We start from the raw sequence: 45,797 nt of genomic DNA, 5'->3' as shown, positions 1-45,797 counted from the left end.
TGTCTCAACAAACCCCCTCCCCGCGCGGGTGGGGGGGGAGGTTGTTGCCCCCCCCACGCCTCCGCCTAGCGGCTCCGGCGGCTCGACCAGCGGGGGTGAGGAGCGGGTGCTGGGGCGGGTACGCCGGCTCGCGGTCCTTCTCGCCGAGGCTCGGTCCGCGCTGAAGGAGGGGGCCGGGGCGGAGCAGGTGCTGTGGACGCTGTGGGACGGTGCCGAGTGGGGGCAGCGGTTGCGGGCGCAGGTGGAGTCGGGCGGTGCCGCGGCGCGGCTGGCCCACCGCGACCTGGACGCGGTCGTGGCGCTCTTCGACACCGCCGCCAAGATCGAGGGCCGCCAGGAGTTCACCTCGGTCGAGACCTTCCTGGCCACGCTCCGTGCCCAGGAGATCCCGGCCGACACCCTGGCCGACAAGGGTGTGCGCGGCTCGGCGGTGCGGCTGCTCACCGCCCACCGCTCCAAGGGGCTGGAGTGGGGTCTCGTGGTCGTCGCCCACGTCCAGGAGGGCGCCTGGCCCGACCTGCGCCGGCGCGACTCGCTCCTCGGGCCCGACAGGATCGCCCCGGCGCTGCCCGACGGCCGTCACGGCGGGCTGCTGCCGCCACTGACCCGGACCGCGATGCTCGCCGAGGAGCGCCGGCTCTTCTACGTCGCCGCCACCCGCGCCCGGTCCCGGCTGGTCGTGACCGCGGTGAAGTCGCCCGACGACGACGGTGACCAGCCCTCGCGGTTCATCAACGAGCTCGGCCTGCGCGAGGACCAGATCCGTCACCGCGTCGGCCGGCCGACGCGACCGCTGTCGCTGGCCGGTCTGATCGCTGAGCTGCGCCGCACCGCCGCCGATCCGGCGCAACCCGACGCGCTGCGCGAGGCGGCCGCGAGAAGGCTGCAGAAGCTGGCCGCGACCGAGGTGCGCGGCAAGCGGATCGCGCTCGCCGCCGACCCCTCGACCTGGTGGGGGCTGCGGGCCCCGACGTACGCCTCGGCCGCGGTGCGTCCCGAGGACCGTCCGATCACTCTGAGCGCATCGGCGCTGGAGGCGATCCTGACCTGCCCCGCGCAGTGGTTCCTGGCCCGCGAAGCGGGCGGTGCCGTCACCGACTCCTCGAGCCAGGGGTTCGGCAAGGTCGTGCACGCGATCGCCGAGCAGCTCGCTCGCGGCGACCTCGACGCCGCCACCGTCGAGGACCTGATGCCGTTCGTGGACGAGGTCTGGGGCCGCCTCGAGTTCCGTACGCCGTGGTCCGCTGCCCGCGAGCGCGAGGCGGTCCAGGATGTGCTGGCCCGGTTCCTGACCTGGCACCGGCGCCCCGGCGCGCGGACCGTGATCGGTTTCGAGGAGCAGCTGACCGCGAAGGTATCGCTGCCCAGCGGGGAGACGGTGCGGCTGAACGGGTATGCCGACCGCCTCGAGCTCGACGAGAGCGGCCGGATCGTCGTCGTCGACCTGAAGACCGGGAAGTATCCGCCCACCGCGCAGGAGGTCAAGGAGCACGGCCAGCTCGGCCTCTACCAGCTGGCCGTCGAGCACGGCGCCGCGTCCGAGCTCGCGCCTGGGGCGACCTCCGGGGGAGCGGAGCTGATCCAGCTGCGCCATCCCGCGGGTTCGGGCAGCGAGTTGCCGAAGGTGCAGGTGCAGGCACCCGAGCCGCCCGAGATCATCACCCAGCTGGAGAAGGCGGTGGCGACGGTCCGAGCCGAGGAGTTCGTGGCCAGACCCGGCAAGCAGTGCGACCGGTGCCAGTTCGTCGCGCTCTGCCCGGCGCAGACCTCGGGATCGGTGCTGTCGTGACCCCTGAGATGAGTTCCGCGATGAAGGTCGAGACCCCCGAAGAGCTCGCCAAGCTGATGGGCCACGACTGGCTCTACAGCGAGGAGCAGTTCCGCGCGATCACGGCTCCGCTGGAGCCGGCCGTGGTGATCGCCGGTGCCGGATCCGGCAAGACCGCGGTGATGGCCGCTCGAGTCGTCTGGCTGGTCGCCACCGGCCGCGTACTTCCCGGGGAGGTGCTCGGTCTGACCTTCACCACGAAGGCGACCGCCGAGCTGGCCACCAGGATCAAGGAGTCGCTGCAGAAGGCAGGGCTGTGGCCCGAGCGACGCGAGGGTCCGCCGCGGCCCGGTGAGGAGGACGACGAGCCGACCGAGCCGACCGTTGCGACCTACCACTCCTATGCCTCCGGCCTGCTCTCCGAGCACGGGCTGCGGATCGGCCACGAGCCCGACACCCGGCTGATCGCCGACGCGACCCGCTACCAGCTCGCGGCTCGAGCCGTCGCCCGGCACACCCACCCGGTGGAGAAGCTGACCGACTACCCGAAGCTGGCCGTCCAACAGCTGCTCGCGCTCGACTCCGAGCTCTCCGAGCACCTCGTCGACCCTGCCACGCTGCGGGCCTACGACCGCAACGAGCGGTCGCTGTTCGCGCTCGAGGTGGCCGACCTCAACGCCCAGCTGGCCGACGGGAAACGGGTGAAGACCAAGCTGACCAAGGTCGAGAAGGCGATCGACGCGATCGACAAGCGCTACGAGCTGCTCGACCTGGTCGACGGCTACCGGCGGCTCAAGGACCGGCTCGGGCTGATGGACTTCTCCGACCAGATCGCGCTGGCCGCGCGGCTGGCCGTGGAGACACCCGAGGTGGGTGAGATCGAGCGCGGGAAGTTCAAGGTCGTGCTGCTCGACGAATACCAGGACACCTCGGTGGCGCAGGCCCAGATGCTCGCCCGCCTCTTCGGCGACGGACATCCCGTCACCGCCGTCGGCGACCCCAACCAGGCGATCTACGGCTGGCGCGGCGCCTCGGTGAGCAACATCCTCGAGTTCGGCCGCGACTTCCCGACGAAGGACGGGCGTCGCCCGGCCTACTCCTTGACCGTCAACCGCCGCTCCGACGCGCGCATCCTCGATACCGCCAACCATCTGGCCGCCCAGCTCTACGAGGGCCGTGAGAAGGAGCGCCTGGTCGCCGCCGAGGGCGCGCGCGACGGTGAGGTGCAGGTGCACGTCCACGAGACGTACGACGATGAGCTGCTCTGGCTCGCCGACAAGGTGATCGAGGCTCATGAGGCGGTCGGGGAGTGGAAGGAGATCGGAGTCCTGACCAGGGACAACTCGCAGGCGGCAGCGGTCTTCGACGCGCTCACCGCTCGCGAGATCCCGGTCGAGATCGTCGGCCTGAAGGGGCTCCTCCGGCTGCCCGAGGTGGCCGAGGTCGTGGCCACCATGGAGCTGCTCCACGATGTCACTGCCAACGCAGCGCTGCTCACGCTGCTCGCCGGTCCGCGGTGGGCGATCGGGCCGCGCGACCTGGCCATCCTGGGCCGGCGCTCCCGCGACCTGGCCGGCGTCGTCGGCGGCGCGGAGGAGTTCGTCGACATCGAGCGGCAGCTGGAGGCGGCGGTCGAGGGCACCGACCCCACCGAGATCCCCTCGCTCAACGATGCCCTGGAGGATCCGGGCGACCCCTCCGACTACGACTACTCCCCGCAGGCCAGGGAGCGGTTCAAGCTCCTCGCCGAGGAGCTCCGTGGGCTGCGCCGCGCGGTGAACGAGCCGCTCCTCGACCTCGTCCGGCGGATCATCGACGTCACCGGCATCGACGTCGAGTTGGCCGCCTCGGTCTCTCCGGCGGCCTCGGCCAGGCGCGACAACCTCGACCTCTTCGTCCAGGCGGTCGCCGACTTCGAGGGACTCGACGGCCAGGTCACCCTCGCCGCGCTGCTGGCCTATCTGGAGGCGGAGGACGAATACGGCCAGGGTCTCGACGTCGCCACGCCCTCGGAGGCCGACTCGGTCAAGCTGCTCACCGTCCACCGAGCCAAGGGGCTGGAGTGGGACGTCGTCTTCCTGGTCGGAGTCACCCACAAGAAGTTCCCCACCGGCCAGACGCGCTCGTCGTGGCTGACCGTTCCCTCGGTCATGCCCGCCGCGCTCCGCGGCGACCGCGACGACCTGCCGCAGCTGCAGGGTCACGACGCCGACTCGATCGACGAGCTCCTCGCCGAGCGCAAGGAGCACGAGCGCGTCGAGGAGCTCCGCCTGGCGTACGTCGCCTGGACCCGCGCCCGCCACATCCAGTTCGTCTCGTGCTGGCGCTGGTCACCCTCGCTCAAGGAGGGACGTGGGCCCTCGGTCTACGTGGAGAAGACCCGCGAGGCGCTGCTCCAGTGGGGCGCCAAGCCCGACCGCTGGGCCGAGGTGGTGGTGAAGGGTGAGGAGGAGAGCCCCTACGCCGCGCAGGAGGTCGACCTGCCCTGGCCGATCAACCACCACACCCCCGAGGTGGAGCGCCGTCTGGAGGCGGCGAGGCTGGTTCGGGAGGTGGGACCGGGGCCCGACGATCTCGATGACCTCACGCTGCTCGAGACGGTGAACCAGTGGGACGAGGAGATCGAACGGCTGCTCACCGAGGCGGAGCGCGAGCGCGCTCCCGAGGTGGTCGTACCGCTCCCCTCGTCGCTGTCGGCCACCGCCATGTCGAAGCTGCGTGACGACCCGCTCGGCTTCGCCGCCGACCTGGTCCGCCCAATGCCCCGCAAGCCGTCCTCCCAGGCCCGCTTCGGCACCCGGTTCCACGCCTGGGTCGAAGCCCGCTTCGGCCAGCAGGACCTCTTCGACCCCGACGACCTACCCGGTCGCGCCGACCACGGTATCGAGGACGAGTCAGGTCTCGAGGAGGTCATCGCCGCCTTCGAACAGGGACCGTTCGCCGACCGCCCGCCGTACCGGGTCGAGGCGGCCTTCGCGATCGTCCTCGCAGGTCAGGTCGTACGTGGCCGGATCGACGCGGTCTACCAGGAGCCCGACGGGGGCTTCCTGATCGTGGACTGGAAGACCAACCAGACCCAGAACGCGGATCCTCTCCAGCTGGCTCTCTATCGGCTTGGGTGGGCTGAGCTGATGGGGGTGCCGTTGTCGCGGGTTCGGGCTGCGTTCTACTACGTGCGCTCTGGTCGGCTGGTCGAGCCTTCTGCTCTTCCTGGGCGGGAGGAGTTGGAGGGGATCGTGGGTGGGGATCGGTAGGGCCTTCGTTTTCGGCGCTCGTCTTGTCGGGGTCTATTTGTGGTTGGGGTTTGCCGCCGACCCGTTCTTGGAGGGTGTTCTCAGCGGCGTCCGGAGTCAAGGACGGCCTGCGGCCGCCGGCTGACGCCGGCCGCTTCGCGGTCCTTGACACCGGCCGTCGCTGAGAATTTTGGCTGGCTATCGGGTCGGCGGCAGGGGTGTGGCGCAGCGATGTGGGTTGGGTAGGGGCTTGGGTGCTGGGGTGGGCCGACGGGCGGAAGGAATTTTCCTTCCGGTGAGGCGAACGAATTTTCGTTCGCCTCAGAGACCGCCTGTCTGGGGTGGGGTTGGCGGGTGGAAGAAATTTTTCTTTCACGCGGAGACCCCTTGTCTGGTCTAGGCGTGGAGCGGTCACCTGCCGTAGCGGCGTGTGCCGTGGCCACACCTGGGCCGCCGCCCCGATAGCCAGCCATGTTTTTTCTCGACATGGTCCGGTGTCAAGGACCGCGAAGCGGCCGGCGTAGCCGGCGGCCGCAGGCCGTCCTTGACTCCGGGGCAGGTCGAGAACATTCTCGAAGAACGGGTCGGCGGCCCAGCCCAACCCCGAAACTACTTGACCGTCCGAGCAACCTCCGGCAACTCCCCAGACTCGCGCAATGAGTCGAGCAGATCGCCAGGCAGGATCCAGACGGTCGCATACGGGAACGGCCGCTCGCGCAGCATCACCGCTCCGGTGACGTACGCCGGCTCGCCGTCCGGGCAGGAGAAGACGATGTCGTCGCCCCACTCCCACTCACGCTCGACGATCGTGGGCAGCATCCACCACATCAGCCAGTTGCGCTCGGAGTTCATCGCCGAGGGGCGGCGGGGGCAGTTGTCGTCGTAGGCGACGACGGAGTCGGGGTGCTCGGCGAGGATCGAGCGCAGGTCGTCGACGACCGGGGTGGCGTGGTCGAAGCGGTCGTGGAAATCGTCGGAGGCGACGTCGGCGACGGCAGAGCCGGCGGTGCCCACGACCAGGACGAGCGCGGTGACGACGACCGAGCGCACTCGGTCAGCCCTCGGTGAGCTCAGCCGAGGGCTGAACCGGGAGAGGGCCGCGAGGAGGGTCCAGATCGCCAGCGGCACCAGGGCGCACAGGGTCGCGATGAGCCAGAAGCGGTTGTCGTTGGTGAACGACGGGATCGGTCCCGGCTGCGGGAACTCTCCGTCCGGAAGCGCCCACCACCACGGGATCGCGCCAGGGATGTGCGCCGGGGTGGTGTAGGCCCAGGTGGGGGCGTCGGGCGCGACGACGAGGATGGTCACCAGCGAGATCCCGGCGACGATCACCCAGGTCCAGACGAGGACCGCCCGGGAGCGTACGGCCTGGATCGCCGCGCACACCCCGGCCAGCACGAGCACCGCGAAGACCGGGTCGATGTAGCGGCCGTAGATCCAGTAGTCGAAGCGCCGCCACTCCATGGTGAACAGCGAGTACTCGGTTCCCCAGTTCAAGCAGCTGAGGACGTACATCGACCCGGCCGCGATCAGTACGAATCCGGCCGGCCCCACCTGGCGCGAGCGGAGCTCCTTCCAGAACAGGGCGGTCACCACGACGAGGCCGACGACCACGACGCCGAAGCTGCCGATCATCTGCGTCCAGGCCTCACCGGCGAAGGTGTCGACCCAGTAGCGCGGGTTGGCCTGGGTGACCTTCTCGAAGAAGCCCTGGGCCTGGATGAACTTCCACGGCACCAGCTGCGCGTGGAACCAGAGCGCGGCCTTGTTGGCGACCAAGGCGAGCACGCCGGTGGCGATCAGCCCGACGAGGGCGACCTGCCATCTGCGTACGAGGAAGAAGATCAGCCACAGGCAGACCGCGGCCACGAAGACCTGCATCCGGGCGTGGGAGAAGAGCGCGAGCGCGGTGAGCAGGCTGAGCAGGAGTACGCCGCGGAAGGTCGGCTTCTCCCAGAGCCGGAACGCGACCAGGGTGGCCAGGACGACGAGCAGGGTGACCAGCCGCTCGGAGAGGATGTAGTCGGCCTGGATCGCGCGGGGCGGCAGGGCGATCACGATGGCGCCGGCGACCACACCCTGCGCCGGCGTGACCCCGCTGAGCCGCACCGCGACCCGAGCCAGCGGCCAGATCGTGAGCATGCTGATCACCAGACCGACGACGATCGCCAGCTGGTAGAACGTGAAAACGTTCGACGTGACCAGCCACAACGGCGCCAACAGCACGCCCCACCCGGGGTAGTAGCCGGGGGTGTTCAGCTGCGGCGAGTCGAGCCCGAGGACGGTCCGTCCATGGATGACGGTCCCGATCTCGTCGTACATGAACGAGAGGTTGGAGCCCCAGGCGATGTAGACGTTGATCGCCAGAGCGACCACGACGGAGACGACAGCGGCGATACGCCAGAACCGATCCACGCCGCGGAACTTATACCCACCTCATAGGCTCTGACGGGTGGACTCCCCGAAGCTGCCCATCCATCTGCGAATCATTCAGGATCCCCACGACCGCTCCGGCCATCTGCGCGCCGACGACGGCTGGGTCGACAAGGCTTGGTCGGACGAGACCACGAGGGTCCTCGTGGTCGCCGGCAACAGGGTCGAGCCGTCAGGCAGGACCGGCGTGAGGTGGCGTACGCCGGAGGATTCTCCGGAGGGGATCCGGCTGCTCCTCGGCGACACCGCCGAAGGTGCCCGGTTCGCGGTGCTCACCGGACGCGAGGAGGCCGATGAGTCGTGGCGTGACCTGCGCGGGCTCTTCCCCGCGCTGCTCGCCGACACGACCGAGGCGAGCTTCCTGATGCACGCGATCGGGCTGGCCGAGTGGCACCGGGCGACCCGGTTCTGCTCCCGGTGCGGCGGCAGCCTCGAACCGCGCGCAGCCGGTCACGAGCTGGCCTGCGCGGAGGGACACGTGAGCTTCCCGCGTACCGATCCGGCGGTGATCATGCTGGTGACGTCGGGGGAACCAGGGAGCGACGAGGAGCGTTGCCTGCTCGGCAACCACACCCGCTGGCCCGCGCCCAACTTCTCCACCCTCGCCGGTTTCGTCGAACCGGGGGAGTCGCTCGAGGACGCGGTCCGTCGCGAGGTCGCCGAGGAGGTCGGTGTACGAGTCGGGCAGGTCGACTACTTCGGCAACCAGCCCTGGCCGCTTCCGGCCAGCCTGATGCTCGGCTTCTTCGCGCGTGCGGCGTCGGACGAGGTCACCGTCGACGAGGACGAGATCCGCGAGGCGCGCTGGTTCACCCGCGCGGAGCTCGCCGCGGTCGCGGAGAGCGGTGAGATCAAGCTGCCCAGCGGCATCTCGATCAGCCGCTCGCTGGTCGAGGAGTGGTACGGCGGGGAGCTACCCGGCTCGTGGTGACCGGCGTCAGACCAGCTCGGCGAGCTTCGCCTTGACCTGAGCGATCGACGGGTTGGTCATCGCGGTGCCGTCGGCGTAGACGAGGGTCGGGACGGTCTGGTTGCCACCGTTGACCTGCTCGACGATCTGCGCGGCCTCCGGGACCTGCTCGATGTCGACCTCGTCGAACGTGATGTCTTCACGGCCGAGCTGACCCTTGAGTCGCTGGCAGTATCCACACCAGGGTGTGGTGTACATCGTGAAGCTGCTCATCGGGGGCTCTCCTCATCAGAACTGTCGGTGCGAGCCAATAGTCTTGGCCTGCAAGGCATAACGTTCCCACCCCGAGGAGCCATTCCCAATTGAACCCTGCCCCGCCCATGACCCCCGAGTCCCTCCTCGCCGCCCTCGACCCTGAGCAACGCCGGGTGGCGGAGGCACTGCGGGGTCCGGTCCGGGTGCTGGCGGGTGCGGGGACCGGCAAGACCCGGGCGATCACCCACCGCATCGCCTACGGCGTCGCCACCGGCGTCTACGCGCCGCAGGAGGTCCTAGCGGTCACCTTCACCACCCGGGCAGCGGGGGAGATGCGGCAGCGGCTGCGGGCGATGGGAGCCGGCGCGGTCCAGGCACGGACCTTCCACTCCGCGGCTCTGCGCCAGTTGCGGTTCTTCTGGCCGAAGGTCTACGGCACCGAGCTGCCCAACCTGACCGAGTCGAAGATCCCGCTCATCCGCGCGGCCGCCCAGCGCCAGCGGATCAACGTCGACCAGGCCCAGGCGCGCGACCTGGCCTCGGAGATCGAGTGGTCGAAGGTCTCCAACGTCCACCCCGACGACTACCCGAAGTCGGCCGAGGCTCGGGGCCGGGAGGTCGGCGGTCTGACCCCGTCGATGGTGGGACACATCTACGCGGCCTACGAGGACGTCAAGCGCACCCAGGCGCGGATGGACATGGAGGACGTGCTGCTCCTGACCGCCGGCCTCCTGGAGCACGACGAGCGCGTCGCGGCGCAGGTCAGGCGGCAGTACAAGTGGTTCACCGTCGATGAGTTCCAGGACGTCTCGCCGCTGCAGTCGGCGCTGCTGGACCTGTGGCTGGGCGGGCGCAGCGAGCTCTGCGTCGTCGGCGACCCGGCGCAGACGATCTACACCTTCGCCGGAGCCGACGCCGCCTACCTGCGTGACTTCCCGAAGAAGCACCCCGGCGCCACCTCGGTCGAGCTGGTCCGCAACTACCGCTCCTCGCCGCAGGTCGTGAAGGCCGCCAACAAGATCCTGGAAGGTACGCCGAGCGCCGGCGTCCAGCTGCAGGCGCAGCGCGACTCGGGGCCGGCGGTCGAGCACGTCGAGCAGCCCGACGAGGTCGCCGAGGCCGAGGGCGTCGCCGCCGAGATCCTGCGTCTGCACCAGTCCGGCAAGCCCTACAACGAGATGGCGATCCTGTTCCGGATCAACGCCCAGTCGGAGGCGTACGAGGACGCGCTCACCGCGCGCCGGATCCCGTACGTCCTGCGCGGGGCCGCCCGATTCTTCGACCGACCCGAGGTCCGCGAGGCGGTGACCCGGATCCGCGGCGCGGCGCGAGGCGGCCAGGGTGCCGTGATCGGTGACGAGCTGCTGGAGTCGGTCCACGGGATCCTCGCGGGGATGGGCTGGACCTCCGAACCGCCCGAGGGGCGGGGGCAGACCCGCGACCGCTGGGAGTCGTGGCAGGCGCTGATCGACCAGGCGCGCACCTTCTCCGCGGCCGGCGGCGACCTGGCCGGCCTCGTCGCCGAGCTCGACCGCCGTGCGGCCGAACAGCACGCTCCGGTCCCGTCGGGAGTGACCCTGGCGACCTTCCATGCCGCCAAGGGTCTGGAGTGGGACTCGGTGTTCCTGGTCGGCCTCCAGGACGGCACGATGCCGTTCATCCTCCGCGGCGAGGAGCCGACCCCGGCCGAGATCGAGGAGGAGCGGCGACTGCTCTACGTCGGCCTCACCCGGGCGCGGGTGGACCTGACCCTGTCCTGGGCGCTGGCGCGCCAGCCGGGCCAGGCCGCGCGACGCAGGCCGTCCCGGTTCCTCGACCCGCTGCGGCCGACTCGGTCCGCGGTGCCGACGCGTCGCCCCGGCTCCGGGAAGGCGCGGATGTGCAACGCCTGTGGCGGGCCGCTCGGCTCGGCGGCCGAGAAGCGGATGGGCCGTCACGAGGGCTGCGACGCGCCCTACGACGAGGAGCTCTACGGCCGGCTGAAGCAGTGGCGCAAGGAGACCGCCGAGGCGATCCGTAAGCCTGCGTTCGTGGTCTTCACCGACGCGACACTGGAGCAGATCGCCGAGCAGAAGCCGGGAACCCTCCAGGATCTGCAGCGCATCGCCGGCATCGGCCGCAGCAAGGTGGAGACGTACGGCTCGGAAGTCCTTGATGTGATCGCCGCGGACGCCTGAAAACCCTTCAAAGAAATTCCTCGAAATCAACCGGTTTAATCGTTTGCGGCCGACATGCCCGGCCGGTTACTGTTCCTTCATCAAGTAAAACCGCGCGCCGTTGAGGCGCGCCCGACAGCCCCGAAGGAGGTGGCCCCAGTGAAGATCAACCAGATCAAGACGCCGATCAATGGCATCGCCATGTCCGCGTGCGGCCACCCCGAGCTGTCCAGCCCGACCTGGGCCACCCCGGCTGCCGGTGCCTTTATGGGCGCCGGTTACGGCACGCGCGTCGAGGGACTCGTGTCCCCGCAGGCGGATGCCATCAAGGTCAAGTCCCACGGGATTCGAGCCTGGAGCTGTCCGACTACGTAGAACCACGTAGTCACAGCAGCCTCCAGGCCGCGGAACCCGAAACCCGGGATCCGCGGCCTTTCTGTTTCTCAAAACCCGCGATCAGTCACAAAGGAGGTGTACATATGACCAGCATTCTCGAGCCCGAGGTCACTCTCGGCGTTCTCCATGACCGCGCCAACCGCTACGACGAGGACCAGCTGCCCTGCCGGGTCAACAACCCGGAGCTGTGGTTCGCCGAGTCTCCTGCCGACGTCGAGTTCGCCAAGGCACTCTGCGCGACCTGCCCCGTGCAGCCGCTCTGCCTCGCCAGCGCCCTCGACCGGCGTGAGCCCTGGGGCGTCTGGGGCGGCCAGCTGCTCCTGCAGGGGAAGGTGATCCCCCGCAAGCGGCCCCGTGGCCGGCCCCGTAAGGACGCCGCCTGATCAACACCATCAACAACCCGCCGTTTCAACGACGAAAGGCAACAGCCATGAACCCGATCGTGATGACCATGGGCGCCGGAGCCCGCTGACCAGCAGGAGAACAACAGACATGAACACCAACCGAGTACGGAGCACTCAGATGAACTTGCTTTACGAAGACCTGGCGCGCGCGCAAATGTCCGCGCGCCTGGGAGAGGCGCGTGAACTGCGGCGAGGCCATGCCCTCGTCAAGGCCGCTCGCCTGGGCCGCAAGGCCGAGCGAGCTGCCGTCCAGGCGAAGCTGGCTCTTGCCCGCGCGCTGTAAGTCCCCGATGGGACCCCATACCTCACCCCTCTGATCGCGGGTGTGGAAGATGACCGGCCAGTCCGAGAAACCCTCGGACTGGCCGGTCCTATGTTGTGCCCCGATCCGGTCAGAGGTCGGTGGCGATGATCCTCTCGATGTTCCGCTCGGCGAGGGCGGTGATCGTGACGAACGGGTTGACGCTCGTGTTGCCCGGAATGAGCGAACCGTCGATGACGTAGAGACCGTTGTAACCGTGCAGCCGGCCGTAGTTGTCGGTCGCCTTGTTCAGGACGGCGCCGCCGAGGGGGTGGTAGGTCAGGTGGTCGCCCCAGATCTTGTTCGTGCCGAACAGGTCGGTCCGGTAGATCGTCCCTTCCGTGCGGTTGATCTTGTCGAAGATGGTCTTCGCCATCGTGATGGAGTCCTGCTTCCACGCGGTCTGCCACGACAGGTCGACCTTGCCGGTGGACGAGTTGTAGCTGAACGCCGCCCGGCGCTGGGTCTTGGTGATCGCGAGATAGAAGGACGCGAACGTCTCGATTCCGGTGGGGAGTGGCGCGACCTCGGCGAAGGCGCCGCCGGCGTCCCAGTTGTCGATGCCGGAGCACGGGATCGTCGACTGCACGTCACCGGTCGGGTCCCACATGTGGTTGGCGCGCCCGACCATCACGTTGCCGTTGTCACCCCATCCCTGGCCGATGTCGCTGTTCAGCGCGGGCAGCGCGCCGGTCGCCTTCATCTTCACCAGCAGCTTGCTCGTGCCGACGCTGCCGGCCGCGAAGAACACCTTGCCCGCGTTGACCGTCTTCGTCGCCACCACGTCGCCGGCGGTGTTGATCTGTTCCAGGACGACGTCGTACCCACCGGCTGCCGCGGGCCGGACCGAGGTGGCCCGGTGCAGAGAGGAGATGGTGACCTTCCCGGTGGCGGTCGCCTGAGCGAGGTACGTCTTCGGCAGCGTCCTCTTGCCGTGGTTGTTTCCGTAGATGACCTCCTGGGCCAGCGCCGACTTCGGGACGCTGCCGTTGTCCTCGGCCACCATGTAGTTCCAGTCGTACACGTCCGGGACGAACGTCCACGCGAAGCCCGAGCGCTGAGCGTGCTTCCGGCCCACGCGTGAGTACTGGTAGTAGGAGGTCCGTTCGAACCAGTCGGGGTCGACGGATCCGACGCCGAGGGCGGCATTGGCCCGCGGGTAGTAGGTGGAGTACATCTCCGCGGCATCCACCGAGGGGAGGACGGCTCCGAAGTTCTCTCGCTTCGGCGTGACGGCCATGCCTCCGTTGACGAGCGAGCCGCCGCCGACGCCGCGTCCCTGGTAGACGGAGATGCCGGCGAAGTCCTCGGCGTCCAGGATGCCGGCGTACTTCGGGACGTCCTTGTCGATGGGGAAGCCGAGGAAGTTGCTGAGCGGCTGTTTGGTCCGCGTACGCATCCAGAAGGACCGATAGTCCGGAGCGCTCACCTTCGGGTGGATCTTGCCGTCCGGGCCGGGCGCGACGGTGGACCAGTCCTGCCCCATCTCGACCATGTGGACGTTGATGCCGGCCTGGGCCAGCCGCAGGGCCGCGACTGAGCCCCCGTAGCCGGTGCCGATGACCAGCACCGGGACCTGCGCGCCGTTGCCGATCGACGACGCCGCAGCTGATGCCCATGTCGGGCTGGCTCCGAATGCTCCTCCCAGCATCCCGACACCAGCCAGTGAGCCTGCGCCGAGCACGAACCCTCGGCGTGACAGGCCCGGCGACCTGTCCTCTCGTGGTGTGTTGCTCAAGATGACCTCCCTTTTCATCACTGATTGCTAGAACATGTTCTAGTATGCCGGTGGGGGTGTCACAGGTTCGCAACATTCACGCAATCCGGCAAAGCAAACCAACAGGGCAACCGGCAAGGGAGATCGCATGGTCAGCGCATGCGTTTGGGGCACGGGAAACATCGGTCGACTCGCCATCCGCGCGGTCGACGCACATCCACGACTCGAGCTGACGAGCGTGCTCGTCCACGACCCCGAGAAGGTCGGCCGGGACGCAGGCGACCTCGCGGAGCTCGGCCGTGATCTCGGCGTCGCCGCCACCGACGACATCGACGCGGTGCTCGCGACACGTCCGCAGGCCGTGGTGTACGCAGCGTCAGGCGACATCCGTCCGGACGAGGCTCTCGCCGACATCGTGCGAGCTCTCGGAACCGGGGCCGTCGTGGTCACGCCGGCCCTCTACGCGCTCTACGACCAGCGCAACGCTCCGCCGGAGATGCGCGAGCCGGTGCTGGCCGCGATCGCCGAGGCCGGCGGGTCCCTCTTCGTCTCCGGTGTCGACCCGGGGTGGGGCAACGACGTGCTGCCGCTGCTGGTCAGCGGCCTGGGCAGCACCGTGGACGTCGTCCGGTGCCAGGAGATCTTCGACTACTCCACCTACGACCAGCCCGACTCCGTCCGCTATCTCGTCGGGATGGGGCAGCCGATGGACTACGACGCCCCGATGCTCATGGAGACCGTGCCGACCATGGTGTGGGGAGGCCAGGTCCGGTTGATCGCACGCGGGCTCGAGGTCGAGCTCGACGAGATCCGGGAGACCGTCGAACGGCTGCCGCTGGACGAGACCGTGACCACGGAGTCGATGGGCGACTTCGAGAAGGGCACCCAGGGCGCGGTGCGCTTCGAGGTCCAGGGGATCGTCGCCGGGGAGCCGCTCATCGTCGTCGAGCACGTCACCCGCATCCACCCCTCCTGTGCCCCGCACTGGCCGACGCCACCCGACGGCGACGGCGCCCACCGGGTGATCATCGAGGGCGACCCGAGGATCGAGGTGACGGTCGAGGCGACCGACAAGGCCGGCAACCGGGCAGCGGGCGGCAACGCCACCGCGGTCGGACGGCTCGTCGGCGCGATCGAATGGCTCATCGACTCGGCCCCCGGCCTCTACGACGCGCTCGACGTACCGCTGCAACCGGCGACCGGCAGGCTCGGCGCGGCCAAGGCCGCCCAGGAAGGTGTGACCGCATGATCGTCGACGTCCCCGACGGGCGGGATCCGATCGAGTACGTCTGGGGCGAGATGGTCCCCGGCATCGGCCCGGCGGCCGCCGGCCTCTCGCTCGCCGTCTACGAGCACACCACGCTCGGGCTCCGCGAGTTCGAGGCCGCCCGGTTGCGGATCGCGCAGATCAACGGCTGCGTCTTCTGCCTCGACTGGCGCACCGAACGAGACGGGGAGAAGGTCGAGGAGTCCTTCGCCGAGGCGGTCGAGCAGTGGCGCACGACCGACGCCTTCGACGACCGCACCCGGCTCGCCGCCGAGTTCGCCGAGCGCTACGCGATCGACCACCACGGCATCGACCAGGACTTCTGGGACCGGATGTCGGCCCACTACACCGATGCCGAGATCGTCGAGCTGAGCATGTGCCTCGGATCGTGGCTGGCGTTCGGCCGTCTCAACCACGTTCTGGGCCTCGACACCGCCTGCGTCCTGCCCTCCCGGAGGTAACACGGCGCTGACATTCAGGTGATGCAGAATTTCGGTGTTGCACCCTCTGAACCGCAGGATTTCGACCTATCGTTGAGACATGAAGACCTGCGATTTCTGCGGATGCTACGAGGCCGACCCCAACCGCCTCCTCGCGTGGACCACCGCGGTTGAGCGTGGGCGTTCGAAGTCGTTCTGCGAAGCCTGCTCGCGACGTCACGTGCGCTCCATGGAAGCCAAGCTCGACTCCGACTGGTGGGCGTGAGCTCACATCCTTCGAGGCGCCTCGATCCCGAGGAGCCTGAGTCCCTCTGAGAGCACTCGCCGGGTCGCCTCGCACAGTGCGAGCCGGGTCTGCCTGACCTCACCCTCGGCCTTGAGCACCGGACAGTTCTCGTAGAACGCCGTCAGCGCGGTCGCCAGGCCATAGAGGTACGCGGTCAGGTGATGCGGCTCCAAGGTGCCGGCGACCTTGGCGACCACCGCGGCGAAGCCGGTCAGCTCCAGCGCCAGTCGCTGCTCGGCCGGGTGGGAGAGGTCGTTGACGGCGTACGTCTGCTGAGGAGCCTGCGCGAGGATGCTGCACACCCGGGCATGGGCGTACTGCAGATACGGGCCGGTCTCGCCGGTGGTGGCCGACATCCGGGCGAGGTCGAAGACGTAGTCGCGGGCGAGGTTGTTGGAGAGGTCGGCGTACTTCACCGCGGCGTTGGCCACGGCGCGTACGACTTCGGGGCCGGCGTAGCTGGCCGCGGCGGCCTCCTCGGCGGCGTCCAGGAGCGCGGCCAGGGACACCGTCTCTCCCGAGCGGGTCTTGAACGGCCGGCCGTCGGGGCCGAGCACGGTGCCGAAGCCGATGTGCTGGACCTCCACCGAGTCGGGCAGCCAGCCGGCGGCGCGGGCGACGGCGAAGACCATCTCGAAGTGCTGGCTCTGCCGGTGGTCGACGATGTAGACGATCCGATCCACGGCCAGGTCGTCGACCCGGTGCCGGATCGTGGCGAGGTCGGTGGCGGCGTACCCGAACCCACCGTCGGCCTTCCGCACGATCAGCGGCAGCGGCGCGCCGTCGCGGCCGGTGAAGCCGTCGGGGTAGACGACCTGCGCGCCGGCCGACTCGGTGAGCAGGCCCGATGCCCGCAGGTCGTCGACGACGCCCGGAAGCTGCGGGTTGTAGCGGCTCTCGCCGTCGAAGTCGTCAGCGGTCAGGAGTACGCCGAGCCGGCTGTAGGCGACCTCGAACTCGGCCATCGAGGCGTCGACGAGTGCCTGCCACAGCGCCAGGGTGGTCGGTTCGCCGGACTGGAGCGCGACCACCCGCTGCCGGGCGGCCACGGCGAAACCCGGATCGTCGTCGAAGCGCGCCTTGGCCCGCTGGTAGAGCGCGAGCAGCTCGGTCATGTCCAGGTCGGCGACGGCCGCCGGATCGGTGAGCCCCTCGCCGAGCAGCTCCTCGACCAGCATGCCGAACTGCGTGCCCCAGTCGCCGAGATGGTTCTGCCGTACGACCTCGTGGCCGGCGTAGGCCAACACCCTGGCCAGGGAGTCGCCGATGACCGTGGAGCGCAGGTGGCCGACGTGCATCGGCTTGGCGACGTTGGGGGAGGAGTAGTCGACGACGACCCGCTGCGGGCTCTCCGGGGTGGGTACGCCCAGGTGTGGGTCGGTCAGCAGGTCGCCGACGACCGCGCTGAGGAGGTCGGCGGACCAGGTGAGGTTGAGGAACCCGGCGCCGGCCAGGTCGAGGGTGCCGAGCCGGCCCATGTCGACGGCGTCGATGAGGCGGGTGCCGATCTCCCGCGGCGCGAGGCCGAGCGGACCGGCCAGCCGCAGCGGCAGGTTGGACTGGAGGTGGCCGAACTCGGGCCGGGTGGCCGGCCGCAGCTCGGGATCGATACCGGCATAGGCGTCGCCGAAGCAGGTGACGACGGCGTCCTGCAGGTGTGCGGACAGGGCAAGAGTGTGCTCGTGCACGAGAGTGGTCCTAGGAGGTGAAGAGGGCAGGCTGACGCAAAGGCGGGGTCAGAGACCCATGCCTCGTCGTCGCAGCGCGCTCTTCGTGACCATGTCCGCAAGGGTGCCGGAGGCGTCGGTGCTGGTCAAGCCGGTTCGCCCGCGCCCGGTCCGGCCGAGGCGATCAGGTCCCAGGCGCAGCCGCAGTAGGGATGCCGCAGCCAGGGCCGCACGGTGGGCGCGTCGTCCCGGGTGAGGACCACCGAAGCCGACCACGAAGCGGGGGTGCGTCCGGCGAGGTAGGTGCGGGCGTCGCGTACGGCCCAGGAGAGCGCGAGGGACTGCAGCAGCGGGTCGCTCGGCACCTCGTTGCCGACGAGCTGGCTCACGACCACGGCCCTCCGCTCGTCCTCCTCGGCGAGCGTCGCGTCGACACAGCGAAGGCAGGCTGTGACCCCGGGGACGACCAGCGGGCCCACCGTCCAGGTGTCGGGTCCGCTCTCGACGACGAGGTGTGCCCGGCCCTCGCGCACCAGCTCATCTGCTCTTTCGCGGTCGAGCGGTCCCTCGGAGAGGAGCACGACGATGTCCGGGATGCTCGGCGTTGCCGGCGCCGATCCGATCAGCACCCGTGCCGCCGAGAGCAGGGCAGGCGGACCGTCGAAGCCCACCCGTGGTGGCGGGTCGCCGCCGTCCGCGTCCATCAGCAGGCCCGCGTTGCCCAGCTGCTGCATCGCGTGCCGCCCGGGCAGGTGGTCGGGCTCGACTGCCCGGCCCGCGGCGAGGTCGGTCAGCAGGCGGCGTACCTCCACGCCGTCCTGCACGATCGCCCGCCGTGGCGGGTCGATGCCGATCTGGAGTCGGGTCTCATCACGTCGTACGGCCACATACCCCGGCCGAATCCGGTAGCGCGTGCTCATGCCGGGAGTCTCACACCGCGCTGGAGTTCCTGCAGCAGCAATCCACAGGGCCTGTGGATAACTTCCGAAAACGTGGCAGCGGCGTCGCCCGGTCGTGCCGGGGGACGCCGCTGATCGTGCGCTGGTAGGTCTCGAGCCGCGCTGGCTTACTGCTCCGGGTGGCTTGGATCTCGACCCGCTTCGCGGGTTCGCAGGCTCACCCGCTGCGCTCGCTCGATCCCTTCGCGTTGTTACCCCGCTCGTTCCTCGCGGGGTAACAGGCTCAGGCCTTACCGAGAATGCGGTTGAGATTGGTGCTGCAGACGGGGCAGACGGCCTTGGCCATCTTGGTGCCCTTGTCGTTCACCCGGATCTCACCGGTCGCCTCGCGCTTCTCCTTGCACTTCACGCAGTAGAACTCGCCGCTCCAGGTCTCCGCCATGACGGCCTCCTTGCCTATATGTAACTGGTCGTCGCGACGGGGTTGTCAGGGAAGCCCGTCGGAAGCTCGTCATGACGAGCCAACTCGACCCTACGACACGCGGCGCTTCCTGCGGCAACACGGGCTATCAAGCGAGTGTCGGCGTGTTGGCGTCATACCGGGGGATTCGGGGCTTTCGAGGACGCATCGAAGGTCTGCCGAAGGCGCTCGCGAAGGTCTCGGGGCGAGGAGAAAACTGGAGGGACCCCCGGTGCCTGGATCGTCCTTCGCCTTCCCCTTGCGAAGGCCGTCCGGCGGCGCCGGGGGTCCCACTGACATCGAACTTAAAGAGGATGTGGGAGCGCGTCAACGTCCCACTCCGTGTCGCTTGTGGACAAGATGTGGACAACCCGGCTTTGCTTGGGGACAGCCGGTGGAAGACACGCTCTTTCCTGTGAGTAACCAAGTGACCGAAAGGAGAATATTCGGTTGAATCAGGACCTTGACCTGGGAAAAGCATTCTCCACCGGTTGTGGAGGCAAAAATAGTTGGAGGAAGATTTGGTAGGCGAGCCGTTGTCCCCCGTCGCAGCCCTGCGTCGGATCGCATTCCTGCTCGAGCGCGGGCGCGAGGACACCTACAAGGTGAAGGCGTTCCGCGCCGCGGCGGCAGCGATCCTGCCCCTCTCCGAGGAGGACGTACGCCGCCGGGCGGCCGAGGGCACCCTGACCGAGCTGAGCGGGGTCGGGGCGAGCACGGCCAAGGTCATCGCCGAGGCCGCGCGCGGCGAGGTTCCGCAGCGGCTGCAGGACACCGAGCGCGTCCATGGCGGTCCGCTGACCGCTGCCGGAGCGGGGGAGAGGCTGCGGAGCAGGCTCCGCGGCGACCTGCACAGCCACTCCGACTGGTCCGACGGCGGGTCGCCGATCGAGGAGATGGCCTTCACCGCGATCGAGCTGGGACATGAGTACCTCGTGCTCACCGACCACAGTCCGCGGCTGACGGTCGCCAACGGCCTCAGCGCCGCCCGCCTGGAGCGCCAGCTCGGTGTGGTCGACGCGGTCAACGACCACCTCGCCGGGCACGGGTTCACCCTGCTGAAGGGGATCGAGGTCGACATCCTCGACGACGGCAGCCTCGACCAGAGCGACGAGATGCTCGCCAAGCTCCAGCTGCGGGTCGCCAGCGTCCACTCCAAGCTCAAGATGGAGAAGGAGCAGATGACGAAGCGGATGGTCACGGCGGTCTCCACGACCCGGATGAACGTGCTCGGTCACTGCACCGGGCGACTGGTCACCGGCAACCGCGGCACCCGGCCCGGCAGCCAGTTCGACGCCCGCAAGGTCTTCGAGGCGTGCGCCGAGCACCAGGTCGCGGTCGAGATCAACTCCCGGCCCGAGCGGAGAGACCCGCCGACCAAGCTCCTCGAGCTCGCCCGCGACGCCGGTTGCCTCTTCTCGATCGACTCCGACGCACACGCTCCGGGGCAGCTCGACTTCCTCGTCCTGGGGTGCGAACGAGCCGAAATGGCGGGTATCGAAGAGGAACGGATCATCAACACCTGGCCTCGGGATCGCCTGCTGGCCTGGGCGAACAGGTAGTTTCTTGACCTATGGACGGCCCGGAGATCGAGGTGCGACGCAGCAAGCGGCGTCGGCGTACGGTCTCTGCCTACCGTGACGGCGACCGCATCATCGTGATGATCCCGGCCGCGATGTCCCAGCGGGAGGAGGCCGAATGGGTCGAGCAGATGGTCGCCCGCCTGGAGAAGGCCGAACGGCGTCGCAAGCCCAGCGACGATGATCTGATGCGACGATCGGCCGCGCTGAGCGACCAGTACTTCGGCGGTCTGGCCAAGCCCGACTCCGTGCGCTGGGTCGACAACCAGAACAGCCGCTGGGGCTCGTGCACCCCCGGCGACCGCTCGATCCGGCTCAGCGACCGGCTCCGCGGCATGCCGAGCTGGGTCGTCGACTACGTCCTCGTCCACGAGCTCGCCCATCTCTTCGAGGCCAAGCACAACGAGGCGTTCTGGGCGTGGGTCGACCGCTATCCGCAGGCCGAGCGCGCCAAGGGCTACCTGGCGGGCTGGTCCGCAGCCGCCAAGCTCCCCGCCCCTCCGGGCGAGGAGGACGACGATGTCGAAGGGGCCGAAGAGATCGACTGACCCACGGCGTAGGTGAGCGCCACCGTGCCGAGACTCGTCGAGGCGATGTCCTCGAGCCGCAGCGAGCACGGCGACGGCAGGTCGCCGAAGAGCCGCTTGCCAGTGCCGAGCAGCAACGGATGTACGAACAGCCGCAGCTCGTCGACGAGCCCGGCGCTCATCAGTTGACGGACGAGGTCACCGCTCCCGAGCGCGACGATGGTCCCTTGCCCCTCCGTCTTGAGGCCGGCGACCGCCTCGACGACATCTCCCTCGAGCACGCTCGCACCGCTCCAGGCCAGGTCGTCGAGAGTGCGGGTCGCGACGTGCTTCGGGGCAGAGTTGAGGCTCGCCGCCATCGGGTCGGTGTCGGGCTGGGTCGGCCAGAACTCTGCCATCTTCTGGTAGGTCCGCCGTCCCATGACGTACGCCGAGGTCTGCGCGCCGATGTCGGGGGAGAGGATCTCCCCGAGCGCGGCGCCGTACGGCGCGCCCCAGCCGCCGTGCTCGAAGCCACCATCCCGGTCCTCGTCGGGGGAGCCGAGCCCCTGCATCACGCCGTCCACGCTCAAGAACTCCACGATCGCCAGTTTTCGCATGACGACAGCCTGCTCCCTGCGCGAATCGGCTGGCTTGAACGAAATCGACCGGCGATCATCGATACATGACGGGCGTGACCCGCGAGATCGTACGACTGCCCACCCACTCCGGACTGCAGGGTCTGGTGGCGGGCATCGTCGGCTTCCGCGAGCAGTCGGCCGTGCCGCTCGAGCGGCGCCAGCCCGCAGGGACCCTGCTGCCGCTGGTCCTCTCCTTCGGGGACCCGTTCGAGATCGTCGAGGTCGCCGCGGGGGAGGGTGCCGGGACGTACGGGTCGTTCGTCTCCGGCTTCATGCCCGGGCCGGTCTCGACCCGGTCCGGGCGTAGCCATGCGTGCGTGCAGGTCTACCTGACGCCGCTCGGTGTCTCTCGGCTGCTCGGTGTCCCGGGCAGTGAGGTGGCCGGCAGGGTGATGGCGGCAGAGGACCTGATTCCGCAGCTCGGGGCATCCTTCTCGGAGCGGCTCGAAGCGGCCGGTACCTGGCGACCGAGGCTCGACCTGGTCCAGTCCGCGCTGCTCGCGCAGGCCGGCGATCAGGCCGGCGATCAGCCCGACCCGCTGGTGTTGTGGTTGTGGGACCGGATCACCGAGTCCGGAGGTCAGGTGCGTATCCGGAACCTCGTGGCCGAGACCGGATGGAGCCACCGGTACGTCACCACCTGCTTCCAGCGCGCCGTCGGCCTCGCCCCGAAGGCAGCTGCCGGTGTCGTACGTTTCGAGCGCGCCGCCGCCGACATCTCGACAAGCTCGATACATCGCCTCGGCAGCCTGCCGGTCGCCGAGGTCGCCGCTCGTCACGGCTATGCCGACCAGAGCCATCTGACCCGCGACGTCGTCAGGTACGCCGGTGAACCGCCCGCCGCGCTCGCCGTCAGCCGCCGTCCGACCGCCCACACGGCACTCGGCACGACCCCGGGAGGCCGGCGCTAGAGGCGAGCCTGGGCGAGCTTGATGAGCTCGAGCAGGTTGTCCTCGGGCTCGGGGATCGCGTCGACCGGCCACCAACGTACGTCCAGCGACTCCTCGCTCACCGCCGGAACCGCGCCGGAGGGAGCCACGGCCATGAAGCGTACGTCGAGGTGGTGGACGTCGCCGGACGGAGCGCAGAAGGGGACCGGGTGCTCGGAGAGCTGCACCAGCCCGGGCAGCGGCGCCAGGTCCGGCACTCCGGACTCCTCACGCAGCTCGCGGGCGGCGGCCGCCCACAGGGTCGGGTCGCCCTGCTCGAGGTGACCACCGAACTGGAACCAGCGCCGTGCCTTGCGGTGGTGGGTCAGCAGCACCGCAGAACCGTCGTCGGAGAGCACCACGCACGAGGCTGTCAGGTGGTCGGGGACGCACGACTTGAAGACCCCGGTGGGCTCGGCCTCGAGATGGGAGACGTAGCGCTGCCGCAAGGTCTCCTGCGGAGCCGACGGCGCCTCCCACACTCGCAGCATCGCGAGCGCGTCAGCGTGCAGACTCACTCGTCAGCGTCTCCGCCGAGCAGCTTCTTGAGCTCCGCGTCGAAGTCGATCGAGTCGACATCGGGGGCCTCGGCGCCCTCACGGAAGCCGAGCGGGTCGTCGAGGTCGGCCGAGGTGGGCAGCAGCGCCGGGGACATCCAGACGCCGTCGCGGGCCTCGATGCCCTGCCGGGTGCGCAGCGATCCCCACAGCGCGGCCGCGTCGCGCAGCCGTCGCGGCCGGAGCTCGAGGCCGACCAGGGTCGCGAAGGTCTGCTCGGCCGGACCGCCGGCAGCCCGGCGGCGGCGTACGGCCTCCTGCAGCTGCGCCGCGACCGGCATCCTCTCGGCGGTGGCCAGGGCGACGACCTCGTCGACCCAGCCCTCCACCAGCGCCAGCACGATCTCGAGCCGCTCCAGCGCCGCCTTCTGCGCGGGCGAGTCCGGCACCTCGAACATGCCTTCCTCGAACATGTTCTGCAGCTGGGACGGGTCCTGCATGGCGGAGAGGTCCAGGCCGCGCATCTGCTCCTCGATGCGCTGCTGCATGGCCTCCATGTTGAGCTCGACGCCGCGCGCGTAGTCGGTCACGGCCGAGACCACGTGGTCACGCAGCCACGGCACGCCGGCGAAGAGCCGCTGGTGGGCGGCCTCGCGCAGGGCCAGGAAGAGCAGCACGTCGTCGGTGCTGACGCCCAGGCCCTCGGCGAAGGGCTCGACGTTGACCGGCAGCAGCGCGGCCTGACCGGGCTCGGTCAGCGGGATGCCGATGTCGGAGACGGAGATGACCTCGCCGGCGAGATGGCCGAGACCGGTGCCGGCCTGGTTCGCGTACAACGCGCCCATCGCCTTGCCGACGAACCCGATCATCGGGCCCATCTGGGCCTTCATGTCCTCGGGGAGCTGGCCGCTCATGGCGGCCGCGGTCGAGGCTGCGACCGGCTCGATCAGCGGCTTCCACGCGTCGAGGGTGTTGACCAACCACTCGGCCTTCGACCAGGCCGTTGCGGACTTCACGCCGGAGGGGAACGACGTGGTCTCCTCCAGCCAGTGGTCGGCCAGCTGGATCGCGTCGGCGACCGCGTCCTTCTGCTTCTGCGAAGGCGTCGGGTCGGGCGTGGACGCGGCGACCTTGCGGGCGAGGTCCATCGCGACGTCCCAGTTCAGCGGGCCGTCATAGGGCTGTAGCAGCGACTGGATCTGACCGAAGATCTGGCTCAGGTCAGGCATGCCGCCGGGGCCTCCGCCGACGCCGCCGATGGGGAAACCACCGAAGAACGCTTCAAAGGGCGTGCCCTTGAAGGGGTTCTCCGGCTCCTCCGGCTCGTCGGGGCCACCTGGGGTCTGACTCATGTGTCCAGCCTACGCGGTTACGGAAGCCCGCTGTCAGCAAGGACTAGGCTGGTTCCATGGCTGAACCGAAGAATGGCGCCGTCAAGCTTCTCGACATCCGGGAGACCCCTCTCGATGTCGCCGAGGTGCTGGCCGCACTCGACGACGACGCTTCCGGCGGGGTGACGCTCTTCGTCGGCCGCGTACGTGACCACGACGGCGGCAAGGGCGTGACCGGCCTCGACTACCAGGCCCATCCGAGTGCCCTCGCCCGCCTGGCGGATGTCGCCGAGAAGGTGGCCGCCGACCACGGCGTCGCGGGTGTCGCCGCCGTCCACCGCACCGGCCACCTCGACATCGGCGACATCGCCGTCATCGTGGCCACCGCCTCCGGCCACCGTGGCGAGGCCTTCGCCGCCTCCCGCGACCTCATCGACACCCTCAAGGCCGAGGTGCCGATCTGGAAGCACCAGGTCTTCACCGACGGCACCGACGAGTGGGTCGGCGCGCCCTGATGCGCGCCGTTGTGCTGACCAAATAGGCTGCGTACGTGGACATCCTGCTCTGGCTCGTACCGTCTGCGGTCATCACCGTGCTGGCGATGGCCTGGGTCGCGTTCCTCGGACGTGAGGGGCGCGAGCAGGACCGCGAAGAGGTCGTACGCCGCCTCGGGATCGCGCTCGAGAAGGAGAAGACGCGCGAGCGCTCGAGAAGGTACGCAGCACCCCAGCCGCCGCCCGACAGGTCGACCGGAGTCGCGGTCCGTGTCAACCGCGACGCCTCTTAGGGTGCAGTTGGTTTCGAATGAGAAGGTGACGCTATGACACAGCGCACCCTGGCCGGCCTCGTCGCCCTGCCGCTCGTGGTCGCCCTGATCGTGATCGCCTGGGTCGTTCCGCTGCCTTACACGATCTACAGCCCCGGGCCGACGGTGAACGTCCTGGGCGAGTTCGACGGCAAGGACATCGTCCAGGTCGAGGGCCACAAGAGCTACCGCGACAAGGGACAGTTGCGGATGACCACGGTCTCCGAGACCACCCGCGAGGCACGGCTCGGGCTCTGGACCCTGCTCGGCGCCTGGATGAGCGACACCGAGGCGGTCTACCCGCGCGAGGTCGCCTACCCCGACCAGGGCACCGTCGAGGACGACCGCGAAGCCGGACAGGTGCAGATGGCCAGCGCCCAGGATGCGGCGATCGCTGCGGCGTTCACCAAGCTCGGTGAGGACGTCGACGAGGTCTCGGTCGCCGAGGTGACCAAGGACGCGCCGGCCACCGGCAAACTGAAGGCCGACGACGTGGTCACCAAGGTCGGCGACAAGGCGGTCGACACCCCCGAGGAGGTCGTCGCCGAGGTGCAGAAGGTCGAGCCCGGTGACACGGTCGAGTTGACCGTCGAGCGTAAGGGCAAGACGCTCACCGAGACCATCAAGACCGGCGAGAAGGACGGCAAGGCCTTCATCGGCGTCTCGCTGGGAGCGACCTACGACTTCCCCTACGACGTCAAGATCACCCTCGACCCGGCCATCGGCGGACCGAGCGCCGGACTGATGATGGCGCTCTCGGTCTACGACACCCTCACCGAGGGGGCGCTGACCGGCGAGAAGAAGATCGCCGGCACCGGCACCATCGACGGTGACGGCAACGTCGGCCCGATCGGCGGAATCCAGCAGAAGATCCCGGGTGCGGCGTCGGACGGAGCCGAGCTCTTCCTGGTGCCGGCCGGCAACTGCCAAGACGTCGAGGGCGCCGAGAACGGTGACATGCGCCTGACCCGTGTGGAGACTCTCGACGACGCCATCAAGGCGATCGAAACCTGGACCGAGGACCCGAATGCCAAGCTGCCGACCTGTGGGAGCACGAAGTGAACGACACCCCTGAGCCCACGCCTGAGCTCAGCCGCGGTCTCGACCTGGAGACCGACCCCGCCCTGGCCGCTGCCGTCCTCGAGATCGAGGCCCACGTCGCCGGCGAGGGCTGGGACGGACCGGCGAGGCTCTTCGCGCTGGTCGACACCGCCGCGCTGGTCGAGGCCGAGCCCGCGCTCGCCACGATGATGGGCCTGGACGCCCCCGATCAGGACGGGTCGCTGACCCCGATCGAGCAGGACCAGGTGCCGGTGACGACCCAGCTGGAGGAGGTCCTCCAGACGACCGCCTGGCCCGCCGGGGTCACCGGCTGCGCGGCGGTCGTCGAGCGCCTCGTGCTGCCGCCCGACGCCGACGGCAAGATCCCCGATGACGCCGAGGCGGCCGCGGAGTTCGCCAAGGCGCACCCCGACCGGCAAGAGGTACGCATCGTGGCCGGCGCGACACGTGCTGGTGCCACGTACTGTGCTCTGCGGTTGAAGGCGCACGACGACGACCAGTCGGTCATCGGCGGTGTCGACCTGGTCCCCGAGCTCCTCGAACTGCTGCGTGTCACTCTTGAGGAGGCTCCGCTTGAGGAGAATGGCGACAGCGAGGGTGAAGCATGAGCCTCTTTGACGACGACGACCCGGCACAGGCACCGGCGCGCACACAGAGCACCGGCCGCAACCGATGGCTGGCGATCGCGGCCGTCTCGGTCATCGTGCTCTTCTTCGGCATCAGCGCCTTCGCGGCGATCTACACCGACGCGCTGTGGTACGACGCGATCGACTTCAGCAGCGTCTTCGGCACGGTCTTCTGGACGCGTACGGCACTGTTCGTCATCTTCTTCGTGCTGATGGCGATCATGATCGGGCTGCCTGCGGCGCTCGCCTACCGCACCCGTCCCTACTTCCACCCGGCCGACGACATCGGTGGCCTGGACCGCTACCGCGACGCGATCGCCCCGATCCGCACCTGGCTGCTGATCGGCATCGCGGGCGTCTCCGGGATCTTCGCCGGCTTCTCGGGCGCCGGCCAGTGGCGTACGTATCTGATGTGGCGCCACGGGCGCGACTTCGACAAGACCGATGAGTTCTTCGGCAAGGACATCGGCTTCTACGTCTTCGACCTGCCGTGGTGGCACTACCTGGTCAACTTCGCGCTGACCGGGCTGATCCTCGGCACGATCGGCGCGATGATCGTGCACTACGTCTACGGCGGCATCCGGCTCACCGCGCAGCGCGACCGGTTCACCCGCTCCGCGCAGATCCAGCTCAGCGCCATGCTCGGGCTCATCCTGCTGGTGAAGGGGCTCGACTACTGGGTCGACCGCTACGACCTGGTCAACGGCTCCGGGCCTCGCCTGGACGGGATGACCTACACCGACGAGCACGCGGTGCTTCCGGCCAACCAGATCCTGCTCGGGATCGCGGTGATCTGTGGCGTGCTGTTCATCCTCAACATGTGGCGGCGCAGCTGGCAGCTGCCCTCGATCGCGATCTCGCTGTTCGCGATCTCGGTGCTGCTGATCGGGATGATCTGGCCCGCGGTCGTGCAGGGCTTCCAGGTCCGGCCGAGCGAGCAGGACAAGGAGAAGCCCTACCTGGCGGCCAACATCAAGGCCACCCAGGACGCCTACGGCATCGCCAAGGACGACCTCGAGGTCACCGAGTACACCTCGCAGGCGGAGGCCGACGGGGCCTCGCCCGAGCAGCTCGACGAGACCGCGTCCTCGCTGCCGATCGTCGACCCCGCGGTGGTCCACCGCGAGTTCGAGCAGGTCCAACAGGGTCGCTCCTACTACTCGGTGCACGAGCCGCTGGACATCTCCACCTACGAGGTCGGCGGCAAGGAGCGGGCGGTCGTGCTCGGCGTACGCGAGCTCAACCAGGCCGGCATCTCCGACTCCGACCGCACCTGGACCAACCTGCACACGGTCTACACCCACTCCAACGGAGTGATCGCCTCCTACGCCAACATGCGTGGCGCCGACGACAAGAACGAGTCGAACCAGATGCAGTGGGCCGAGGGCGACCGCACCGGCCAGCACGACCTGACCTCGGGCCAGGGCAAGTTCCAGGACAAGGTCTACTTCGGCGAGGACTCGCCGGAGTACTCGATCGTCGGCAAGGCCGGCAAGGGCAACCCCGTCGAGCTCGACTACAACTCCGAGGACGGCGAGACCAGGACGACGTACGAGGGTGCCGGCGGCGTCCCGATCGGCTCCAACTTCCGGCAGCTGATGTACGCCATCCAGTTCGGCTCCACGAACTTCCTGCTCTCCTCGCGCGTGAACGAGAACTCCGAGATCCTCTACGACCGCTCTCCGAAGGAGCGGGTGCAGAAGGTGGCGCCGTGGCTGACCCTCGACGACGACGTCTATCCGGTCGTCGTCGGCGGACGGATCCAGTGGGTGGTCGACGGCTACACGACCACCGACCGCTACCCGCAGGCCGCGCGTGACTCGTTCGCCTCGATGACCGACGACGCCACCCAGACCTCGACCGGCGTGCAGACGCTGCCGACCGACGAGATCAACTACATGCGCAACGCGGTGAAGGCGACCGTGGATGCGTACGACGGCACGGTCACCCTCTACGAGTGGGACGAGTCGGACCCGATCCTGCAGACGTGGGAGGCGGCCTTCCCCGGCACCGTGATGCCGAAGTCGTCGGTCCCGAAGGAGCTGATGGAGCACCTTCGCTATCCCGAGGACCTCTACAAGGTGCAGCGCTACCAGCTGGCGCGCTACCACGTCTCCGACCCGGACGTCTTCTTCTCCGGCAACGAGCGCTGGGCCGTGCCCGAGGACCCGAACGACGACAACCACCAGCAGACGCCCTACCGGATGTTCCTCTCCGACAAGGAGGGGACCGCACGCTGGTCGCTGACGTCCGCCTTCGTGCCCTACAACCGGCCCAACCTGGCGGCGATGATGTCGGTGGACTCGGACGCCACCTCGGAGGACTACGGGAAGATCCGGATCACCACCGGCTTCCCCGACGACACCCAGGGCCCGGGCATGGTCTCCAACGAGTTCCGTACGGACAAGGCGATCGCCGACGAGGTCGCCTCGTTCAACCGCTCCGGCTCGGCGCCGGTGTGGGGCCAGGTCATCACCTATCCGACGGCGAAGAACGGCATCCTGTACGTCGAGCCGATCTACGCCCGCCGGGCGACCGCCTCGACCTCGGGCTATGCCCAGCTGGCCTTCGTGCTGGTCTCCTATGACGGACGGGTCGGCTACGGCTCGACGCTGAGCGAGGCCCTCGAGGTCGCGCTCACCGGTGCCGAGCCGACGCCGCCGACGGCCACCGATCCCGACGAGGAACCGGCCGAGACCACCCCGCCGACCAACGGCGAAGGGGGTGAGGTCGGCCAGCTCCTGGAGGACGCGCGTGCGCTCTTCGCCCAGGCCGACGAGGCCGGCAAGTCCGGCGACTACGCCGAGCGCGAGCGCCTCATCGCCGAGGCCCAGGACAAGGTCGACCAGGCCGCCGAGCTCATCTCCGGAGGCTGAGGACACCTCCGATTAGGGCTTCGTTTCCCCTCGCGTGTAATGTTCTTCTTGCGACGCGGGGTGGAGCAGCTCGGTAGCTCGCTGGGCTCATAACCCAGAGGTCACAGGTTCAAATCCTGTCCCCGCTACTCCAAGACGAAGGCCCGGACCGAAAGGTCCGGGCCTTCGTGATTTCGGGCTCGATCCGCGTCTGTTCATCGGTGGCGCCGGCGTCGGGCTCGGCGAGTCCCAGGCTTCCCGGATTGGGGTTCGGGTCAGTTCGCGGGTAGTGTTGTTCTTGCGACGCGGGGTGGAGCAGCTCGGTAGCTCGCTGGGCTCATAACCCAGAGGTCACAGGTTCAAATCCTGTCCCCGCTACTCCGAAGAAGAAGCCCGGACCATCAGGTCCGGGCTTCTTCGATTTCAAGGCTGTGTAGTTCCGCCGGCTACGAGCGGAAGGGGCCGCTGATCTCGTAGGTGATGCCGCCGCTGGACGAGCCTGTCGTGCCTCGCTGCGAGGAGAAGTACATGCGGTTGCCGACCGGGTTGAACGCCACGCCGCACAGCTCTGACGAGCTCTGCCCGGTGACGCGGAGGAACGGCGCCACGACGTCGTCGGGGGTGATGATGCAGATCTCCATGTTGCCGCCGTCCTCGGCGACGTACAGGTCTCCTGCCCCGGCGCCGGCGATGTTGTCGACGCCGGTGAGCGGCGGGTTGCTGGTCAGGTTGTCGTCGTAGACGACGTCGAGGGTGTTGGCGGCCGCGTTGTAGGCCCACACCTTGTTGTCGCCCTTGGTGGTGAAGTAGCAGATGTCGTTGCGGTAGTAGGCGCCTTCACCGCCGTTGAACAGCTTCATGTTCGACACCTGGTCGCGCGTGGGCGTCGGCGAGCCGTCCGGGTCGGGGACATCGGCCCAGGTGAGGTTCGTGGTGAGCACCTGCAGCTTTCCGGCGGACAGGTCTCCCCAGGTGGTCGGGACGAAGCGGTAGAAGCCGCCGTCGCTCTTGTCCTCGGTCTGGTAGACGACCTTGCGGACCGGGTCGCAGGCCGCGGCCTCGTGGGTGAACCGGCCCATCGCGGCACGACGGACGGCGGGCTTGACGCCCCACGGGTCGGTCTCCCAGCTGTAGCCCGTGTCGTGCTCCTCGCACGAGATCCAGGTGTTCCACGGCGTCGGTCCGCCCGCGCAGTTCCGGGTGGTGTTGCCGAGGATGCGGTAGGCGCTGGTGATGTTGGCGTTGCTGTCGAACTTGAGGGCGCTCACGCCGCCCGCGCCGCTGCTCATCTCCGAGTTGGAGACGTAGATCCAGCCGGTTCCGTCGGCGAAGCAGACGCCGCCGTCCGGGGCGCTGTGCCAGGTGTACCCGGTGTTCGCGACGGTCCTGGTCGAGCGGGCGACCACCCGGCTGGTGAACCCTGCGGGCAGCATGATGCCGTTGCCGTCGGCGGCCAGGAGAGCGCCATAGGGGCTCGGTCCGGTCTTGGCCGGGTAGGCGATGGCGGGACGAGTGACGCTGAACCCGAAGGCGACGGTTCCAGCGCCGACAACGGCGGCACGTAGGAAGTTGCGACGATCCATGGTGGGTCTCCTCTGTCGTCTCGGCAGATCCGGGGGGATCTGCGCGCGACATACGCTAGAGATCGGGACCCCGGCCGAGGCGTCTTCAGGACGAACAACGCTCAACGCCCAGGCGCCGACCGAGGTGGACGACAACGGCCCGATTTCGGAGGACGATGGGGCCATGAGCGTGGACGTGCTGGTGGAGACGACGATCCGGCGATCGCCGGCCGAGGTGTCCGCGTACGCCGGAGACCCGAGCAACGCCCCGACCTGGTACGCCAACATCCGCTCGGTCGAGTGGCGCACCGAGCCGCCGGTGCGGGTCGGGTCGAGGATGGACTTCGTCGCGCAGTTCCTGGGGCGCAGGCTGGCCTACACCTACGAGGTGGTCGAGTGGGTGCCGGGGGAGCGGCTCGTGATGCGTACGGCCGACGGACCGTTCCCGATGGAGACCACCTACACCTGGGAGCCGGCGGGGGAGGGCGGCACCACGATGACGCTGCGCAACCGCGGCAACCCGTCCGGTTTCTCTCGGGTCGCTGCGCCGGTGATGGAGCGGGCGATGCGGCGGGCGACGACCAAGGACCTGGCCGAGCTCAAGCAGCTCCTCGAGTCCTGAAGAGCTTGTGGTCAGGCCGGTGCGGCGAGGATCTCCTCGGCGGTCCGAAGACCCGAGCGGACGGCTCCCTCCATGTAGCCGCTCCATTCGGTGGCGTACTCGGCCCCGGCCCAGTGGATCCGTCCGACGGGTTCGCGCAGGATCGGTCCGTAGTTCGTCCAGACGCCGGGGCCGAAGCCGGCGCCGTAGCAGCCGCGGGTGAACTCCTCGGCGCTCCAGTCCTTCTCGACGTACGAGATCGGTGTGGCTGCCTCGCTCCCGAAGTAGCGCACGAAGCAGTCGATGACGCCGCGGCGACGCTCCCCGTCGGGAAGACGCTGCCAGCTGCGGGCCTCCCCGGCCTCGACGAAGCCGATCAGGATGCCGACCTCCGCGCTGGGTGGAGAGACGTCGAAGGTGATCTTGACCGGGCCGAGGTCGGACATCGCCTGGCCGTTGAGCCCCTGCTCGCGCCAGAACGGCTTCGGGTACGCCGCGAAGCACTTCACGACTGTCCCGGCCGGCACCCGCTGCGTGAGCTGGTCGCGGCCGGCGGGAAGGATCGGGTCGTAGTCGAGCCGCCCGGCGAGGGTCGGAGGCAGGGTGACGAGGACATGTCGCGCCGTGTAGCTCTCGCCATCGCGGGTGATGGCCCTCGCACTCTCGCCGGTCTGGGCGATGCGGGCCACGGGCGACCCGAACCGTACGTCCTGGCCTTCGGCGAGGCGCTGCGAGACCAGCACCGATCCACCGACGACGCGGTCCTTTTGGGCGCCGCTGTCGGTGGAGGCGAGGGTCTCGAGATCGCCGTTGCTGATCGTGTAGAAGAGCGTGTGCAGCAGAGAGAGGTCGGAGGCGTCGGCCGAGTAGAGAGCCTCGGCCAGCACGCGGAAGTAGGAACGACCGGTGGTCGTCCTCAGATTGCGACGGATCCACGACTCGAAGGTCTGCCCGTCCAGCAGAGTCGCCTTGGGATGGGCCCACGGACGCTCGACGTCGACGCCGCGCGCGAGCCTCTCGTAGCGGGCCAGGCCCTGGGCGAGATCGGCCAGGACGATCGGGTTGAGCTTGGGGGTCGCGCCCTTCTGCGGACCGAGGCGGGACTGCTTGCCGCCGAGGTCGACGAGCAGCTCTCCGGCGTCGTTCCAGGTCGGGAAGGTCTCCAGGCCCAGCTCGTCGACGAGCCGGTACATCTCGGTGTGACCCTCCCCGATCCAGGTGCCGCCGAGCTCGATCGGGTGCCCCTCGAGGACTCCGCCCTCGGTGCGACCGCCGACCCGGTCCCGTGCCTCCAGCACCACGACGGACTTCCCGGCAGCGGTGAGCTTGTCGGCCGCGCTCAGCCCGGCCAGGCCGGCTCCCACCACGACCACGTCGGTATCGGGCATCGCGGGAGCCTCCGTTCACGTCGGTCGTACGGCTGAAATCACGGTACGACGTTCTCGGTGCGGCTGCGGCGGGATCGTTGTGCCTGACGGTCTTTGCCGACATTTGGTGACAGGGTTTGGCCATGAGCGAGGACGCGGTCGACGAGGAGAAGACGAGGCTGCGAGCCCTCGGCGTACGTGTTCGGCAGGGGGCCCGGGATCTGCTGCCGACCACGTCGTTGACGCTGCGCGGGGGAGAGGTCGCGGTGGCTGTCGGACCGCCGGGAGGCGGGCATACGTCGCTGGCCCTGGCGCTCGCCGGGCGGCTCCGGCTGGACGCGGGCAGGGTGGAGCTGGACGGTGACGCGTCGCCGCGGGTCCTGCAGGCCGCGGTGGCGCTGGTCGACGTGCCGGGGGTCTCCGAGCCCGACGAGATGGTGCCGTTCCGTACGATCCTCGGCGAGGAGCTCGCCATGGCGAAGCAGAAGCCGAGGGCGGCAGCCATCGACGGCTGGCTGGGTGAGTACGACCTCGCGACCGGAATCACCACGGAGGCGGTCCCGCCGGTGCCGCGCCTGGAGATCCTCGCGCGGATGGCGCTGCTGCGGCCCGGGACCCGCTTCCTCGTCCTCACCTACCCCGAGCGCCTCGGCCTGCCGGTCGCGCAGTGGCTGGAGACCGCCAACGACCTCGCCGGCTCCGAGAGCCGGCCCGGCGTCCTGGTCACCGCGAGTCGCGCGGTCACCATCCCCACCGGCGTGCGTACGTTCACCATCGGTCCGACGGAGGAAGCATGAACTCGCTGCGTATCGCCCTGACCGAGCTGCGCCGGATCACGGCCGGGCGGCTGGCGAAGCTCGTCATCGTGGCGCTCGTCCTCGTCCCCACGCTCTACGCCGGGCTCTACCTGTACGCCAACCACGATCCGTACGCGCACTTCGACGAGCTCCCGGCGGCGCTCATCGTGGAGGACACCGGGGCCACCACGACCGACGGCACGAAGATCGACGCGGGGCGCGATGTCGCCGACAAGCTCCTGAAGTCGGGCGACTTCGACTGGTCGGAGGTCTCCGCGGAAACGGCGGAGAAGGACATCCGGGAGGGCGACTACTACTTCGCCCTGCGGATCCCGGAGGGGTTCTCCCGGACGCTGACCGGCGCGGAGCGGCTCGACCCGAAGCAGGCGCAGATCCAGGTCATCACCAACGACGCCAACTCCTACCTGTCCACCACGATCGCGACCAACGTCACCGACAAGGTCCGCGACGCCATCGCCAGCGAGGTCTCCGAGCAGGCCGCGGCCAACTTCCTGCTCGGCATCTCCGACCTCCGCTCGGGTCTGGTGAAGGCCGCCGACGGCGCCGCGAAGCTGGAGAAGGGCGCGGGCACGCTGCGCGACGGAGCCGGGAAGCTGGCCACCGGAGCCGGCGACCTCGAGAACGGACTGAACACCATCGAGGGCAAGGTCGCCGACCTGCCCAGCAAGACACGCGAGCTCGCCACCGGTGCCCGCAAGGTCGCCGACGCCAACGGCGAGATCGCCGCCACCGGGCAGCGGGCCGCGACCGCCGTCGACGACGCCGTCGCCGCCTACGAGTCGAACCGGGACGACCTCGACGCCCGGCTCCAGGCGCAGGGTCTCGATGAGCAGCAGCGAGCCGAGGTGCTGGCCATCTACGACCGCGGCTCCGCGCCGCTCGACCGCGTCGACCAGCGCGTCGGCGACGTCTCCGGCCGGCTCGACCAGCTCGCCGCCGGTGCCGACCAGGTGGCGGACGGCAACGAGCAGCTGGCTTCCGCGATGCCCGATCTGGTCGCCGGGATCTCCCAGGCTGCCGACGGCGCCGGCGAGCTCAGCACCGGAGCGACCAAGTTGCGTGACGGTGCCACTCAGCTCGCCACCGGCGCCGGCGACCTGAAGAAGGGGCTGCAGGACGGCGCTGCGCAGGCACCCGCCACCAACGAGGAGCTGCGCGACCGGATCGCCTCGACCATCGCCGACCCGGTCGCCATCGACTCGGTCTCCGAGGCGAAGGCGTCCTCCTACGGTGCCGGGCTGGCACCGTTCTTCCTCGCTCTGGGCGCATGGATCGGCGGGTACGTCCTCTTCCTGCTCGTCCGGCCGATCTCGACCCGCGCGCTGGCCGCCAACCAGACTCCGCTGCGAATCGTACTCGGCGGCTGGCTCACCCCGGCGCTCATCGGTGCCGCGCAGATGGCCGTCGTGCTCGTGGTCGTCGGTCTCGCCGTCGACATCACCCCGGTGAACTGGCTGGGTACGTTCGGATTCCTGCTCCTCACCTCGGCGACCTTCGTCGCGATCGTGCACATGCTCAATGCGCTCCTCGGTGCGCCGGGCCAGTTCGTCGGCCTGGTCCTCATGGTCGTCCAGCTCGTCACCGCCGGGGGCACGTTCCCCTGGCAGACCATTCCCGAGCCGCTGCACCCGCTCCACCACGTACTGCCGATGAGCTACGCCGTCGACGGGCTTCGCCAGCTGATGTACGGCGGGCTCTCGGGGCGGGTCGTCGCCGACGCCCTCGTCCTGGCAGCCTTCCTCGTCGGAGCACTGCTGCTGACCAGCTACGGCGCCCGCCGGCAACGGGTCTGGACGCCGAAGCGGGTGCGTCCGGAGATCGCCATCTGAGGCGCTGATCAGGCTTCCCCGTGACAGCGTTGGCTGTGTATCGCCAAGCGGGCCACGAGGAGGGAGGTCACGCGGCTTCGACGTGTGCTTGCGCTGCGGGGCGTTGTGTTGCCGAGGATGCGGGCTTCCGCAGACCCGCCGTCTTCGGAAGGGACGGCGCGGCCTGAAGGGGTCTAGCCTGTGAAGATGAGGCCACCGCGCGAGTACGCCGAGGAGTCCGAGCGGCACCCGCAGCTGCCGCCGGGGTCGGAGGAGCGCGTCGCCGGCTACGGAGTGATGGGGCAGACCTTCGAGACGGGACATGTGCTGGGGCTGCGGCGGTGGACGGCATCGTCCGTGGGGGAGCAGTTCACCTCCATCTGGCACCGTGAACCGGACGGGTCCTGGCACTTCTACGAGTCGGCGCAGCCGCAGTTCGCGTGCTCGCGGTGGTTCGGCCATGGCGTCCAGGAGTCGGTGGTCGTCCCGATCGACGTGACCTGGGATGGGCCGACGCAGCTGCGCGTGACAGCCGAGGGACGGGTGGACTGGCATCTCACGCTGGCGGCGTCGCCGATGACGCGAGTGATGAACGCGATGGGTGGCGGGATGCCGATGGCGGCCTGGCGCTCGACCGCGATGCTCAGGGCGATGGGCGCCATGGCGTCGGCAACTCTCGGCGTCGGCAAGGTCTCGATGACCGGGCTCACGGCGAACGGTCTCCCGTTCGACGCCAACCCGCTACGCATCTGGCGAGTCGTCGATGCGGTGGCAACGATCAACGGCGTGGATGCGGGTCAGCCGGCGCCGCTGCCGCAGCAGGCGCGCCTCGGCGACTTCTGGATCCCTCAGCACGGCATCTTCGCCATGGGCCGCGTGTTCGTCGGCACCCCCAGCTGACCTCGTAGGTCGATCCAGCGGGGTCCTACCTGGCCGCCTTCCTCCTCGGGGTACGGGCGGTTGACCAGCCGTGCCCCGACGAGCGCGCGAACCCGCGCAACCCATCAAACAGTTGACAACATACAAATGATGTCTGATGATTCACGGACTCCATGAAAGAGTTAAGGGGCCGCCGAACCATGCGCATCACGGGCTATCGCACGCTGACGACCGTGCACGACTGGGGTCGCCCCATCGGCGACGTCAACGGCGCTGTCGGATCGGGCAAGACGGCCGTTCCGATCGTCGTGCTCACCACCGACTCGGGACTCGAGGGCATCGGACTCGGCCACCACCAGGGCCTCGACGTGGTCTTCCCTGCTCTCGAGGGCGAGGACCCGGTTGCCGTGCAGGCGCTCTACGACCGGATGCTGTCGTGGGTCTTCAAGTCCGGGCACGGCGGTGCGGTGTTCGGGGCGATCGGCGCGCTCGACATGGCGCTGTGGGATCTCAAGGCCAAGGCGGCCGGCCAGCCGCTGTGGCGCCTGCTCGGCGGGCGCGACCGGGTCGTGCCCGCGTACGCCTCCGGGCTGGACGGGCCGCTGACCGACGAGGAGCTGGCCGCGCTCCAGACCAGGTTCGCCGACCGTGGCTTCACAGCCGTCAAGATCAAGGGCGGGCTCGACGTCGAAGCCGACCTGCGGCGCCTCCACCTGGTGAGCGACGTCTTCCACGACCGGACGGGCGCCGCGCCCGCGCTGATGCTGGACGCGAACGAGTCCTGGTCGCGCAAGGAGGCGGTACGCCACATCGGCCGCCTCGAGGAGTCGGTCGACCTCGCCTGGGTCGAGGAGCCGGTGCGCCGGTGGGACGTCGACGGCCTGACTCGGGTCTCCCAGTCGGTGCGTGCGGCCGTCGCGACGGGGGAGAACCTCACCGGGCTCGAGCAGTTCCGGCCGCTGCTGCAGGCCAACGCGGTCGACGTCGTGCAGACCGGAAGCGTCTGGGGAATCAGCCACTTCCTGCGCGTGGCCGCCCTCGCGCTCGCCTTCGACCTGCCGGTGAGCCCTGTCGGCTACAACGCCAATCCGATCGCCCACGCAGCCACGGTCGTCCCCAACCACCTCTCCCTGGAGGTGCAGGACCTGCACCTGCCCTTCGGCATCGAGTCCGACCAGGAGATCGAGGACGGGCACCTGGTGCTCGGCGACCTCCCCGGTCTCGGCCTGGTCGTCGACGAGGCCGCGATCGAGCACATGAACGCGGCCGCCGACTGGGGACGCCACGGCGGACCCCACGTACGTCCGGAGCGGGCCGGTCGCAGGCTCGTGCGCAAACCCTCCCTTCACCCGCGCCCGCAGGGCCCCGCTCCACGCTGACCTGCCCCCTCCACGAAAGGACCAGCCAGATGACGTCCCAGACCCCGACCCGCGGTTGTGCCGTGGTGACCGGAGCAGGTGGCTCGCTCGGCCGAGCCAGCGCCGTACGCCTCGGGCAGGAGGGCTTCTCGCTCGCCCTGCTCGATCTGGCAGGTGACGCCCTGACCACCACGGCGGCCGAGGTCGAGGCGACCGGAGCCCGGCAGGCCACCCTGCCCGTGGACGTCCGCGACGCCGCTGCCCTGGTCGCCGCCCTGGAGGAGGCCGAGCGCGAACTGGGGCCGCTCGAGGTGCTGCTCAACAACGCGGCGATCTATCCGGCCACGCCGTTCCTGGACATCCCGGTCAGCGAGTACGACGACGTGGTGGCGGTCAACCAGCGGGCCTACTTCGTCGCCGCCCAGGCGGCGGCCCGGCTGATGGCGCCGCGGAGGACCGGCTCGATCGTCAACATCGGCTCGATCACCTTCTCCGGCGGCTGGGACAAGCTCGCCAGCTACGTCTCGACCAAGGGCGCCGCGGTGGCGCTGACCCGTGCTCTCGCGCGTGAGCTGGGGCCGCTGGGCATCCGGGTCAACGCGGTCGCCCCGGGCGCTTTCCCGACCAAGGCCGAGGAGATCCACGAGGACCCCGAGGCCTACACGGCCCATGTGCTAGACCACCAGTCCCTCAAACGGCGTGGCCGGCCCGACGAACTGGCGGCGGTGGTCGCCTTCCTGGTCGGGCCCGACGCGTCCTTCATGACCGGGCAGACCCTGAACGTCGACGGCGGATGGAACATGCAATGAGCGATCTCAACAACAAGCTGGACATCTTCGGACACCGACTCACGCCGCGGGAGCTGCGTGAGCGCACCGGCGACACCGAGTCCGTCGCAGGAGTACGCCAGGTCGTCCTCGACAACGGCTCCGAGCGCGGCGTACGTGCGGTGCAGGTGCGCACCTCGGCCGGGCTCGAGGTCGAGGTGCTGGTCGACCGGGCGCTCGACCTCGGCGCGGCCAGGCTGCGGGGCGTCCCCTTCGGGTGGCGCAGCGGCAACGGCTTCCGTCATCCGGGGCTGCACGAGCACCACGACGAGGGCGGTCTGTCCTGGCTGCGCGCCCTCGACGGCCTGCTGGTCTCCGGCGGCCTCGACCACACGCTCTTCGGCGGCGACGTGGATGCTTCGGCGTATAACTATCCGCCGAAGCAGACGGTCAACCACGGCCTGCACGGCCGGCTCACCGCGATCCCGGGCCGCCTGCTCGAGGCCCGCGAGGTGTGGGACGGCGAGCGTTGTGTGCTGCGGGTGCGAGGCGAGGTCGTCCAGGCGACGTCCTTTGGCGAGCACCTGCGCCTGACCCGCACGATCGAGGCCGACTTCGACGGGCTCGAGATCCGCCTCCACGACGTCGTCGACAACCTCGGCTTCGACCCGACGCCGCACATGTTCCTCTACCACCTCAACTTCGGCTGGCCGCTGGTCGACGCGGGCACCGAGTTCGTCGCGGCGATCAGTGAGACGCCGTGGCGTTCCGACTCGGTCGCCGAGCAGGGCGTCTCGTACCGCACCCTCCCCGAGCCGCAGCCGCGGTTCGTCGAGCAGGTCCACGAGCACACGCTCGTCGCCGAGGGCGACGGGCGGCACCGGGTCGCGCTGGTCCGCGGTGACGAGACCCTCGGCGTGGAGGTCTCCTGGGACTCCGCCACGATGCCGCACTTCTTCGAGTGGCAGAACCTCCGCAGCGGCCAGTACGCCATCGGCCTGGAGCCGTCGACGCACGCCGTCGCCGGCGATGCCGCCGCCCGTGAGGACGGCTCGATGACCTGGCTCGAGCACGGTGAGACGCGCAGCTACTCCACCACGATCCGCGTGCTAGACGGTGCAGCGGCCGTCCGGGCGTCCCGCGCAGCGATCCGCGCACTCGGCGACCAGCCCGCCTGACCAGCCAGCCCGACTGACCAGCCAGCCCATCGACAAGGAAGACCGATGACCACCACACCCCGCATCCTCGAGGGCTACCGCGTCCTCGACTGCTCGATCGCCATGGCCGGTCCGTTCGCCGCTCAGCGGCTGGGTGACCTCGGCGCCGACGTCGTCAAGGTCGAGCCGGTCACCGGCGAGTGGCAGCGCCACGCTGCTGCCGGCGGCGCGCAGGGCAACCAGATCAACGTCTCCTTCCTCTCCCTCAACCGCAATAAGCGCTCGCTGGCCGTCGACCTCAAGGCCGATGCCGGCAAGAACGTTCTGCTGCGGATGGTTGAGACGGCAGATGTTTTCCTGCAGAACTATCGGCCGGGGGTAGCTGAGCGGCTCGGCGTCGACTACGCCACGCTCTCGGCGATCAACCCGCGTCTGGTCTACGTCTCGATGTCCGGCTACGGCGAGGACGGCCCCGACGTCGACCAGCCAGGACAGGACCTGCTGCTGCAGGCCCGCAGCGGCGCGATGCTCTCGACCGGTCGCCACGGTGAGCCGCCGCAGCCGGCGGGGCAGTACCTCGTCGACGCCGTCACCGCCTCCACTGCCTTCGAGGCGGTCCTGGCGGCGCTGCTCCACCGCGAGCGTACGGGCGAGGGGCAGCTGGTGAAGGTGAACATGCTGGACGCGATCACCACCTTGCAGATGCAGGAGCTGTCGGTGTTCGTGGCCGGCAAGGTGCCCCAGCAGCGCAGCGCAGAGCCGCACGCGCACGTCTACATCCGGGCGCCCTACGGCACGTTCAAGACCGCGGACGGCTTCCTCGCCCTCGCCATGCCTGACCTGCCGACGCTGGGCAAGGTCATCGACGAGCCCGCGTTCGCCGAGATGAGCTCGGAGGTGCACGGCTGGAGCCACCGGGACGAGGTCCATCGCCGCACGGCGGACAGGCTGGTGCTGCGTACGACTGCCGAGTGGCTCGACGCTCTTGGCGCCGCCGGCATCTGGTGCGGCCCGGTCCAGGACTACGCGGCCCTGGTCGAGGACCCGCAGATCAGGCACAACGGGACCTTCGTCGAGTACGACCACCCCACCGAGGGCCGGGTCACGACCCCCGGATTCCCGTACGCCTTCTCGCGTACGCCGGCCTCGATCGAGCGGGGCGCTCCCCTGGTCGGGGAGCACACCGCCGAGCTGCTCGCCGAGGCCGGCTTCAGCGGCGAGGAGATCGCGGCGCTGACCGCCGACGGCGTGGTCGCCGAGACCCGTCCCGAGCAGCCGGTCTGATGACCCTGCCGACCTTTCGTGGCCTGACCTGGGACCACCCGCGCGGCCGGGATGCCCTGGTCGCGGCGGCCGAGGCGAGCGACCTGGACCTGACCTGGGACGTCCACCCGCTCAGCGGTTTCGAGTCCACCCCGATCGAGGAGATCGCCGCCGACTACGACCTCGTCGTCCTCGACCACCCCCACCTCGGCGACGCCCTTGCACAGGGCTGCCTGCGGCCGTTCGACGACCTCGTCGGTCACGAGCAGGTGGCGGCGTGGGCGGCCGCGGCAGTGGGCCCCAGCCTGGCGTCGTACGTCATGGACGGACGGCTGTGGGCGGTGCCTCTCGACGCCGCGACGCAGGTCGCCGCGACGCGCGCGGACCTCGTGGATGTCGTCCCGCGGCTGTGGGCGGAGGTCGCCGCGCTGTCCCGGCGGGCGCCGGTCGCGCTCTCCGTCGCGGGCCCGCACGCGCTCCTGACCTTCACCTCGATCTGCGTCGCGCTGGGGGAGGAGCCAGGGGGTGCGCAAGGCTTCGTCTCCGACGAGGTCGGACGTCAAGCCCTCGAGCTGATGGCCGACCTCGCCTCCCGGGCGCCGCGCCACACTCTGGATCTCGACCCGATCGGACTGCTCGCCGAGATGACCGAGGGCGACACGATCGCCCACGTGCCGCTCGTCTACGGCTACGTCACCTACGCCGACACCACGCTCGACCGTCCGGTGCGCTTCACCGACGCGCCCACGCCGGCGCCTGGTACGCGGCCCGGCTCCACCCTGGGCGGGACCGGCCTGGCCATCACCGCACGGTGCGCGGTCACTCCTGAGCTGCTCGACCACGTACGCCATCTCATGTCGGGGCCGGTGCAGGAGGACTTCATCCCGGCACACTCCGGCCAGCCGTCGGCACGCGCCGCGTGGACCTCGCCAGCGGTGAACGAGCCGGTGGGCGACTTCTATCGCGGCACCCTGGAGACCCTCGAGCGGGCCTGGGTCCGGCCCCGTCATCCCGGCTACGTGACGTTCCAGGCCGAGGCGGCCGAGGTCGTGCGCGAGGCCCTGTCCGGCTCGATCAGCATCGCCGCCGCCCTGTCTCGGATCGACGACCGCCACCTGGCCGCCCTCGGCCGCGCGAACCCGGAAGGAGCTGCCCGATGACCGCACCTGAGTCGACCTGCCCGGAGGTGCTGTTCGAGCAGCGCGGCCGCGTCGGGGTGATCACCCTCAACCGGCCCGCCAAGCTCAACGCCGTCACCCAGGAGATGTCGGATGCGCTCGTCGCGCTGGCGCGCTGGTGCAACGACGCCGACGAGATTCGGGTCGTGGTGCTCACCGGCGCCGGCGACCGCGCCTTCTGCGCGGGTTCGGACATCGCCGAGCTCGACAAGTACGCCAGCCCCTGGGCCTTCCGCAACCGGGAGGACTACTGCGACTCGATCAAGGTGCTGCGGAAGCCGATCATCGCCGCCGTCAACGGGTACGCCCTCGGCGGCGGGCTGGAGACCGCACTGATCTGCGACATCCGGCTGGCGTCGACCACCGCGAAGCTCGCCGCCGCCGAGGTGAAGCTCGGCTGGATCGGCGGTGGCGGCATGTCGGCGCTGCTGGACCGCTCGATCGGCCCCAGCAACGCGGCGGTGATGCTGATGACCGGCGATCCGATCGACGCTCAGCAGGCGCTCGCCTGGGGGCTGGTCAGTGAGGTGCTCGAGCCCGACGCCCTCCTGCCGCGCGCCCTCGAGCTCGCCGAGACCATCGCGAGCCGTGCTCCGATCGCGGTCGAGACCGCCAAGGCCAACCTGGCCGCTGCAGCCAACATGCCCCTGGAGCAGGCGGTCACCTACGAGCGCGACATCCAGACCGTGTGCTTCGCGACCGCCGACGCCGCCGAGGGCCGCGCGGCGTTCGCCGAGAAGCGCGCACCCCGATTCGTACGAGCCTGACCGGAGGACCACCGATGACCGTCACCACCGACTGGGGGCCCGACCTGGCCGCCACCCTGCCCACCGACGGCGCCGTCCCGGCGCTCGTGGGGCGCGTCTGGGACCCGCAGGCAGGCGGCCCGAGCGTCGTCGTGGTGCGGGATGGCACGGCGTACGACGTGAGCGGGACGTACGCGACGGTGCGCGACCTCTGCGAGCAGTCCGACTCCGCTGCCGCGCTGGCGGACGTGCCCGGCGAGCCGCTGGCCACGGTGGCCGACCTGCTCGCCAACACGCCGCCGGAGGGCCGCGACGCCGCCCGCCCCTGGCTGCTCGCGCCGGTCGACCTGCAGGCGGTCAAGGCCGCCGGGGTGACCTTCGTGGTCTCGATGCTGGAGCGGCTCATCGAGGAACGCGCTCGGGGCGAGGCCGACGCCGCGGCCACGGTGCGCGCCGAGATCACCGCGGCGATCGGCGGCGGACTCGGCGAGCTGGTTCCCGGCTCGGCGGAGGCGCAGCGGCTCAAGGAGGTGCTGCGCGAGCGTGGCATGTGGAGCCAGTACCTCGAGGTCGGCATCGGACCCGACGCCGAGATCTTCACCAAGGCCCAGCCGCTGTCCGCGGTCGGCACCGGCGCCGAGGTCGGGGTGCTGGCCGCGTCGCGCTGGAACAACCCCGAGCCCGAGGTGGCGCTGGTCGTCGCCTCCGACGGCCGGATCGTCGGCGCCACCCTCGGCAACGACGTCAACCTGCGCGACGTCGAGGGCCGCTCGGCGCTCCTGCTGCCCAAGGCGAAGGACAACAACGCCGCCTGTGCGATCGGCCCGTTCGTACGGCTATTCGACGACGGCTTCACCCTCGACGACGTGCGCGCGATGACCGTCTCGCTCGAGGTGCGTGGCGAGGACGACTTCGAGATGGTCGGCACCTCGTCGATGCGCGCGATCAGCCGCGACCCCGCGGATCTGGTCAGCCAGCTGATCGGCCCGCACCACCAGTATCCCGACGGGGCCGTGCTGCTGCTCGGCACCATGTTCGCGCCCTCCGACGACAGGGACGAGCCCGGTATGGGGTTCACCCATCACTCGGGCGACGTCGTCCGGATCTCCGCGCCCGAGCTCGGCACCCTCGTCAACCGCGTCCGGGCGAGCGAGGAGTGCGCGCCGTGGGACTTCGGCGTCGCCGACCTGATGCACAACCTCGCCGGAAGGAACCTGCTGTGACCGTCCTGTTCTCCCGCGACCCCGCCACCGGCGAGGAGACCCCGACCGCGCTGCGGGCCACCACCACCGAGGAGGTCGACCGGGTCGTCGCGGAGGCACATCTCGCCGTGCCCGCGTTGGCGGCGCTGGGTCGCGAAGGGCGCGCCCGCCTGCTCGAGGCGATGGCCGAGCGGCTCGAGGAGAGCCGCGCCCGGCTCGTCGAGACGGCGATGTCGGAGACCGGGCTGACCCGGCCTCGCCTCGAGGGCGAGGTCGGCCGCACCAGCTTCCAGCTGCGCCTCTTCGCCGAGGCCGTCCGCGAGGGCAGCTTCCTCGAGGCCGCGATCGACCACGCCGGTCAGACACCGCTCGGGCCGGCTCCCGACGTACGCCGCATGCTCGTGCCGCTCGGCCCGGTCGCCGTCTTCGGCGCCAGCAACTTCCCGCTCGCCTTCTCGGTGCCGGGCGGCGACACCGCGTCCGCGGTCGCGGCCGGCTGCCCGGTCGTGGTCAAGGCGCACGAGTCGCACCCGCTGACCTCCCAGCTCGCGTTCGAAGCGCTCCGGGCCGCGGTCGCGGACCTCGGACTGCCGCGCGGCACGGTCGGCCTGGTCCACGGTCGCCAGGCCGGGGCCGACCTGGTCGTCCATCCGCGCATCAAGGCGGTCGGCTTCACCGGCTCGCCCGCTGGCGGCCGGGCGCTGCTCGACCTGGTCAACGCACGCCCCGAGCCGATCCCGTTCTACGGCGAGTTCGGGAGTCTCAACCCGCTCGTCGTCACTCCCGGTGCCGCGACGGCGCGCGGGACGGTCATCGCCGAGGGCCTCGCGGCCTCGATCACCGGGTCGGCCGGACAGCTGTGCACCAAGCCGGGACTGGTGTTCGTGCCGGTCGGAGAGGCCGGCGACGCCTTGGTCGAGGCATTGGCCGCGATCCTGGCCGAGTCGGCCGCGCAGCCGCTGCTCAACGTCGGCATCGCCGGCTCCTACCGAGAGATCCTCGGTCGGCTCGCGTCGGCTCCCGGCGTCACCGCAGCCGTGACGGCACAGGAGCGGAGCGAGCCCGCATGGGCCGCCGCGGGACTCCTGGTCTCCGGCACGGCGGGACTCCCGGAGGTACTCGAGGAGTGCTTCGGCCCCGCCGCCGTCGTGGTGAGGTACGCCGACGAGGCCGACCTGCTCGCCGCCCTGAGCCAGGTCCCCGGATCGCTGACCGCGTCCCTCCACTCCGAGCCCGACGAGTCCGTGCTGACCCGGGGACTCGTCGAGGCGGTCGCCCCGATCGCCGGCCGCCTGGTCTTCAACGGCTTCCCCACCGGCGTACGTGTCTCCTGGGCGCAGCACCACGGCGGACCGTGGCCGTCCACCAACACCCTGCACACCTCGGTCGGTGTCACCGCCGTGCGCCGCTTCCTGCGCCCGATGGTGTGGCAGGACGCGCCGCAGGAGCTGTTGCCCGAGGAACTGCGCGACGGACACATCGGTACGCCACGTCGCATCGACGGCGCCCTGCACATCTGACCCCAGCCGAGGGGTCGCCCGCGTCGGCCGAGACGTCGCCCGGGTCGGCCGAGGCGTCGCCTGCGTCGACCGAGACGTCGCCTGCGTCGACCGAGACGTCGGCCGCGTCGACCGAGGCGGCAGCGCGTGCCAACTCGCCCGACGTAC

At 69.8% G+C, this 45,797-nt stretch carries 40 protein-coding genes and 2 tRNA genes; 31 read left to right on the top strand and 11 right to left on the bottom strand.

Annotated elements, in window-relative coordinates:
* Both ABT304_RS18710 and ABT304_RS18705 read left to right on the top strand, forming a co-directional pair.
* On the top strand, positions 1-1,789 hold a 1,789-nt coding region (locus ABT304_RS18710), incomplete at its 5' end, for a PD-(D/E)XK nuclease family protein (protein WP_350717404.1).
* Positions 1,790-1,809: 20 nt separating this feature from the next.
* Positions 1,810-5,022, top strand: a complete 3,213-nt coding sequence (locus ABT304_RS18705) for an ATP-dependent helicase (protein WP_350717403.1) — start codon at positions 1,810-1,812, stop codon at positions 5,020-5,022.
* Positions 5,023-5,610: 588 nt separating this feature from the next.
* Here the strand turns inward: ABT304_RS18705 and ABT304_RS18700 are convergent.
* The gene (locus ABT304_RS18700; RefSeq protein WP_350717401.1) at positions 5,611-7,416 is read right to left on the bottom strand and encodes a hypothetical protein; all 1,806 of its coding nucleotides are present in this window, start codon (positions 7,414-7,416) and stop codon (positions 5,611-5,613) included.
* A 37-nt stretch (positions 7,417-7,453) separates the two neighbouring features.
* On the opposite strand from ABT304_RS18700, the gene nudC reads away from it, so the two are divergent.
* The gene (nudC, locus tag ABT304_RS18695) at positions 7,454-8,365 is read left to right on the top strand and encodes an NAD(+) diphosphatase (RefSeq protein WP_350717400.1); all 912 of its coding nucleotides are present in this window, start codon (positions 7,454-7,456) and stop codon (positions 8,363-8,365) included.
* 6 nt (positions 8,366-8,371) lie between these two features.
* On the opposite strand, the gene ABT304_RS18690 is transcribed toward nudC, so the two are convergent.
* On the bottom strand, positions 8,372-8,617 hold the full coding sequence (locus ABT304_RS18690) for a mycoredoxin (protein ID WP_091051217.1): 246 nt from the start codon (positions 8,615-8,617) through the stop codon (positions 8,372-8,374).
* A gap of 107 nt (positions 8,618-8,724) precedes the next feature.
* On the opposite strand from ABT304_RS18690, the gene ABT304_RS18685 reads away from it, so the two are divergent.
* The 4 genes from ABT304_RS18685 (at position 8,725) to ABT304_RS30860 (ending at position 11,838) form a co-directional block, all read left to right on the top strand.
* Positions 8,725-10,776, top strand: a complete 2,052-nt coding sequence (locus tag ABT304_RS18685; protein WP_160027404.1) for an ATP-dependent DNA helicase UvrD2 — start codon at positions 8,725-8,727, stop codon at positions 10,774-10,776.
* 138 nt (positions 10,777-10,914) lie between these two features.
* Entirely contained in the window at positions 10,915-11,130 is a 216-nt protein-coding gene (locus ABT304_RS18680; protein WP_160027406.1) for a hypothetical protein, read from the top strand.
* Between the two features lie 104 nt (positions 11,131-11,234).
* A complete protein-coding gene (locus ABT304_RS18675) occupies positions 11,235-11,534 on the top strand; it encodes a WhiB family transcriptional regulator (protein ID WP_141802912.1) in 300 nt (99 codons plus the stop codon).
* Positions 11,506-11,838 (top strand): putative WhiB-interacting protein, encoded by a 333-nt coding sequence (locus ABT304_RS30860; protein ID WP_502890375.1) that lies wholly within the window; start codon positions 11,506-11,508, stop codon positions 11,836-11,838. Before ABT304_RS18675 ends, ABT304_RS30860 begins: the two co-directional genes overlap by 29 nt.
* Positions 11,839-11,947: 109 nt before the next feature.
* Here the strand turns inward: ABT304_RS30860 and ABT304_RS18665 are convergent, their stop codons facing one another.
* Complete coding sequence (locus tag ABT304_RS18665; protein WP_350717397.1) at positions 11,948-13,594, bottom strand: GMC oxidoreductase; 1,647 nt, start codon at positions 13,592-13,594, stop codon at positions 11,948-11,950.
* A gap of 127 nt (positions 13,595-13,721) precedes the next feature.
* Between ABT304_RS18665 and ABT304_RS18660 the strand changes: the two genes are divergently transcribed.
* Both ABT304_RS18660 and ABT304_RS18655 read left to right on the top strand, forming a co-directional pair.
* On the top strand, positions 13,722-14,822 hold the full coding sequence (locus ABT304_RS18660; RefSeq protein WP_350717396.1) for an NAD(P)H-dependent amine dehydrogenase family protein: 1,101 nt from the start codon (positions 13,722-13,724) through the stop codon (positions 14,820-14,822).
* Entirely contained in the window at positions 14,819-15,301 is a 483-nt protein-coding gene (locus ABT304_RS18655) for a carboxymuconolactone decarboxylase family protein (RefSeq protein ID WP_350717394.1), read from the top strand. The genes ABT304_RS18660 and ABT304_RS18655 overlap by 4 nt, the downstream gene beginning before the upstream one ends.
* Before the next feature lie 246 nt (positions 15,302-15,547).
* Here the strand turns inward: ABT304_RS18655 and argS are convergent, their stop codons facing one another.
* The 3 genes from argS to ABT304_RS18640 form a co-directional block, all read right to left on the bottom strand.
* Positions 15,548-17,221: an arginine--tRNA ligase gene (gene argS, locus ABT304_RS18650; RefSeq protein ID WP_350717412.1), complete on the bottom strand. Its 1,674-nt coding sequence runs from the start codon at positions 17,219-17,221 to the stop codon at positions 15,548-15,550.
* A gap of 158 nt (positions 17,222-17,379) precedes the next feature.
* Positions 17,380-18,153: a hypothetical protein gene (locus ABT304_RS18645; protein WP_350717392.1), complete on the bottom strand. Its 774-nt coding sequence runs from the start codon at positions 18,151-18,153 to the stop codon at positions 17,380-17,382.
* A 262-nt stretch (positions 18,154-18,415) separates the two neighbouring features.
* On the bottom strand, positions 18,416-18,574 hold the full coding sequence (locus ABT304_RS18640; protein ID WP_091051197.1) for a DUF5679 domain-containing protein: 159 nt from the start codon (positions 18,572-18,574) through the stop codon (positions 18,416-18,418).
* Positions 18,575-19,128: 554 nt separating this feature from the next.
* Between ABT304_RS18640 and ABT304_RS18635 the strand changes: the two genes are divergently transcribed.
* Complete coding sequence (locus ABT304_RS18635; protein ID WP_350717391.1) at positions 19,129-20,154, top strand: PHP domain-containing protein; 1,026 nt, start codon at positions 19,129-19,131, stop codon at positions 20,152-20,154.
* Between the two features lie 11 nt (positions 20,155-20,165).
* Positions 20,166-20,720, top strand: coding sequence for a M48 metallopeptidase family protein (locus ABT304_RS18630; RefSeq protein WP_350717389.1), 555 nt, complete (start codon positions 20,166-20,168; stop codon positions 20,718-20,720).
* On the opposite strand, the gene ABT304_RS18625 is transcribed toward ABT304_RS18630, so the two are convergent.
* The gene (locus tag ABT304_RS18625) at positions 20,630-21,298 is read right to left on the bottom strand and encodes a dihydrofolate reductase family protein (protein WP_350717388.1); all 669 of its coding nucleotides are present in this window, start codon (positions 21,296-21,298) and stop codon (positions 20,630-20,632) included. The two genes, ABT304_RS18630 and ABT304_RS18625, sit on opposite strands and share 91 nt — an antisense overlap.
* A 65-nt stretch (positions 21,299-21,363) precedes the next feature.
* Between ABT304_RS18625 and ABT304_RS18620 the strand changes: the two genes are divergently transcribed.
* The gene (locus tag ABT304_RS18620; RefSeq protein ID WP_350717386.1) at positions 21,364-22,230 is read left to right on the top strand and encodes an AraC family transcriptional regulator; all 867 of its coding nucleotides are present in this window, start codon (positions 21,364-21,366) and stop codon (positions 22,228-22,230) included.
* Here the strand turns inward: ABT304_RS18620 and ABT304_RS18615 are convergent.
* Together ABT304_RS18615 and ABT304_RS18610 are read right to left on the bottom strand one after the other, a co-directional pair.
* Positions 22,227-22,766, bottom strand: a complete 540-nt coding sequence (locus ABT304_RS18615) for an NUDIX hydrolase (protein WP_350717384.1) — start codon at positions 22,764-22,766, stop codon at positions 22,227-22,229. The genes ABT304_RS18620 and ABT304_RS18615 overlap by 4 nt on opposite strands.
* Complete coding sequence (locus tag ABT304_RS18610) at positions 22,763-24,097, bottom strand: zinc-dependent metalloprotease (protein ID WP_160027426.1); 1,335 nt, start codon at positions 24,095-24,097, stop codon at positions 22,763-22,765. Before ABT304_RS18610 ends, ABT304_RS18615 begins: the two co-directional genes overlap by 4 nt.
* Positions 24,098-24,153: 56 nt before the next feature.
* On the opposite strand from ABT304_RS18610, the gene ABT304_RS18605 reads away from it, so the two are divergent.
* The 7 genes from ABT304_RS18605 (at position 24,154) to ABT304_RS18575 (ending at position 29,802) form a co-directional block, all read left to right on the top strand.
* Complete coding sequence (locus ABT304_RS18605) at positions 24,154-24,591, top strand: molybdenum cofactor biosynthesis protein MoaE (RefSeq protein ID WP_160027428.1); 438 nt, start codon at positions 24,154-24,156, stop codon at positions 24,589-24,591.
* A 35-nt stretch (positions 24,592-24,626) separates the two neighbouring features.
* A complete protein-coding gene (locus tag ABT304_RS18600) occupies positions 24,627-24,863 on the top strand; it encodes a hypothetical protein (protein ID WP_160027430.1) in 237 nt (78 codons plus the stop codon).
* Positions 24,864-24,896: 33 nt separating this feature from the next.
* Entirely contained in the window at positions 24,897-25,943 is a 1,047-nt protein-coding gene (locus ABT304_RS18595; protein WP_350717381.1) for a YlbL family protein, read from the top strand.
* Complete coding sequence (locus ABT304_RS18590; RefSeq protein ID WP_201451229.1) at positions 25,940-26,551, top strand: PPA1309 family protein; 612 nt, start codon at positions 25,940-25,942, stop codon at positions 26,549-26,551. Before ABT304_RS18595 ends, ABT304_RS18590 begins: the two co-directional genes overlap by 4 nt.
* A complete protein-coding gene (locus ABT304_RS18585; protein WP_350717379.1) occupies positions 26,548-29,445 on the top strand; it encodes a UPF0182 family membrane protein in 2,898 nt (965 codons plus the stop codon). Before ABT304_RS18590 ends, ABT304_RS18585 begins: the two co-directional genes overlap by 4 nt.
* Positions 29,446-29,499: 54 nt before the next feature.
* A tRNA-Met gene (locus tag ABT304_RS18580) sits at positions 29,500-29,573 on the top strand.
* A 155-nt stretch (positions 29,574-29,728) separates the two neighbouring features.
* A tRNA-Met gene (locus tag ABT304_RS18575) sits at positions 29,729-29,802 on the top strand.
* A 68-nt stretch (positions 29,803-29,870) separates the two neighbouring features.
* Here ABT304_RS18575 and ABT304_RS18570 read toward each other — a convergent pair.
* Positions 29,871-31,007, bottom strand: a complete 1,137-nt coding sequence (locus ABT304_RS18570; RefSeq protein ID WP_350717377.1) for an alkaline phosphatase PhoX — start codon at positions 31,005-31,007, stop codon at positions 29,871-29,873.
* A gap of 163 nt (positions 31,008-31,170) precedes the next feature.
* On the opposite strand from ABT304_RS18570, the gene ABT304_RS18565 reads away from it, so the two are divergent.
* On the top strand, positions 31,171-31,608 hold the full coding sequence (locus ABT304_RS18565) for an SRPBCC family protein (RefSeq protein ID WP_350717375.1): 438 nt from the start codon (positions 31,171-31,173) through the stop codon (positions 31,606-31,608).
* Between the two features lie 11 nt (positions 31,609-31,619).
* Here ABT304_RS18565 and ABT304_RS18560 read toward each other — a convergent pair whose 3' ends face one another.
* Positions 31,620-32,975 (bottom strand): flavin monoamine oxidase family protein, encoded by a 1,356-nt coding sequence (locus ABT304_RS18560; RefSeq protein WP_350717374.1) that lies wholly within the window; start codon positions 32,973-32,975, stop codon positions 31,620-31,622.
* Positions 32,976-33,097: 122 nt separating this feature from the next.
* Here ABT304_RS18560 and ABT304_RS18555 point away from each other — a divergent pair, with 122 nt between their 5' ends.
* The 11 genes from ABT304_RS18555 (at position 33,098) to ABT304_RS18505 (ending at position 45,650) form a co-directional block, all read left to right on the top strand.
* Positions 33,098-33,751 (top strand): ATP-binding cassette domain-containing protein, encoded by a 654-nt coding sequence (locus ABT304_RS18555; RefSeq protein WP_350717372.1) that lies wholly within the window; start codon positions 33,098-33,100, stop codon positions 33,749-33,751.
* On the top strand, positions 33,748-35,601 hold the full coding sequence (locus ABT304_RS18550) for a YhgE/Pip family protein (protein WP_350717371.1): 1,854 nt from the start codon (positions 33,748-33,750) through the stop codon (positions 35,599-35,601). The genes ABT304_RS18555 and ABT304_RS18550 overlap by 4 nt, the downstream gene beginning before the upstream one ends.
* Positions 35,602-35,787: 186 nt before the next feature.
* Positions 35,788-36,480, top strand: a complete 693-nt coding sequence (locus ABT304_RS18545; RefSeq protein ID WP_350717369.1) for a hypothetical protein — start codon at positions 35,788-35,790, stop codon at positions 36,478-36,480.
* Between the two features lie 179 nt (positions 36,481-36,659).
* Positions 36,660-37,838, top strand: coding sequence for a mandelate racemase/muconate lactonizing enzyme family protein (locus ABT304_RS18540; protein ID WP_350717367.1), 1,179 nt, complete (start codon positions 36,660-36,662; stop codon positions 37,836-37,838).
* Positions 37,839-37,867: 29 nt separating this feature from the next.
* Positions 37,868-38,626, top strand: coding sequence for an SDR family NAD(P)-dependent oxidoreductase (locus ABT304_RS18535; protein WP_350717365.1), 759 nt, complete (start codon positions 37,868-37,870; stop codon positions 38,624-38,626).
* Positions 38,623-39,762: an aldose 1-epimerase family protein gene (locus ABT304_RS18530; protein ID WP_350717364.1), complete on the top strand. Its 1,140-nt coding sequence runs from the start codon at positions 38,623-38,625 to the stop codon at positions 39,760-39,762. Before ABT304_RS18535 ends, ABT304_RS18530 begins: the two co-directional genes overlap by 4 nt.
* Positions 39,763-39,807: 45 nt before the next feature.
* Positions 39,808-41,025 carry a CaiB/BaiF CoA transferase family protein gene (locus ABT304_RS18525; protein ID WP_350717362.1) on the top strand — a complete coding sequence of 406 codons (1,218 nt, stop codon included), beginning with the start codon at positions 39,808-39,810 and terminating at the stop codon, positions 41,023-41,025.
* Positions 41,025-42,164, top strand: coding sequence for a type 2 periplasmic-binding domain-containing protein (locus ABT304_RS18520; RefSeq protein WP_350717360.1), 1,140 nt, complete (start codon positions 41,025-41,027; stop codon positions 42,162-42,164). The genes ABT304_RS18525 and ABT304_RS18520 overlap by 1 nt, the downstream gene beginning before the upstream one ends.
* Complete coding sequence (locus tag ABT304_RS18515) at positions 42,161-42,949, top strand: enoyl-CoA hydratase/isomerase family protein (RefSeq protein WP_350717358.1); 789 nt, start codon at positions 42,161-42,163, stop codon at positions 42,947-42,949. The genes ABT304_RS18520 and ABT304_RS18515 overlap by 4 nt, the downstream gene beginning before the upstream one ends.
* A 14-nt stretch (positions 42,950-42,963) precedes the next feature.
* Positions 42,964-44,151, top strand: coding sequence for a fumarylacetoacetate hydrolase family protein (locus tag ABT304_RS18510; protein WP_350717357.1), 1,188 nt, complete (start codon positions 42,964-42,966; stop codon positions 44,149-44,151).
* Positions 44,148-45,650, top strand: a complete 1,503-nt coding sequence (locus tag ABT304_RS18505; RefSeq protein WP_350717355.1) for an aldehyde dehydrogenase (NADP(+)) — start codon at positions 44,148-44,150, stop codon at positions 45,648-45,650. Before ABT304_RS18510 ends, ABT304_RS18505 begins: the two co-directional genes overlap by 4 nt.
* The last annotated feature ends 147 nt before the right edge of the window (positions 45,651-45,797 follow it).

This window comes from Nocardioides sp. NPDC000445, from assembly GCF_040300245.1.
In the GTDB taxonomy this organism is placed as follows: Bacteria; Actinomycetota; Actinomycetes; order Propionibacteriales; family Nocardioidaceae; genus Nocardioides.
Note: the sequence above shows the minus strand (reverse complement) of the source record. Positions and strands in the feature narration are given on the sequence as shown.

What these genes read in the sequence shown, in the direction of transcription:
- ABT304_RS18655 (WP_350717394.1), top strand. Translation starts at nt 14,819, where the DNA reads ATGATCGTCGACGTCCCCGACGGGCGGGATCCGATCGAGTACGTCTGG.
- ABT304_RS18585 (WP_350717379.1), top strand. Translation starts at nt 26,548, where the DNA reads ATGAGCCTCTTTGACGACGACGACCCGGCACAGGCACCGGCGCGCACA.
- ABT304_RS18605 (WP_160027428.1), top strand. Translation starts at nt 24,154, where the DNA reads ATGGCTGAACCGAAGAATGGCGCCGTCAAGCTTCTCGACATCCGGGAG.
- ABT304_RS18660 (WP_350717396.1), top strand. Translation starts at nt 13,722, where the DNA reads ATGGTCAGCGCATGCGTTTGGGGCACGGGAAACATCGGTCGACTCGCC.
- ABT304_RS18610 (WP_160027426.1), bottom strand. Translation starts at nt 24,097, where the DNA reads ATGAGTCAGACCCCAGGTGGCCCCGACGAGCCGGAGGAGCCGGAGAAC.
- ABT304_RS18545 (WP_350717369.1), top strand. Translation starts at nt 35,788, where the DNA reads ATGAGGCCACCGCGCGAGTACGCCGAGGAGTCCGAGCGGCACCCGCAG.
- ABT304_RS18525 (WP_350717362.1), top strand. Translation starts at nt 39,808, where the DNA reads ATGACCACCACACCCCGCATCCTCGAGGGCTACCGCGTCCTCGACTGC.
- ABT304_RS18515 (WP_350717358.1), top strand. Translation starts at nt 42,161, where the DNA reads ATGACCGCACCTGAGTCGACCTGCCCGGAGGTGCTGTTCGAGCAGCGC.
- ABT304_RS18565 (WP_350717375.1), top strand. Translation starts at nt 31,171, where the DNA reads ATGAGCGTGGACGTGCTGGTGGAGACGACGATCCGGCGATCGCCGGCC.
- ABT304_RS18645 (WP_350717392.1), bottom strand. Translation starts at nt 18,153, where the DNA reads ATGAGCACGCGCTACCGGATTCGGCCGGGGTATGTGGCCGTACGACGT.
- ABT304_RS18690 (WP_091051217.1), bottom strand. Translation starts at nt 8,617, where the DNA reads ATGAGCAGCTTCACGATGTACACCACACCCTGGTGTGGATACTGCCAG.
- ABT304_RS18510 (WP_350717357.1), top strand. Translation starts at nt 42,964, where the DNA reads ATGACCGTCACCACCGACTGGGGGCCCGACCTGGCCGCCACCCTGCCC.
- ABT304_RS18625 (WP_350717388.1), bottom strand. Translation starts at nt 21,298, where the DNA reads ATGCGAAAACTGGCGATCGTGGAGTTCTTGAGCGTGGACGGCGTGATG.
- ABT304_RS18595 (WP_350717381.1), top strand. Translation starts at nt 24,897, where the DNA reads ATGACACAGCGCACCCTGGCCGGCCTCGTCGCCCTGCCGCTCGTGGTC.
- ABT304_RS18570 (WP_350717377.1), bottom strand. Translation starts at nt 31,007, where the DNA reads ATGGATCGTCGCAACTTCCTACGTGCCGCCGTTGTCGGCGCTGGAACC.
- ABT304_RS18550 (WP_350717371.1), top strand. Translation starts at nt 33,748, where the DNA reads ATGAACTCGCTGCGTATCGCCCTGACCGAGCTGCGCCGGATCACGGCC.
- ABT304_RS18530 (WP_350717364.1), top strand. Translation starts at nt 38,623, where the DNA reads ATGAGCGATCTCAACAACAAGCTGGACATCTTCGGACACCGACTCACG.
- ABT304_RS18540 (WP_350717367.1), top strand. Translation starts at nt 36,660, where the DNA reads ATGCGCATCACGGGCTATCGCACGCTGACGACCGTGCACGACTGGGGT.
- ABT304_RS18535 (WP_350717365.1), top strand. Translation starts at nt 37,868, where the DNA reads ATGACGTCCCAGACCCCGACCCGCGGTTGTGCCGTGGTGACCGGAGCA.
- ABT304_RS18520 (WP_350717360.1), top strand. Translation starts at nt 41,025, where the DNA reads ATGACCCTGCCGACCTTTCGTGGCCTGACCTGGGACCACCCGCGCGGC.
- ABT304_RS18675 (WP_141802912.1), top strand. Translation starts at nt 11,235, where the DNA reads ATGACCAGCATTCTCGAGCCCGAGGTCACTCTCGGCGTTCTCCATGAC.
- ABT304_RS18560 (WP_350717374.1), bottom strand. Translation starts at nt 32,975, where the DNA reads ATGCCCGATACCGACGTGGTCGTGGTGGGAGCCGGCCTGGCCGGGCTG.
- ABT304_RS18705 (WP_350717403.1), top strand. Translation starts at nt 1,810, where the DNA reads ATGAAGGTCGAGACCCCCGAAGAGCTCGCCAAGCTGATGGGCCACGAC.
- ABT304_RS18685 (WP_160027404.1), top strand. Translation starts at nt 8,725, where the DNA reads ATGACCCCCGAGTCCCTCCTCGCCGCCCTCGACCCTGAGCAACGCCGG.
- ABT304_RS18640 (WP_091051197.1), bottom strand. Translation starts at nt 18,574, where the DNA reads ATGGCGGAGACCTGGAGCGGCGAGTTCTACTGCGTGAAGTGCAAGGAG.
- ABT304_RS18555 (WP_350717372.1), top strand. Translation starts at nt 33,098, where the DNA reads ATGAGCGAGGACGCGGTCGACGAGGAGAAGACGAGGCTGCGAGCCCTC.
- ABT304_RS18630 (WP_350717389.1), top strand. Translation starts at nt 20,166, where the DNA reads ATGGACGGCCCGGAGATCGAGGTGCGACGCAGCAAGCGGCGTCGGCGT.
- ABT304_RS18620 (WP_350717386.1), top strand. Translation starts at nt 21,364, where the DNA reads ATGACGGGCGTGACCCGCGAGATCGTACGACTGCCCACCCACTCCGGA.